The organism is Xanthomonas hortorum pv. pelargonii, from assembly GCF_024499015.1.
Classification (GTDB): domain Bacteria; phylum Pseudomonadota; class Gammaproteobacteria; order Xanthomonadales; family Xanthomonadaceae; genus Xanthomonas; species Xanthomonas hortorum_B.
Genome location: NZ_CP098604.1, coordinates 5,064,897 through 5,122,567, shown reverse-complemented (window position 1 = coordinate 5,122,567; position 57,671 = coordinate 5,064,897). Strand labels below are relative to the sequence as shown.

Annotated in this window: 52 protein-coding genes and 1 other RNA gene (1 of these 53 only partly in view); 23 read left to right on the top strand and 30 right to left on the bottom strand. The window is 63.9% G+C overall.

The genetic code is table 11. The features are described from left to right. The 4 genes from nirB to NDY25_RS21840 form a co-directional block, all read right to left on the bottom strand. Positions 1 to 95, bottom strand: the 5' portion of a protein-coding gene (gene nirB / locus NDY25_RS21855) for a nitrite reductase large subunit NirB (RefSeq protein ID WP_233366662.1). The gene continues 2,323 nt to the left of window position 1, outside the view; the window shows 95 of its 2,418 coding nt (coding positions 1-95); its start codon is at positions 93 to 95; its stop codon lies off the left edge, out of view. Positions 96 to 154: 59 nt separating this feature from the next. After that, entirely contained in the window at positions 155 to 1,324 is a 1,170-nt protein-coding gene (locus tag NDY25_RS21850) for a nitrate/nitrite transporter (RefSeq protein WP_180336619.1), read from the bottom strand. 930 nt (positions 1,325 to 2,254) lie between these two features. Further along, positions 2,255 to 3,319: a CmpA/NrtA family ABC transporter substrate-binding protein gene (locus NDY25_RS21845; RefSeq protein WP_168959502.1), complete on the bottom strand. Its 1,065-nt coding sequence runs from the start codon at positions 3,317 to 3,319 to the stop codon at positions 2,255 to 2,257. 4 nt (positions 3,320 to 3,323) lie between these two features. After that, positions 3,324 to 3,896 carry an ANTAR domain-containing response regulator gene (locus NDY25_RS21840; protein WP_168959503.1) on the bottom strand — a complete coding sequence of 191 codons (573 nt, stop codon included), beginning with the start codon at positions 3,894 to 3,896 and terminating at the stop codon, positions 3,324 to 3,326. 82 nt (positions 3,897 to 3,978) lie between these two features. On the opposite strand from NDY25_RS21840, the gene NDY25_RS21835 reads away from it, so the two are divergent. Continuing rightward, positions 3,979 to 4,977 (top strand): NAD(P)-dependent oxidoreductase, encoded by a 999-nt coding sequence (locus NDY25_RS21835; RefSeq protein ID WP_168959504.1) that lies wholly within the window; start codon positions 3,979 to 3,981, stop codon positions 4,975 to 4,977. A 28-nt stretch (positions 4,978 to 5,005) separates the two neighbouring features. Here NDY25_RS21835 and NDY25_RS21830 read toward each other — a convergent pair whose 3' ends face one another. From NDY25_RS21830 to NDY25_RS21820, 3 genes are read right to left on the bottom strand one after another with little or no spacing between them, the layout of a single operon-like run. Further along, entirely contained in the window at positions 5,006 to 5,398 is a 393-nt protein-coding gene (locus tag NDY25_RS21830) for a hypothetical protein (RefSeq protein ID WP_256628023.1), read from the bottom strand. After that, positions 5,352 to 5,921, bottom strand: a complete 570-nt coding sequence (locus NDY25_RS21825) for a molybdenum cofactor guanylyltransferase (RefSeq protein ID WP_256627678.1) — start codon at positions 5,919 to 5,921, stop codon at positions 5,352 to 5,354. The genes NDY25_RS21830 and NDY25_RS21825 overlap by 47 nt, the downstream gene beginning before the upstream one ends. Positions 5,922 to 5,967: 46 nt before the next feature. Further along, positions 5,968 to 7,221 carry a molybdopterin molybdotransferase MoeA gene (locus tag NDY25_RS21820; RefSeq protein WP_168959506.1) on the bottom strand — a complete coding sequence of 418 codons (1,254 nt, stop codon included), beginning with the start codon at positions 7,219 to 7,221 and terminating at the stop codon, positions 5,968 to 5,970. A gap of 204 nt (positions 7,222 to 7,425) precedes the next feature. Between NDY25_RS21820 and NDY25_RS21815 the strand changes: the two genes are divergently transcribed. Then, a complete protein-coding gene (locus NDY25_RS21815) occupies positions 7,426 to 7,701 on the top strand; it encodes a hypothetical protein (RefSeq protein ID WP_006448719.1) in 276 nt (91 codons plus the stop codon). Here NDY25_RS21815 and xth read toward each other — a convergent pair. Continuing rightward, complete coding sequence (gene xth, locus NDY25_RS21810) at positions 7,694 to 8,674, bottom strand: exodeoxyribonuclease III (protein ID WP_168959507.1); 981 nt, start codon at positions 8,672 to 8,674, stop codon at positions 7,694 to 7,696. The two genes, NDY25_RS21815 and xth, sit on opposite strands and share 8 nt — an antisense overlap. A 194-nt stretch (positions 8,675 to 8,868) precedes the next feature. After that, entirely contained in the window at positions 8,869 to 9,084 is a 216-nt protein-coding gene (locus NDY25_RS21805; RefSeq protein WP_168959508.1) for a hypothetical protein, read from the bottom strand. Positions 9,085 to 9,187: 103 nt separating this feature from the next. Between NDY25_RS21805 and moeB the strand changes: the two genes are divergently transcribed. Beyond that, positions 9,188 to 10,330: a molybdopterin-synthase adenylyltransferase MoeB gene (gene moeB, locus NDY25_RS21800; protein WP_168959509.1), complete on the top strand. Its 1,143-nt coding sequence runs from the start codon at positions 9,188 to 9,190 to the stop codon at positions 10,328 to 10,330. Between the two features lie 158 nt (positions 10,331 to 10,488). On the opposite strand, the gene NDY25_RS21795 is transcribed toward moeB, so the two are convergent. From NDY25_RS21795 to ndk, 8 genes are all read right to left on the bottom strand, one after another. Beyond that, positions 10,489 to 11,709 (bottom strand): molybdopterin molybdotransferase MoeA, encoded by a 1,221-nt coding sequence (locus NDY25_RS21795; protein WP_168959510.1) that lies wholly within the window; start codon positions 11,707 to 11,709, stop codon positions 10,489 to 10,491. Positions 11,710 to 11,914: 205 nt separating this feature from the next. Continuing rightward, positions 11,915 to 13,312 carry a ribosome biogenesis GTPase Der gene (der, locus tag NDY25_RS21790; protein ID WP_006448726.1) on the bottom strand — a complete coding sequence of 466 codons (1,398 nt, stop codon included), beginning with the start codon at positions 13,310 to 13,312 and terminating at the stop codon, positions 11,915 to 11,917. 10 nt (positions 13,313 to 13,322) lie between these two features. Next, the gene (bamB, locus tag NDY25_RS21785) at positions 13,323 to 14,540 is read right to left on the bottom strand and encodes an outer membrane protein assembly factor BamB (protein WP_074057500.1); all 1,218 of its coding nucleotides are present in this window, start codon (positions 14,538 to 14,540) and stop codon (positions 13,323 to 13,325) included. Then, entirely contained in the window at positions 14,540 to 15,178 is a 639-nt protein-coding gene (locus tag NDY25_RS21780; protein WP_023903989.1) for a YfgM family protein, read from the bottom strand. Before NDY25_RS21780 ends, bamB begins: the two co-directional genes overlap by 1 nt. Before the next feature lie 70 nt (positions 15,179 to 15,248). Then, on the bottom strand, positions 15,249 to 16,109 hold the full coding sequence (locus NDY25_RS21775) for a RodZ domain-containing protein (RefSeq protein ID WP_168959511.1): 861 nt from the start codon (positions 16,107 to 16,109) through the stop codon (positions 15,249 to 15,251). Next, entirely contained in the window at positions 16,106 to 16,894 is a 789-nt protein-coding gene (gene pilW, locus NDY25_RS21770) for a type IV pilus biogenesis/stability protein PilW (RefSeq protein WP_168959544.1), read from the bottom strand. Before pilW ends, NDY25_RS21775 begins: the two co-directional genes overlap by 4 nt. Before the next feature lie 10 nt (positions 16,895 to 16,904). Beyond that, positions 16,905 to 18,110: a dual-specificity RNA methyltransferase RlmN gene (gene rlmN, locus NDY25_RS21765; protein ID WP_023903986.1), complete on the bottom strand. Its 1,206-nt coding sequence runs from the start codon at positions 18,108 to 18,110 to the stop codon at positions 16,905 to 16,907. Between the two features lie 18 nt (positions 18,111 to 18,128). After that, positions 18,129 to 18,554 carry a nucleoside-diphosphate kinase gene (gene ndk, locus NDY25_RS21760; protein ID WP_006448732.1) on the bottom strand — a complete coding sequence of 142 codons (426 nt, stop codon included), beginning with the start codon at positions 18,552 to 18,554 and terminating at the stop codon, positions 18,129 to 18,131. 219 nt (positions 18,555 to 18,773) lie between these two features. On the opposite strand from ndk, the gene NDY25_RS21755 reads away from it, so the two are divergent. From NDY25_RS21755 to NDY25_RS21745, 3 genes are all read left to right on the top strand, one after another. Beyond that, the gene (locus tag NDY25_RS21755) at positions 18,774 to 19,406 is read left to right on the top strand and encodes a TetR/AcrR family transcriptional regulator (protein ID WP_006448733.1); all 633 of its coding nucleotides are present in this window, start codon (positions 18,774 to 18,776) and stop codon (positions 19,404 to 19,406) included. A gap of 25 nt (positions 19,407 to 19,431) precedes the next feature. Continuing rightward, a complete protein-coding gene (locus NDY25_RS21750; protein ID WP_168959512.1) occupies positions 19,432 to 21,804 on the top strand; it encodes a 3-hydroxyacyl-CoA dehydrogenase/enoyl-CoA hydratase family protein in 2,373 nt (790 codons plus the stop codon). Positions 21,805 to 21,959: 155 nt separating this feature from the next. After that, positions 21,960 to 23,165 (top strand): acetyl-CoA C-acyltransferase, encoded by a 1,206-nt coding sequence (locus NDY25_RS21745; RefSeq protein ID WP_014507726.1) that lies wholly within the window; start codon positions 21,960 to 21,962, stop codon positions 23,163 to 23,165. Positions 23,166 to 23,263: 98 nt separating this feature from the next. Here the strand turns inward: NDY25_RS21745 and crcB are convergent, their stop codons facing one another. From crcB to NDY25_RS21720, 5 genes are all read right to left on the bottom strand, one after another. Continuing rightward, positions 23,264 to 23,665, bottom strand: a complete 402-nt coding sequence (crcB, locus tag NDY25_RS21740; protein WP_006448736.1) for a fluoride efflux transporter CrcB — start codon at positions 23,663 to 23,665, stop codon at positions 23,264 to 23,266. Between the two features lie 316 nt (positions 23,666 to 23,981). Beyond that, positions 23,982 to 25,271 carry a replication-associated recombination protein A gene (locus NDY25_RS21735; protein WP_218974120.1) on the bottom strand — a complete coding sequence of 430 codons (1,290 nt, stop codon included), beginning with the start codon at positions 25,269 to 25,271 and terminating at the stop codon, positions 23,982 to 23,984. A gap of 159 nt (positions 25,272 to 25,430) precedes the next feature. Beyond that, a complete protein-coding gene (gene lolA, locus NDY25_RS21730; protein ID WP_168959514.1) occupies positions 25,431 to 26,102 on the bottom strand; it encodes an outer membrane lipoprotein periplasmic chaperone LolA in 672 nt (223 codons plus the stop codon). A 64-nt stretch (positions 26,103 to 26,166) separates the two neighbouring features. Then, positions 26,167 to 28,092: a DUF3857 domain-containing transglutaminase family protein gene (locus tag NDY25_RS21725; protein ID WP_168959515.1), complete on the bottom strand. Its 1,926-nt coding sequence runs from the start codon at positions 28,090 to 28,092 to the stop codon at positions 26,167 to 26,169. A gap of 289 nt (positions 28,093 to 28,381) precedes the next feature. Continuing rightward, the gene (locus tag NDY25_RS21720) at positions 28,382 to 30,739 is read right to left on the bottom strand and encodes a DNA translocase FtsK (RefSeq protein ID WP_006448849.1); all 2,358 of its coding nucleotides are present in this window, start codon (positions 30,737 to 30,739) and stop codon (positions 28,382 to 28,384) included. A gap of 282 nt (positions 30,740 to 31,021) precedes the next feature. On the opposite strand from NDY25_RS21720, the gene trxB reads away from it, so the two are divergent. The 4 genes from trxB (at position 31,022) to infA (ending at position 34,294) form a co-directional block, all read left to right on the top strand. Next, complete coding sequence (trxB, locus tag NDY25_RS21715) at positions 31,022 to 31,990, top strand: thioredoxin-disulfide reductase (RefSeq protein ID WP_115038962.1); 969 nt, start codon at positions 31,022 to 31,024, stop codon at positions 31,988 to 31,990. Between the two features lie 57 nt (positions 31,991 to 32,047). Further along, positions 32,048 to 33,166 carry a GNAT family N-acetyltransferase gene (locus tag NDY25_RS21710; protein ID WP_168959516.1) on the top strand — a complete coding sequence of 373 codons (1,119 nt, stop codon included), beginning with the start codon at positions 32,048 to 32,050 and terminating at the stop codon, positions 33,164 to 33,166. A gap of 100 nt (positions 33,167 to 33,266) precedes the next feature. Beyond that, entirely contained in the window at positions 33,267 to 33,995 is a 729-nt protein-coding gene (aat, locus tag NDY25_RS21705) for a leucyl/phenylalanyl-tRNA--protein transferase (RefSeq protein ID WP_256628022.1), read from the top strand. A gap of 80 nt (positions 33,996 to 34,075) precedes the next feature. Next, positions 34,076 to 34,294 (top strand): translation initiation factor IF-1, encoded by a 219-nt coding sequence (gene infA / locus NDY25_RS21700; RefSeq protein WP_002813418.1) that lies wholly within the window; start codon positions 34,076 to 34,078, stop codon positions 34,292 to 34,294. Positions 34,295 to 34,436: 142 nt separating this feature from the next. On the opposite strand, the gene clpA is transcribed toward infA, so the two are convergent. Both clpA and clpS read right to left on the bottom strand, forming a co-directional pair. Continuing rightward, positions 34,437 to 36,719, bottom strand: a complete 2,283-nt coding sequence (clpA, locus tag NDY25_RS21695) for an ATP-dependent Clp protease ATP-binding subunit ClpA (RefSeq protein WP_168959518.1) — start codon at positions 36,717 to 36,719, stop codon at positions 34,437 to 34,439. Positions 36,720 to 36,861: 142 nt separating this feature from the next. Continuing rightward, the gene (clpS, locus tag NDY25_RS21690) at positions 36,862 to 37,182 is read right to left on the bottom strand and encodes an ATP-dependent Clp protease adapter ClpS (protein WP_043889778.1); all 321 of its coding nucleotides are present in this window, start codon (positions 37,180 to 37,182) and stop codon (positions 36,862 to 36,864) included. 262 nt (positions 37,183 to 37,444) lie between these two features. Between clpS and NDY25_RS21685 the strand changes: the two genes are divergently transcribed. From NDY25_RS21685 to NDY25_RS21665, 5 genes are all read left to right on the top strand, one after another. Continuing rightward, positions 37,445 to 37,903: an NUDIX hydrolase gene (locus NDY25_RS21685; RefSeq protein WP_168959519.1), complete on the top strand. Its 459-nt coding sequence runs from the start codon at positions 37,445 to 37,447 to the stop codon at positions 37,901 to 37,903. After that, entirely contained in the window at positions 37,900 to 39,036 is a 1,137-nt protein-coding gene (mnmA, locus tag NDY25_RS21680; RefSeq protein ID WP_168959520.1) for a tRNA 2-thiouridine(34) synthase MnmA, read from the top strand. Before NDY25_RS21685 ends, mnmA begins: the two co-directional genes overlap by 4 nt. Then, positions 39,036 to 39,650 carry a high frequency lysogenization protein HflD gene (hflD, locus tag NDY25_RS21675; protein ID WP_168959521.1) on the top strand — a complete coding sequence of 205 codons (615 nt, stop codon included), beginning with the start codon at positions 39,036 to 39,038 and terminating at the stop codon, positions 39,648 to 39,650. The genes mnmA and hflD overlap by 1 nt, the downstream gene beginning before the upstream one ends. 61 nt (positions 39,651 to 39,711) lie before the next feature. Beyond that, the gene (locus NDY25_RS21670) at positions 39,712 to 40,989 is read left to right on the top strand and encodes a methyl-accepting chemotaxis protein (RefSeq protein WP_176340961.1); all 1,278 of its coding nucleotides are present in this window, start codon (positions 39,712 to 39,714) and stop codon (positions 40,987 to 40,989) included. 84 nt (positions 40,990 to 41,073) lie between these two features. Continuing rightward, complete coding sequence (locus NDY25_RS21665; protein WP_168959522.1) at positions 41,074 to 41,358, top strand: hypothetical protein; 285 nt, start codon at positions 41,074 to 41,076, stop codon at positions 41,356 to 41,358. Positions 41,359 to 42,317: 959 nt separating this feature from the next. On the opposite strand, the gene NDY25_RS21660 is transcribed toward NDY25_RS21665, so the two are convergent. Next, positions 42,318 to 42,394, bottom strand: a non-coding RNA gene (locus NDY25_RS21660) — sX9 sRNA. An 88-nt stretch (positions 42,395 to 42,482) separates the two neighbouring features. Further along, positions 42,483 to 45,269 carry a bifunctional diguanylate cyclase/phosphodiesterase gene (locus NDY25_RS21655; protein WP_180336598.1) on the bottom strand — a complete coding sequence of 929 codons (2,787 nt, stop codon included), beginning with the start codon at positions 45,267 to 45,269 and terminating at the stop codon, positions 42,483 to 42,485. Positions 45,270 to 45,388: 119 nt separating this feature from the next. On the opposite strand from NDY25_RS21655, the gene NDY25_RS21650 reads away from it, so the two are divergent. Both NDY25_RS21650 and NDY25_RS21645 read left to right on the top strand, forming a co-directional pair. After that, complete coding sequence (locus tag NDY25_RS21650) at positions 45,389 to 47,521, top strand: sensor histidine kinase (protein WP_168959524.1); 2,133 nt, start codon at positions 45,389 to 45,391, stop codon at positions 47,519 to 47,521. Between the two features lie 3 nt (positions 47,522 to 47,524). After that, a complete protein-coding gene (locus NDY25_RS21645) occupies positions 47,525 to 49,246 on the top strand; it encodes an EAL domain-containing protein (protein WP_006450200.1) in 1,722 nt (573 codons plus the stop codon). Positions 49,247 to 49,384: 138 nt separating this feature from the next. Here NDY25_RS21645 and NDY25_RS21640 read toward each other — a convergent pair whose 3' ends face one another. The 4 genes from NDY25_RS21640 to flgA all read right to left on the bottom strand — a co-directional run bounded on the left by NDY25_RS21640 (position 49,385) and on the right by flgA (position 52,132). After that, entirely contained in the window at positions 49,385 to 50,611 is a 1,227-nt protein-coding gene (locus tag NDY25_RS21640) for an ATP-binding protein (protein WP_168959525.1), read from the bottom strand. 153 nt (positions 50,612 to 50,764) lie between these two features. Then, on the bottom strand, positions 50,765 to 51,097 hold the full coding sequence (locus tag NDY25_RS21635) for a flagellar protein FlgN (RefSeq protein ID WP_006450202.1): 333 nt from the start codon (positions 51,095 to 51,097) through the stop codon (positions 50,765 to 50,767). Positions 51,098 to 51,112: 15 nt separating this feature from the next. Further along, positions 51,113 to 51,424, bottom strand: coding sequence for a flagellar biosynthesis anti-sigma factor FlgM (flgM, locus tag NDY25_RS21630; RefSeq protein ID WP_256627677.1), 312 nt, complete (start codon positions 51,422 to 51,424; stop codon positions 51,113 to 51,115). Positions 51,425 to 51,487: 63 nt separating this feature from the next. Next, on the bottom strand, positions 51,488 to 52,132 hold the full coding sequence (gene flgA, locus NDY25_RS21625; RefSeq protein ID WP_006450204.1) for a flagellar basal body P-ring formation chaperone FlgA: 645 nt from the start codon (positions 52,130 to 52,132) through the stop codon (positions 51,488 to 51,490). Between the two features lie 300 nt (positions 52,133 to 52,432). Here flgA and NDY25_RS21620 point away from each other — a divergent pair, with 300 nt between their 5' ends. The 6 genes from NDY25_RS21620 to flgF all read left to right on the top strand — a co-directional run bounded on the left by NDY25_RS21620 (position 52,433) and on the right by flgF (position 57,390). Then, entirely contained in the window at positions 52,433 to 53,377 is a 945-nt protein-coding gene (locus NDY25_RS21620; protein WP_006450205.1) for a chemotaxis protein, read from the top strand. Positions 53,378 to 53,712: 335 nt separating this feature from the next. Then, positions 53,713 to 54,114 (top strand): flagellar basal body rod protein FlgB, encoded by a 402-nt coding sequence (flgB, locus tag NDY25_RS21615; protein ID WP_023903963.1) that lies wholly within the window; start codon positions 53,713 to 53,715, stop codon positions 54,112 to 54,114. 3 nt (positions 54,115 to 54,117) lie between these two features. Continuing rightward, positions 54,118 to 54,525, top strand: coding sequence for a flagellar basal body rod protein FlgC (gene flgC / locus NDY25_RS21610; RefSeq protein WP_168959526.1), 408 nt, complete (start codon positions 54,118 to 54,120; stop codon positions 54,523 to 54,525). A 38-nt stretch (positions 54,526 to 54,563) separates the two neighbouring features. Next, on the top strand, positions 54,564 to 55,235 hold the full coding sequence (locus NDY25_RS21605; protein ID WP_168959527.1) for a flagellar hook assembly protein FlgD: 672 nt from the start codon (positions 54,564 to 54,566) through the stop codon (positions 55,233 to 55,235). A gap of 31 nt (positions 55,236 to 55,266) precedes the next feature. Beyond that, the gene (flgE, locus tag NDY25_RS21600; protein WP_006450209.1) at positions 55,267 to 56,490 is read left to right on the top strand and encodes a flagellar hook protein FlgE; all 1,224 of its coding nucleotides are present in this window, start codon (positions 55,267 to 55,269) and stop codon (positions 56,488 to 56,490) included. Between the two features lie 144 nt (positions 56,491 to 56,634). Beyond that, the gene (gene flgF, locus NDY25_RS21595; RefSeq protein WP_006450210.1) at positions 56,635 to 57,390 is read left to right on the top strand and encodes a flagellar basal-body rod protein FlgF; all 756 of its coding nucleotides are present in this window, start codon (positions 56,635 to 56,637) and stop codon (positions 57,388 to 57,390) included. Positions 57,391 to 57,671: the final 281 nt, after the last annotated feature.

The window sequence follows — 57,671 nt, the reverse complement described above, 5'->3', positions numbered from 1 at the left end:
TTGTAGTTGGGATGCGGCTCGGCGCCGAACACGGTGATGTGGTACATGCCCGGCATCAGCTTGAGCAGTTCCTCCACAGTGCGGATGCCGGCCATGCCATTGCCGATGACGACAAGTCTGGGTTGCTTCATTGCCTGGATTCCTGTCGACATGTTCAGACCCGCGCCGCGCCGGCGGTGGACCATTCGCTACGCCATTGCGTCTTGACCCCGGCCAGCAACGCCCAGCCACCGAGTGCGAAGGCCGCGAACAACCACATGCCGATCGCATAGCTGCCGGTGTGCTGCTTGAGCACGCCCAAGCCTGCAGCAAGCGCAAATCCACCGATGCCGCCGGCCATCCCGATCAAGCCGGTCATCACCCCGATATCCTGTGCAAACCGCTGCGGTACCAGTTGAAACACCGCACCATTGCCGGCGCCCAGACACAGCAACGTCAACACAAACAACGCCAGCGTCACCATCGTGCCGCCCGCACCAAAACCTGCAATGCCCACCAACGCTGCAACCAACAGATAGACCGCCAGCAAGGCGCGCGTGCCGCCAACGCGGTCGGCAATCACACCGCCCAGCGGACGCATCACCGAACCCGCCAACACGCAGGCAGCCGTCGCCCAACCTGCAGTGCGCGCATCGAAGCCGAACTGGTCGTGGAAGTAGCCGGGCAATGCACTGGCAAACCCGGAAAACCCGCCAAAGGTCACCGAGTAGAAAAACATGAAGCGCCATGCATCGCGGTTGCCCACCAGCACGCGGCCATAGTCTGACCAACGCTTGCGCGCGACCGGTGCAGGCGCTTCTTTCGCAATCAAGACGAACACGATCAAGGTCAGCACCAACGGGATGCATGCCAGTCCAAACACGTTCTGATAACCGAACGCCAACGCCAGCATCGGCGCAAACAACGCAGCCAGCACGGTGCCGGAATTGCCTGCACCGGCAATCCCCATCGCGGTGCCCTGATGCTCGGGCGGATACCAACGCGAAGCCAGCGGCAGCGCCACGGCGAACGAGGCGCCGGCAATGCCGAGCAGCACGCCCAGCAACAACACCTGCCCCATGCTGTGCACGCCCAGCTGCCACGCACCGAACAACGAGGCAATCACCGCGAGTTGTGCGACAACGCCCGCGCGCTTGGCACCGATGCGGTCGGCCAGCATTCCCAGCACCAGCCGCAACACCGCGCCGCACAGAATCGGCACCGCCACCATCAGGGCGCGCTGCTGCGTATCCAAGCCCAGCGCTTGCGCGATCGGCACCTGCAGCGGACCGAGCAGATACCACACCATGAAACTCAGGTCGAAATACAGAAAGGATGCGAACAAGGTGGGCGTGTGCCCGGATCGCCAGAACGAGCGCTGCATAGAGACCTCTTCGAATGCGATGGCCAAAAAAAAACGGCGCCCCTCCGGTAAAACCGGAAGGACGCCGTTGTCCCGGATGCGTGCGGATCGCCGTTGATCCACTGCATCGTGTTCGTGTTGTTGCAGGCACGCCGTTGCACCTGCACGTAATCACTACGCAATCAATGTGCCAACTTGCTCACCTGAGCATCACGACGATACAAGTCATTGAAAAATAGTGGTTTGAATGCAGCCCGTCCGATTTCACGACGGCCTGTCGACACGCCAGTGCAGCTCACCATTCCCGTCTTTCGTGCAGCAATGCACCAACAGCGGGCGTCGTGTACCACTTGCTCTGCCGCTTGGCACGCCTGATAGCGCCGAACAGAACTACAGCGCGGCTGGCGCTAGGAAGCCTCATCTAGGACGCGTGCACATCGATCAAATATCTAGGTCAAAAGCCTAGCTAGTCGAGCGCACGGCGCCCTCGCCGCTCGCGGGACACGCCGCAAGTACGTCCATGTAGGCTCGGTGGCGGCATCCATGCCGCCACACGGTCCCGCAATCGGCGAGGACACCGCACCAGAAAGTTAGTCGGCTGCTTTGTTGAAAACATGCACACCGACCATCTCCACTGGTCCTTGCCCGCCCACCGTCGCGGGACCTTACGCGGCATGGATGCCGCGTAAGAGCCTACATGGACGTACTTGCGGCGTGTCCCGCGATGGTGGGCGGGCAAGGGCCCTCCAGCAAACCCACAGATCGATAGCTCCACAACCAACTCAATCAGGCTTCAAGCGTCAGACGAGTGCAAGCATGCGCGAGAGTTCGGAGTGCATGCGGGTCCATGCCGGTTGCCTTGCCGGTAACGCGCTCCAGTACAGCGCTAACAAGGTCATGTAGTCATTCGCCCTAGAGCGCATCGAACAACCGATTGCTGCGGTGATCGTCGTCCGGCACAGCTACACCCACGCGGGCTGCCGCGCGCCGATAGTTGTCCAGCCGATGGATATCGCGCAGCCGCGCGATGTCGTCGTCGTGGATGTCATGCCAGCCCCAACGCTGAAACTGGGTCAGGAACCACTCGCCATCCGACAGCCACGGCATGTTCACCGCACCATTGCGATGAAAGGCCAGCGCCGTCGCATCGTTCGCATGAATCTCGACATCGGCGTCCAGACACGCAGCCAGATGCGCAGCCGACACACCGATATGCTGCGGCTCGGCCAACCATTGCGCACACTGCGCGCGATTGCCCGGCGCCGCATCCAGCCAGCGACAGGCTTCCAGCACGCAGGCGGTCATGCGCTCGGTCAACTCTGGTTGCAGCGCGGCGAACTCGCGCCGGCAGGCCAGCACTTTTTCCGGATGGCCCGCCCACAACTCCCCACTGCGGATCACGCGGCGACCGCTGCCCTGCGCCTCGGCCACCGCAGCCCACGGCTCGCCGGAGCAATACCCATCGACCAGCCCGCTAGCCAAGGCTTCGGGCATCTGCGGCGGCGGAACGCTGAGCACATCCACATCGCGCATTGGGTCCACCCCGCATGCGGCCAGCCAGTAATACAGCCACAACGCATGCGTACCGGTGGGAAATGTCTGCGCAAACACCGCACGGCGGCCCAGACCGGCCAGCACCTGCGGCAACGCGTGACCATCGGCCAAGGCCTGCGCGAGCGCAGGCGCCAGCGTGATCGCCTGGCCGTTGTGGTTGAGCGTCATCAACAACGCCATCGGGCATTGCGGCCCGGCAATACCGAGATCGATCGCATACACCAGGCTGGCCAGGGCATGCGCCGCATCGACCTCGCCGGCCAGCAGACGGTCGCGCACGCCGGCCCACGACGCCTGACGCTGCAGCTCCAATTGCAAGCCATGCGCGCGGTCCAGGCCCAGCCGTTGCGCCGCGATCAGCGGTGCGCAATCGATCAGCGGCATGTAGGCCACGCGCAATACGGGGAGGTCGGCTTGGCTCATGTGTTCATCCCAACAACTCGGCCATGGCCACGATGCGTCGCGCCACTTCGGCCAGTTTGACGCCCTGCTTCATCGCTTGCTGGCGCAGCGTCGCGTAGGCGTCGGCCTCGCTCAGGCCACGTTTTTCCATCAGCAAGCCCTTGGCGCGATCGATCTGCTTGCGGTCCTGCAAGGCTTGCTGCACATCGTCCAGGCGCTTGCGCATGCTGCTTTCCTGCGCGAATCGGGCAAGCGCCACCTGCACGATCGGCGCCAGCCGCGCCGGTGCCAGGCCATCGACCACGTACGCGGTGACGCCTGCGCCGACGGCCGCATGGATCAACGCATCGTCGCCATCGCCGGAAAACATCACCACCGGGCGCGGCGCGTGTGCGTGCAGCATCGACAGTTGCTCCAAGGTGTCGCGCGAAGGCGAGTCCACATCGATCACCACCACATCCGGCTGCTGGCTCTGCACCGCATGCAGCAACGCACCGACCGAGGCCACATCGTCGAGCACCGTATAACCGGCGCGCGTCAATGCCTGGCGCAGTTCGCCAATCGGCTTTTCGGTATCGTTGACCAGCAAAACACGCATTGGCGGCAGCGAGGCGTGGACGTGGCTGGATGGTGCCATGCAACATGCTGTCGGTGCGAGTCATCTTTTCGGAGTCCGTCTGATGCCGTTGTTCCCGTTGTTCGCAAACCTGCAAGCGCGCCCCGTGTTGGTGATCGGCGGTGGCGAGGTCGCCACGCGCAAGGTGCTCGCCCTGCTCAAGGCCGGCGCGCAGATCCGTCTGTATGCGCATGCGCTCTCGCCCGAACTCGATGTATTGATGCAAGCCGGTCGCTTCGAACAGTTGGGCGGCGAATTCGATCCAGCCTGGATCGACGATGTGTGGCTGGTGGTCGCCGCCACCGACGATGCCGACTTGAATCAACGTGTCGCCACTGCCGCCGGCGCGCGTCAGCGCCTGGTCAATGTGGTGGACGATGCAGAGCTGTCGACCTACCAGGTGCCGGCGATCGTGGACCGCGACCCGCTGGTCATCGCCATCTCCTCCGCAGGCGCTGCCCCGATGCTGGCACGGCGTCTGCGCGAACGGCTGGAGCGCGAGCTGGATGCCTCGGTCGGCCGCTTCGCTGGACTATTTGCGCGTCACCGCGAGCGCATCCGCAGCCAGTTCCCCGATATGAATCGACGCAGGCGTTGGTTCGACCGCGTCATCGACGGCGACGTGCCGTTGCTGCTGCAAGCCGGCAACGATGACGCCGCCGAAACCGCGTTCACCGCAGCACTGGACGATGCCGGCGCGGTGCCGGCGCGTGGCAGCGTGCAACTGGTCGGCACCGGCCCGGGCGATCCCGGCCTGCTCACCTTGAAAGCGCTACGCGCGATGAATCTGGCCGACGTGCTGCTGATCGGCGACGACATCCCCGATGCGGTGCTGGAACTGGCGCGTCGCGATGCCTCACGCCGCGCCTTGCCGCGCGATACCGATGCACAACGGCATCTGTTGCTGGAACTGGCGACAGAAGGCCTGCACGTGGTCGCATTGCGCATCGGCGCCGGCTACAGCGATGCCGATGCTGCTGCGATTGAAGCAGCGCTGCATGCGCGGGGCCTGGCGTGTGATCGTGTGCCCGGCATTGCCATGCACATGCACGCCAACGCATAAGCGGCACGCACCTGCGGCCGCAGCTGGATCACGCTTTCGGAAACCGCTTGCGCGCACTGTCGCGCACGTCGATATCGAAGGTCACGCGCAACGCCGTGTGTTCGGCATGGCCAGCCCCGGCATCGAAGCTGAAGCTCAATCCATCGCGGCTGGGCAACTGCCGTGCATGCTCCTCCAGCGCATCGCGCGGCACCGACAACTGCCAATGATCGGTGGCGCAGTTGCAGGCCGCGTGACCACCGGTCAGGCTCACGCTGTGGCGCACCAATCGCGCGCCCTGCCCACTCGGCAAGCGGCTTTCGTTATCGACCGTGCGCCCGGCAAGCAACTCGGCCAATTCGGCTTCGTCGATGCGAAAGCGCAACTGCTGACCTTCAATCTGGATTTTCGCGACTGAGCTGACTCCACTGCTCGGGCGTATTGCAATTGACGAACGCGCCGCGTTCGCTGGCGGTGACAGCCACGCGATGGCACTGCAGTGAACGCTGCAAGGCGCGCAGCGAGCGTGACGATGCAGCGCCGGCCATCAACACCGAGAGCGCCTCACGCACAACGCCATCCACGCACAGACGCATCGGCAACATCTCGTCTTCGAAAGCGGCGCAGCGTTGCGGTGGTGGCGCCAGCAGTCGTTCCAGCAATGGTTTGGACAGCAGCGGCATGTCGACCGGTACCACCAAAAGTGTCGTTGCATCGGCTACATGATCGATCACGCTGGCCAGACCGCCCAACGGCCCCAGATCCGGCTGCGCATCGGCAATCCCCGCATAGCCCGGGCGATCACCGCTGATCACTACATCCAGCGCGCCGGCATCGCGCAGCAACGCCTGCATATGCGCAACCAACGGACGCCCGTGCCACGGCAGCAGCGCCTTGTCCTGGCCCATGCGCGAGGAACGGCCGCCGGCCAGCACCACACCGATCCACGGGTGTGAGGCGGTCATGCCGTCTGCTCGCAGGCACTGCGTCGCGCTGCATGCCGGCACACGCTCATGGCGCAATCGCTGGCGCAGCCGGCTGCAGATGCCCCAACCCGAACACCTGCGCCGTCGTACTGGGCGCGGCACCATCGTCCTGCGGCTCCAGCACCGCCCACACATTGGCCTGCAATAATGGCGCCACGCGAAACGACTCTTGCTGTGGCAAGATCTGCACGCAGAGCACACCGGCATCGCTGCAGTTCAAACGCGCGCGCAGGTGCTGCCGCCAGATCGGTCGTGCATGCATCGGTGTGTGCAGCGCAACACGCAAACCGCGCTCCATGGGCATGCCCAGCAAACTACGCAAAGCCGGCTCGACAAAAAAACGGAGCCCGGCGGCGCTGGCCATCGGATTGCCTGGCAAACCGAAATACAGCGCGCCGTCCGCAAAGCGCGCCAACAACACCGGCTTGCCTGGCCGCACCGCCACCTTGTGAAATAGCAACGCCGCCCCATGTCGCGCCAACGCATCCGGCACGAAATCGTAGCGACCACGCGACACCGCACCGGTGCTCAGAATCACGTCGGCTCCCGCATGTCGCGCTTGCGCGAGCGCCGCATCGAAGGCGGCAGCGTCATCGCCCACCTGCCCTCGCCACACCAGTTCGGCACCGGCTGCATGCAACTGACTGAGCAGATAGCTGCTGGTGCCATCGCGGATCTGGCCGGGCTGCAGCGGCTGCGCAGGATCGCCCACCAATTCGCGGCCGGTCGCGATCAAGGCCACACGCGGGCGCCGCACCACCTGCACGCGCGCGCAGCCCAGCCCGGCCAACAGCATCAGATGTGCACCGCGCAGCAGCGTGCCGGCCTCGATCACGCGATCGTGCAAGGCCACGTCTTCACCGCGTCGGCGAATGTGCTGGCCCACGCGTACATCGGCGCGCAGCCTGATGCGGCCGGGGCGTGCGCCGTCATGCGCCAGCAGCTCCACCTGTTCGATCGGCACCACGGCATCGGCACCTGCAGGCAAGCCGGCACCGGTCATGATTTCCCAGGTGGCGCCTGCCGTAATGCCACCGGCATCTTCGCCTGCGGCAACGGTGCCACCGACCGCATGCTCACTTGCGGTCATTGCGCCACGGCCATCGGTGACCAGCGCAAATCCATCCATCGCACTGTTGTCGAAAGCCGGCAGCTCGGCCGGGCTCGACAATGCCTGCGCAAGCACGCGGCCTTGCGCATCCGCACTGTCCACCCACTCGCTGGCAAGCGTGGCGACCTGCTGATGGATCAGTGCAAAGGCTTCGGCGTAGCTGATCATGAGCAAGACGACTGCCGACCGATGGATGACCTGGCTAGGATACCGGCCTCCAGCGCGGCTGGTACAGGCATGCCGCGACGGCGTTGCGACGGCGAATGCACCAGTGACCGATCACGCGATCACCCCAGCGCTCGACGCTGCTCGAACGCATCGTCAACACGCTGCGCCGCACACTTGCAGTTAGTTTTTTCATCTTTGCTCACCATGCAATTCGTCGACCTTGTTGGCTGGCTCGCCAGCGCCGTTCTGATCGCCACCTTGATCCGCCAGATTTACAAGCAATGGCAGTCGCCTGCGGCACAGGGTGTCTCGCGCTGGTTGTTTGTCGGTCAGATCAGCGCCTCGGTGCTGTTTATCGTTTACAGCTATCTGGTCGGCAATGCAGTGTTTATCGTCAGCAATGCACTGATCCTGCTGACCGCCATCACCGGCTATGTGCTGCAACGGATCAAGCATCGCCAGCTGCGTGGCATCAGCTGACGCGCTTGGCTGCCTTGCGCGGCTTGGTAGTGCGGGGCGGCGGTTTTTTTGCTGCGGTCGTTTTCGCGGCGGCCTTCGATGCGGTCTTGTTGTCCGTCTTGCGCGCAGGCGTCTTTTTCACAGCCGCACGCTTGCGCGGCTTCGACGCAGCCTCGGTCTCCACCACTGTCTCTGCAACTGCGTCCGGCACACCCACGCTGATCCAGGTCGGCGCATGGTCGCTGGCCTTCTCCAGGGCGCGCACCCACTTGTCCACGCCGGCATCCTGCAAGCCGGGCGCCAGCGTGCGATTGAGCAGTAGATGATCGATACGCAAACCGCGGTCACGCGCAAAGTGCTGGCGAAAATAATCCCAGAACGTATAGATGGGTGTATCGCCATTCACGGCCAGCAAGCTGTCGGTCCAGCCTTGCTGCAACAGCGCTGCATATGCCTGGCGACTTTCGTGCTGCAGCAACGCATCCTTGCGCCAGCCCTTGGGGTCGTAGATATCCGCATCGGTCGGCACCACGTTGAAATCGCCGATCAAGGCCACCGGATGCGGCAAGTCCACCAAGGTCTTGGCATGGCGGATCAAGCGCTGAAACCAGGCGAGCTTGTAATCGAACTTCGGCCCCGGCTGCGGATTGCCGTTGGGCAGATACAGACAGGCCACCACCACGCCATGAATCGCAGCTTCCAGATAGCGGCTTTGCCTATCGCCCGGGTCCCACGGCAGGCCGCGACGAATCTCCACCGGGTCTGCGCCCCGTGCAAGCAGGGCCACACCATTCCACGACTTCTCGCCCTGCCAGATCACCCCATAGCCGGCGTCACGGATCGCCGGTGCCGGAAACGCCTCCTGCGTGGCTTTGAGCTCCTGCAAGCCGACGATGTCCGGTTGCTCGCGCTGCAACCATTCCAGCAGATGCGGCAGCCGGCTATGGATGCCATTGACGTTGAAGGTGGCGATCTTGCGTGTGGTGGCTGACATGGGAATGCGAGCGGCCCTTTGCGTAAGGTAACGACAATGGCTGCAGCCGCATGAAGCCGATGCTCAAGCGAAGTGAAGCCTTTGCGTACCCCGCCCACTTGACGGCCATGCCGCACAGTTAGCTCAGCAGTCAATGCCGAAGCAGCAGGCGCTGCCGAACCAGTTTTATCGGCCTTGCAGCGCGAAACGCTTAGTCAAGCTCCAGGGTCCGCAGGCCCGAGCTGATGGGCCGCCAGCATCTCGTCGATCCGCTTGACGATCTGTGCGGCTTGTTCTGTGGAATCGGCCTTCGCTGTGATCGTCTCCGCATGTGCATGGAAGACATCCCAGAAATCATCCGGGTGCTGGCGTCGGATATCGGGCAATTCGTCGGCGAGGTGTTTCAGTTGCGCATCGATCTCGGGTGTCATGACTGTCTCCTTTTGTACCCACGCTACCGCGACCTCGGTGAGCCTGATGCCAACGCCGCCAGCCAGCACATCGCCGTATCGGGGTTTGCGCGACAATAGCGGCATGAGCAGCCACGACATCACTCCCGCCGACGCCCGCGCTCGTGCCATGCAGGGCGCCTTGTTGATCGATATCCGGCAACTGCACGAACGCGCCAGCGGCCAGGCCGAAGGCGCACTGGCCATCGTGCAGAGCGATCTGGAAACTGCACCCGCACGGCATCTGCCCGAGCACACACGCGAGATCGTAGTGATCTGCCAAAGCGGCAAGCGCTCGGCGCAGACGGCCGAGGTGCTGCGTGCGCACGGCTATACAGCGGTGTCTTCGGTACTCGGCGGCACCACCGCGTGGACGAACGACGGCCTGCCGCTGGTGCGCCCTGCGCTGCCGGCGGACGAACAGGATTTTCTAGAGCGCTATTCGCGCCATCTACGCCTGCCGCAGGTCGGTCTGGAAGGCCAGCAGCGGCTGGCGCGCGCGCGCGTATTGCTGGTCGGCGCGGGCGGGCTTGGCTCGCCGGCTGCGTTTTATCTTGCCGCTGCGGGTATCGGCCATCTGCGCATCACCGACGACGATGTGGTGGATCGCAGCAATCTGCAGCGCCAGATTCTGCACACCGAAGACAGCGTGGGTATCGCGAAAGTCGCCTCGGCCACGCAGCGCATCGCCGCACTCAATCCACGCGTGCAGGTCGACGCGCTGCAGACACGCGTCACCGCCAACAATGTCGAAGCATTGCTGCAGGACGTGGATGTGGTGATCGACGGTGCGGACAATTTTCCTGCGCGGTATCTGCTCAACGATGCCTGCGTCAAACTCGGCAAACCGTTGGTCTACGGCGCAGTGCAGCAGTTCGAAGGGCAATTGAGTGTGTTCGATGCCGGTCGCAACCGCGGTCATGCGCCCTGCTATCGCTGCCTGTTCCCCGAACCGCCACCGCCGGAGTTTGCGCCCAGCTGCGCCGACGCCGGCGTCCTCGGCGTGCTGCCTGGCGTCATCGGATTGCTGCAAGCCAGCGAAGCGATCAAGTTGCTGCTGGGCATCGGCGACAGCCTGACCGGGCGCCTGCTCAGCTTCGATGCCTTGGCCATGCGCTTTCGCGAAATCCGTCTGCCACCCGATCCGCATTGCCCAGTCTGCGCGCCAGGCACCGCGTTCCCCGGCTATGCCGACTACGCCGCGTTCTGCGGCAGCGCAGTCGGCTGAAAGCGGCACTTAAATCGACTGCGCAGCGTCAGCCAGGCCTGAGCGGGCGTCATGGCACACCGCCCGGCCGCAGCGCTTCGACCTGCCACCTACACGCTTGCCGCACACGCGCGTGAGAGCTATCGCCACGTGTTGTTCGCCACTGCTCCAGTGAGCGATCAAAGCGCGTAAGGAATCACCCGCACGATCTCGCCTGCCTCGAAGCGCCGTGCCGGCTCCGGCAACACGATCAGTGCATTGCTATCGGCCGCACCACGCAACAGATGCGATGCATCGCCGCGATGCGGCAGCGCGGTCAACCGCCCGTCCTCGCCGCACTCCAGGCGCCCGCGCAAAAACTCCAGGCGTTCGTGACGCTTTTCCCACGGGCCTGCCAGCGCTGCATGCCACACCGGACGCGGTTCGCTACGCCCCTGCAAGCCATCCAGCAGCGGCACACCGTAGGCGATCAGCGTCGCCAGCACCGACACCGGATTGCCCGGCAAACCCAGCACCAGACAGCGGCCGATCTGCCCCAGCACCGCCGGCATGCCCGGGCGCATGCGCACGCGCCAGAAGTGGATGCGGCCCAGTTCGCCAATCAGCTGCGGCAGATAGTCTTTTTCCCCGGCCGAGACGCCGCCGCAGGTGATCACCACATCGAATGCAGCGGCTGCATCTTCCAGCATGGTGCGAATACGCTGCGGATCATCCGGCAGGGTCGGCCATGCCGTCGGTGCGTAGCCCAGTGCCCGCAACTGCGCCATCAGCATGTCGCGGTTGCTGTTGTAGATCTGCCCCGGCCCTAGCGGCATGCCCGGCTCTACCAGCTCGTCACCGGTGGCCAGCACCGCAATGGTCGGACGCGGCGCCACCGCAAGCCGCGACAGCCCGAGCGCCGCCGCCAGCCCGATGCGGGCAGGCGTCAACACCTGTCCGGCCTGGATCACCAGATCGCCCGCACGCACGTCGCTGCCGGCCAGACGCACCGCCGCGCCCAACGCAGGCATCGTGCGGAAACGCACAACACCATCGCGCTCATCCGCATCTTCTTTCGGGATCACGGTGTCGGCGCCATCGGGCAGCGGCGCGCCGGTGGTGATGCGCAGGCATTGCCCCGCGCTGAGCGTGCCGGTCCAACGCTCGCCAGCGAATTGTTCGCCGACCAGTTGCAACGACGCATCGCCGCCAGCGACATCGGCATGCCGCAACGCAAAGCCGTCCATCGCACTGTTGGCAAATGGCGGTAGTGCCAGCGGTGCAATCAGATCGGCAGCGGAAATCCGCCCGTCGGCACGCGAGGTGGCGATGTTTTCATCGGGCGGGCGGTTTTGGGCCGCAACGGCCTGCAGAATCTGCAGCGCCTGCGCATACGGAATGCGGGAGGGATAGTCGGTCATGGCGCGCAGGATACCAGTGCGCCAGGCTGGCTCAGAACGGCGACCCGAACGATCACCTGTCCGTCAGAGAGCACGGCCGGCACTCCGGCCAGCACGAACCGCGCGAACATGGCAGCTTCCAGGCGCGTTACTCAACCTAAGCTGGAGCTAGCACGCCACGCATGCCAGCTCGTCGAAGATGACACGCCCGGCGCGGCAGCCCTGCCTACTTGCCCTTGACGTGCTTCATCAAACGCCGCTTGCGCGCCACCTGCCGCTCGGTGAGCGTGTTCTTCTTGCCCTCGTACGGATTGGCGCCTTCGCGGAAGATGAAACGCACCGGCGTGCCGACCAGCTTGAAACGCTTGCGGAAGAAGTTTTCCAGATAGCGCTTGTACGACTCCGGCAACACTTTCAGGCGCGTGCCATGCACGATGAAGGTCGGCGGATTTGCGCCACCCGGATGCACGTAACGCAGTTTGGAGACGTGACCACGGATGCTCGGCGGCGGATTGGTCTCGTAGGCGATTTCCAGCGCCTGGTTGACTTCGCTGGTGCTGAATTCATGCGTCGCCGAGGCATGCGCGCGGTGAATCGCCTGAAACAGCTCGCGCATGCCCGAGCCGTGCAACGCAGAAATCCGCACCGCCTCGGCCCAGCTGACAAAGCCCAACTTGCGTGACAGCAGGTCTTCGGCCTGCGCACGCTGATAGTCGCTCTGCCCGTCCCACTTGTTGATCGCCACCACCAACGCACGGCCAGCGTCCAGGATCGCGCCAAGAATGGTCGCGTCCTGATCGGTGACGCCTTCGCCGGCATCGAGCATCAGCACCGCGACCTGGCATTGCTCGATCGCCTGCAGCGTCTTGAACGCGCTGAATTTCTCCACCGCCTCCTCGACCTTGCCACGGCGACGCAGGCCGGCCGTATCGATCAAACGGTATTGGCGCCCGTCGCGGTCCATGTCCACTGCGATCGAATCGCGCGTGGTGCCCGGCACTTCCGAGGCGATCATGCGCTCTTCGCCGAGCAGGCGATTGACCAGCGTCGACTTGCCCACATTCGGGCGGCCGACAAAGGCGATGCGCACACGCGCCGGGTCGGTATCCAGCAGCTCGCCGGCACCTTCGGCAGGCAAGCGTGCACCGACTTCTTCGAGCAGCTCGTCGATGCCCTGCCGATGCGCGGCAGACAACGCCACCACATCGGAGAACCCGTAGCGCGCGAACTCCGAGCGCACGGTCTCTTCGTCGGTACCGTCGATCTTGTTGATGACCAGCACGGTCGGGCGTGCCAGCTTGCGCAGCCAGGCCAGGATCTCGTCGTCGAGCGAGGACGCGCCTTCGCGGCCATCGACCACGAACAGCACCAGATCGGCTTCGCCGGCAGCGGCACGCGCCTGACGCGCGGTGGCGCCGGCAAGACCTTCCTCGTCGCCGGCGATACCGCCGGTATCGACGACGATGAAGGGGCGCTCCTCGTCGAGACGGCAGACCCCGTAGTTACGGTCGCGGGTGACGCCGGGCTGGTCGTGGACCAGGGCGTCACGGGTGCGCGTCAGCGCATTGAAAATGGTGGACTTGCCGACATTGGGCCGTCCAACCAGGGCGACCAGGGGCAGCATCGCGAAGTCCTTATTGTGCCAACCGGAAGGCGGTGATATCGCCATCGGTGTTTTGTACCAACAGAATGCCATCGACGACTATCGGCTGCGCCAGCAGCGTGTCGCGTCCAGCGCGAGCGCGCGCGGCCAGTGCACCATCGCTGAGTTTCAGCCAGTGCAGATAACCCTTGTAATCGCCAACCACGGCGTAATCGCCCTGGATGGCCACACCGGTCAGGGAGCGACGTGCAAGCGCAGCCTGCGACCACATCGCCGCTCCACTGCTCTTGTCCAGGCCCCACACCGAACCGGCATTATCCGACACCACCACCACGCTGGACGACACGCCAACGCCACCGGCGCCGCCGTGATCCCGCGTCCACAGCGGACGGCCACTCGGGCCTTCCAGTGCGAGGGTTTCGTTCTTGAAGCTGGTTGCGTACAGCGTGGTGCCGTCGAGTACCGGTGCGCCATCCACGTCGGACATGCGCTCCAGCTCGGTACGGCCTTCCGGCACGCCGATGGCCTGTTCCCACAACGGGCGACCGTCCTGCAGCGCCAGCGCACTCAAGGTGCCGCTGTCGTTGCCGACGAACACCACACCCGGGCCGGTCACGATCGGCGCATTGCCGCGCACCGACAGGGTCGGGCCTTCCTCGGCATGGAACCAGCGGCGCTCGCCGGTCGTCGCGTCGAAGGCGCTGACGCGACCGTCGTTGCTACGCACCAACACCAGACCCTGCGCAATGGCCGGTGCAGCGATGACCTCGTTCGGTACCTTGGCGCGCCACTTTTCCGTGCCATCGGCCTGGTTCAGCGCAATCACATCGCCAGACAGCGTACCGATCACCACCAGGCCTTCGCCAACCCCGGGACCACCGGACAGGCGCTGCTTGAACTTGCGATCGTTGCGCTCTTCTTTCTTGGGCTTGTATTCCCACACGCGCTTGCCGGTCTGCAGGTCCAATGCCTCCACGCCACCGGTGATCGCCGAGGCGTACACCTTGCCATCGGCCACGGCCGGACGCTGACGCACGCCGATATGGCCCTCGCCCTTGCCCACGCCGGTGGACCACAGCTTGTCCACCTTGACCGAGGGCTCGAACTTGACCAGTTCGGCAGGTTCCTGCGCCTTCTTGGCAGCAGCATCCTTCCCGGCAAACCAGCCCTTGACCGTGCTGCAACCCGCCAACGACACGCCCATCAGGGCGATCAATGCAATGCGCTTGTACATATCAACCTGCTTCATCAAATCGGCTCCGCCGGATTGGGCACTTTGCCGCCCACATCCATCAGCTTGGTTTCCAGCAAACGGCGCTGCGGCGAGGCCACATCCACCGTGGTCAGGGCCTTGGCGTAGAGCGCACGCGCTTCATCCGGCTTGCCCTGCACAACCAGCGCATCGGCGCGGATCTCCAGACTGGTGTGGTCCTGCGCATCGGCCAGCAGCTTGATCGCTTCGTCCGGCTTGCCGCTTTCGGTCAGCACGCGCGCAAGGCGCTGCTGCACGATCTGCTTGAGCTCGCCTTCGGCGGGCACGTCGCGCAATGTCTTGATCGCTTCGGCGTGCTTGCCGGCATCCACCTGGGCCTTGGCCAGACGCAGCGCAGCCAGCTCGGCGTAAATACCGCCCTTGCCGTCGTCGAGCGCCACGATCTCTTTGGCGGCCTTGTCCAGGTCCTTGCCCTGGATCGACTTCACCACCGCCTCGTAACGGGTGTTGGCTTCCACCGATTGGGTATTGGTGTGCTTCTGCCACCACTGCCAGCCCAGGATCAGGGCCAGGCCAACTACGACGCCGCCCACCAGACCCGCGCCATTCTTTCTCAACCAGGAACGAACGCGTTCGCCTTGTTCGTGTTCGTCCAGCAGATCGTCGATCGCCATGCGTACTCTCGCTCCGTCGTCCCGGAGGCGCGGAACATCAATAGGGAAAAATGAAAAACCGCAGTCCGCTTCACTCGGAAGCAGGTACCACGGAACCGTCGGAGGATACCGCAAAACGGGCCACGTTAGCGCGCTGGAACGGTTTCAGATCGACGATACTGCCGCCTTGCTGAACCTCTACCGCCGACGCATTGCCCAGCACGATGCGACCCACCTGCCCCGGCGAATAGCTGCGCCGTTCGCCGGCACGCACCAGCGCTTTTTCGACCGCGCTGCCATCCGGTGACAGAATCTGCACCCAGCTGTCGCCGCTGAAACTCAACGACAAACTGCCGCCACTGGCGACCGCAGCTGCGGGCGCCTCCACGTCGGCCGTGGCCCGCGGCACTGGCGTCATCGACGCGATGTACGGCGCGGGTTGCTCGCGTGGCGCATTGGCCGGCTGCGTTACACCCGCTGCGGGTGTGCCGGTGTTTGCCGCTTCCGGCATGCTGTCCAGCGACACCGTACTCGGCGCCTTGCCATCCAGATGCGAGCGGGTCGCATACCAGACCGGCACGGCGAACACACCGGTGATGACGACATACATCGCCTTGCGCGCGGTGCTTTCGAGAATGCGGCGCGCACGCGGCGTATGCGTATGGCTGACCAGGGTGACCGGTTCGATCGGCGCAATGGTCGCCTGCAGCAACAGCGGCTCCAGGTCCACATGCAGCAGACGCGCATAACTGCGCAGCTGGCCGCGCACGAAGACCGGCGCGCCCAGACGCTGCCACTCTTCCTGCTCCAACGAACGCACCACGTGTGCCGGCATACGCAACTTGCCGGCGACATCTTCCACGCTCAGACCTGCTGCTTCGCGCGCTTCGCGCAAATGCTGTCCGCAGCCCTTTTCCTGCTCGAAAGGGTTCGGATGGGAATCATTGATCACAATGCATTGGCCCCGGGGTTGGCGGTCGCTGCGTCAGGGAATTCCTTGACCAACCGCTGGTGGTAACGGCCGGCGGCTACCTTGTCGCCGAGCCCTTGCTCAATCTGAATGGCGAGTTGTAACACGGAAGCAGTGACCGGTGCAGCCGCAAGACGTCTTTCGATAAACGCGCGGGCTTCGAAATAATTGCGGCGCCCTGCTTCGGAACGTGCCATCGACTCGAGCGCATACGGATTAGCCGGATCCAGTTCGAGTGCCTTGCGCAGATCGCCGACAGCGCGCTCCGGCTGCCCGGCCTTGAGTGCGCAACCGCCTGCATTCCCCAGTGCCGAAGCAGGAGATGCGTAGGTGCGGTCGGTCAACGCACGGTCGAACCAGATCAGCGATTCGGCCGGCGAACCATTCGCACACAACCACGCACCGTAGTTGTTCAACACATCGCCACGCTGCGGGGCGAGTTCTGCCGCGCGACGATACGACGCACCGGAGCCGGCCACATCGCCTCTGGCGCCTTGGATCAGCGCCAACATGCCAATGGCATCCACCGACTGCGAATCTTTTTTCAACGCCGCGCGGACCTGCTCTTCGGCAGCGGCATAGTCACCGGTTTGCAGCCGGTTGCTGGCCAGGCCGAGTTTTTCCTGCACTGCCAGGCGGCTCTTGGTCGCCGTGTTGTCGCGGAACGAATACACCGGTGCGACTTCTTCCACGGTCTTGACCGACCCGGCCTTGGCATTACGACCACCGCAGCCGACCGCGCCAAGCGCGATCGCCACGGCCGCCATTAACGCGAGATCACGCTGCCGCATCGCGATCGGCCTGGCCTTCCAGTGTGCGCAGGAAATCTGCCTGGCGACGGGTACGGTCCATGACCTGCCCCTTGAGCTGCCCGCAGGCCGCGTCGATGTCGTCGCCACGCGTGCGGCGAACCATCGTCAGCACCTGCGCGTCGAGCAGGATCTTCTGGAATGCACGAATCTCCGTCTCGCCAGAGCGCTCGTAGCGCGTGCCCGGGAACGGATTGAACGGAATCAGGTTGACCTTGCCCGCATCCTTGGACTGCACCGCATTGTCGAACTGACGCATCAAGCGGGCCAGCTGACGCGCATGCTCCGGCTGGTCGTTGATGCCCTTCATCAAGGTGTATTCGAAAGTCACCGAATCGCGCTTCTTGTTGCCGCGCAGATAGCGCGCGCACGACTCCATCAGCTCGGCGATCGGGTATTTCTTGTTCAACGGCACCAGGCTTTCGCGCAGCGCGTCGTTGGCGGCATGCAATGAAACCGCCAGCGAGACATCGCTCTCGGTCGACAGCCGGTCGATCATCGGCACCAGGCCGGAAGTCGACAGCGTCACTCGCTTGCTGGCCAGGCCGTAGCCCAGATCGTCGCGCATCACGCTCATCGCGCGCACGACGTTGTCGAAATTCATCAACGGCTCGCCCATGCCCATCATCACCACATTGGTGAGACGACGCTGCTGGTGCGGCACATTACCCAGATGGCGCGCCGCCACCCATACCTGCCCGACGATCTCGGCGGTGGTGAGGTTGCGGTTGAAGCCCTGGGTGGCGGTCGAACAGAAGGTGCAGTTCAAGCCGCAACCGACCTGGGAGGACACGCACAGCGTGCCGCGGCCCTTGTCGGGGATATACACCGTCTCGATTGCGTTCTTGCCGTCGGTGCCCATGGCCAGCAGCCACTTGTGGGTGCCGTCGGTGGAAGGCTTGTCGAACACGACGGTCGGGACGAGGACCTCGGCATGCTGGTGCAACTTCGCACGCAGCGCCTTGCCGAGGTCCGTCATCTGGTCGAAATCGGTGACGTAGCGATGGTGGATCCACTTCATCACCTGATGGGCACGGTAACGCGCTTCGCCGAGCGTGTCGGCGAAGAAGCGCTCCAGTCCCTCGCGGTCGAGGTCGAGCAGGTTCTGCTTGCGCAGTTCCGGGGTACGGACAGGGACGTCCTGCAGCACGGAGGGGATCACGACCTCATTCACGATTCGACTCTCTCGGCCTCAGCGCGAGACCACTTCAGTAGCGGCAAAGAAATACGCGACTTCGTTGGCAGCGTTCTCGACCGAGTCCGAGCCGTGGGCGGCGTTGGCATCGATCGAATCGGCGAAGTCGGCGCGGATGGTGCCCGGCGCAGCGTCCTTGGGATTGGTTGCGCCCAGCAGGTCACGGTGTGCAGCAACGGCGTTCTCGCCTTCCAGCGCCTGGATCACCACCGGGCCGGAGATCATGAACTCGACCAGCGCATTGAAGAACGGACGCTCGCGGTGCACGGCGTAGAAGCCTTCGGCTTCGCGACGCGACAGCTGCTTGTACTTGGCGGCCACGATCTTCAGGCCGGCCTTTTCGAAACGGCTGTAGATTTCGCCGATGACGTTCTTAGCGACGGCATCGGGCTTGATGATGGACAGGGTGCGCTCCAGCGCCATGGGAAGATCTCCGTTGGGCGGGCCACTTGAAGACCCGAGGTTATCATGAAAAAAACCCGCGTCAAAACGCGGGCTTAGGCTTCTTTGCGATGGTCAATTCTATCTCTTAGTGAAGACCTTTGCACACCACCTCCTGAATCGTGCTGCATTGCCGCATGACCGGCGCAGTCTCCAGCCCGTAGACTCAAACAATCGTTTGATTGAGTTCCACCCCTGCGCATGCCCAAGCCCGCTCACTTCTCCACCAAGGACCGCATTCTCGGCGCGGCCGAGGAGCTGTTCGCACAGCATGGCTTCGCCGGCACCTCGCTGCGCCAGCTGACCACCCAGGCCGACGTCAATATCGCCGCGGTCAACTACCACTTCGGCTCCAAGGAAAACCTGGTCAACGAGGTATTCCGGCGCCGCATGGACGAGATGACCACCGCGCGGCTGCAGCAGCTGGAAGCTGCCAAGCGTGCGCATCCGGGCGAACTCACCGCAGTGCTGGCGGCCTTCGTCGAACCTGCCCTGGCGATGGCGCAGGACCGCCAGAGCGGCGGCGCGTTCGTGCGCGTGATCGCACGTGCCTACGCCGAAAAGAACGACAACCTGCGCAAGTTCCTGTCCGATCACTACGGCCATGTGCTGCGCGAATTCGGCAAGGCCATCGCCGCCTGCGTGCCGGGCCTGAGCAAGGAAGAGCTGTACTGGCGGCTGGATTTTCTGGCCGGTGCGCTGACCTATGCGATGGCCGACTTCGGGCTGATCAAGCGCCCGGCCGGCGTCAGCGAGGCCGACCACCGTGCGCGGGCCGCGCGCGAACTGATTCGTTTCGCGGAACCCGGTTTCCGCGCTCATTCCACACCGTAAACGTTCCACCAAGAGGCTAATTGCTATGTCCAATCCCTTGCTAGTCCGTCGCGCCGCCGTGCTCGGTGCCGGCGTCATGGGCGCGCAGATCGCCGCGCACCTCACCAACGCCGGTGTCGACACCGTGCTGTTCGACCTGCCTGCCAAGGAGGGTCCGGCCGACGGCATCGTGCTCAAGGCCATCGCCAACCTCGGCAAGCTCAGCCCCGCCCCGCTGGCCAGCAAGGCGCTGGCCGAGGCGATCACGCCGGCCAACTACGAGAGTGGTCTCGAACAGCTGCGCGATTGCGATCTGATTATCGAGGCGATCGCCGAGCGCATGGACTGGAAGCAGGACCTGTACAAGAAGATCGCCCCGTTCGTGGCCGAGCATGCGGTGCTGGCCTCCAACACCTCCGGCCTGGGGATCAACAAGCTGTCCGACGTACTGCCCGAGCAATTGCGCCACCGCTTCTGCGGCGTGCACTTCTTCAACCCGCCGCGCTACATGCACCTGGCCGAGCTGATTCCAGCCAAGGGCACCGACAAGGCCGTGCTGGAAGGGCTGGAAAGCTTCCTGGTCACCACGCTCGGCAAGGGCGTGGTGTACGCCAAGGACACGCCGAACTTCATCGGCAACCGCATCGGCGTGTTCTCGATCCTGGCCACCATCCATCACACGCAGGAATTCGGCCTGGGTTTCGACGAAGTGGACGGCCTGACCGGCCCGCTGGTCGGGCGCCCGAAGTCGGCGACCTACCGCACCTCGGACGTGGTCGGCCTGGACACGATGGCGCACGTGATCAAAACCATGGGCGACACCCTGCCCGAGGATCCGTGGCACCAGTATTTCAAGTCGCCGAAGTGGCTGGATGCGCTGATCGCCAAGGGCGCGCTCGGCCAGAAGGTCGGCGCCGGCATCTTCCGCAAGGTCGGCAAGGACATCGTGGTGCTGGACCTGCAGAAGCAGGATTACCGCGCCGCTGATCGCACTGCCGCACCGGAAGTGATCGAGATCCTCAAGATCAAGAACCCGGCCGAAAAGTTTGCCAGGTTGCGCGAGAGCCAGCACCCGCAGGCGCAGTTCCTGTGGGCCAGCTTCCGCGACCTGTTCCACTACAGCGCCTATCACCTGGCCGACATCGCCGAGACTGCGCGTGACGTGGATCTGGCGATCCGCTGGGGCTACGGCTGGTCGCTTGGCCCGTTCGAAACCTGGCAGGCCGCCGGCTGGAAGCAGGTGGCGCAGTGGATTGCCGAAGACATCTCGAACGGCAAAAGCATGAGCAGCGCACCGTTGCCGAACTGGGTGTTCGACGGCCGCGATGGCGTGCATGCGGCCGAAGGCTCGTACAGCCCGGCGCGCGATGCCAAGCTGCCGCGCTCGGCACTGCCGGTGTACAAGCGTCAGCGCTTCCCGGATCCGCTGCTGGGCGAGCAGTTCTCCCCGGGCGAGACGGTGTTTGAAAACGACGGCGTGCGCATGTGGCATGACGGCGACGATATCGCCGTGGTCAGCTTCAAGACCAAGATGAACACCGTCTCCGATCACGTGCTCAACGGTCTGCAGGAAGTGGTTGGCCGCGCCGAGAAGGACTTCGCCGGGCTGGTGATCTGGCAGCAGAAGGAGCCCTTCTCCGCTGGTGCCGATCTGGCCGGTGCATTGGGTCTGCTGCAGGCCGGCAAGGTGGATGCGTTCGAAGCATTGGTCGCCAACTTCCAGGCCACCAGCCAGCGCATCAAGTACGCGCAGGTCCCGGTGATTTCGGCCGTGCGCGGCCTGGCGCTGGGCGGCGGTTGCGAGTTCCAGATGCATAGCGCCAAGACCGTGGCCTCGCTGGAAAGCTACATCGGCCTGGTCGAGGCCGGCGTCGGCCTGCTGCCGGCCGGTGGTGGCTTGAAGGAAATCGCCGTGCGCGCATCGATTGCCGCCGGCCCGGGTGGCGATGTGTTCGCCGAGCTGAAGAAGACCTTCGAAACCATCGCGATGGCCAAAGTCTCCAACTCTGCGGTCAATGCCCAGGAACTGGGCCTGCTGCGCGCCACCGACAAGATCGTGTTCAACAGCTTAGAAGCGCTGCACATCGCCAAGGCCGAAGCGCGCGCACTGGCCGAAGGCGGCTACCGGGCGCCGCTGCCGGCACGCCGCATCCAGGTCGCCGGCGACGTCGGCATCGCCACCTTCAAGATGCTGCTGGTCAACATGCTGGAAGGCCGCTTCATCAGCGAATACGACTACGAAATCGCCACCCGCATCGCCACGGTCATGTGCGGCGGCGAAGTGGATCGCGGCGCGCTGGTCGACGAAGAATGGCTGCTCAAGCTGGAGCGCAAGCACTTCGTCGAACTGGCCCAGCAGGAAAAGACCCAGGCGCGGATTGGGCACATGCTCAAGACGGGTAAGCCACTCAGGAACTGAGAATCAGGAGTGGGGAATCGGGAATGGGTAAAAGCCCAACCGACTCCCCGCTTCTCCCCACTATTCTGCCGGGTAATGAAAATGGCGAACTCAGGCGAATCCGCACTTGCGATTCCCGACTCCCCATTCTCGATTCCCGGCTATCGGAGATAGCCATGAGCAAGCAGATTCAAGAAGCCTACATCGTCGCCGCCACCCGTACCCCGGTCGGCAAGGCGCCCAAGGGCGTGTTCCGTAATACCCGTCCCGACGACATGCTGGCGCACGTGCTGCGTGCGGTGGTGGCGCAGGCGCCGGGCATCGATCTGTCGCGGATCGACGACGCCATCATCGGCTGCGCCATGCCCGAGGGCGAGCAAGGCATGAACGTGGCGCGCATCGGCGTGCTGCTGGCCGGCCTGCCCAATTCCGTGGCAGGTCAGACCATCAACCGCTTCTGTTCGTCCGGCATCCAGGCCGTGGCGATGGCGGCCGACCAGATCCGTCTGGGCAACGCCGACCTGATGCTGGCCGGCGGCACCGAGTCGATGTCGATGGTGCCGATGATGGGCAACAAGGTCGCCATGTCGCCGAACGTGTTCGCCGACGACCATGTCGCCATCGCCTATGGCATGGGCATCACCGCCGAGAAGGTCGCCGAGGAATGGAAGGTCTCGCGCGAGGATCAGGATGCATTTGCGCTTGCCTCGCATCAAAAAGCCATCGCTGCGATCGCCGCTGGCGAGTTCCGCGATGAGATCACCCCGTACGAAATCCTCTCGCATCAGCCCGACCTGCAAGGCAATGTCATCGCGCTGCGCAAGCGCCTGGTCGACACCGACGAAGGCCCGCGCCCGGACAGCTCGCTCGAAGGCCTGGCCAAACTGCGCCCGGTGTTCCGCAACGGCCAGTTCGGCGGCAGCGTCACCGCCGGCAACTCCTCGCAGATGAGCGACGGCGCCGGTGCGGTGCTGCTGGCCTCCGAGCAGGCGATCAAGGACTACGGCCTGACACCGCTGGCGCGCTTTGTCAGCTTCTCGGTGGCCGGCGTACGTCCTGAAGTGATGGGCATCGGCCCGATCGCGGCGATTCCCAAGGCGCTCAAGCAGGCCGGCCTGACCAAGGACCAGATCGACTGGATCGAGCTCAACGAAGCTTTCGCCGCGCAGGCATTGGCGGTGATCCGCGACAGCGAACTGGACCCGTCCAAGGTCAACCCGCTGGGCGGCGCGATCGCTCTGGGCCACCCGCTGGGCGCGACCGGCGCGATCCGTGCCGCCACCCTGGTGCACGGCCTGCGTCGCCGGCAGCAGAAGTACGGCATGGTCACCATGTGCATCGGCACCGGCATGGGCGCGGCGGGCATTATCGAAGCGCTGTAAGCCGCTGCCTGGCGCGCGATCGGGATGTTGTCACGATCTCGCTTTACATCGATATGCAGTGATCGAGAGGGTGTGCGAAAGCACGCCCTCTCTTACTTTCAGCGCGCCACCAGCCATTGACCGGTGCGCGCACCCAAAAACACCAAGGCCAAGCCGGCCACCAGCGTGATTGCCAGATACACGCCGATCATCGCGGAGCGATCGGTGCGCGCAAACACCAGGCATTCCATCATCAACGACGAGAACGTGGTCAGCCCGCCGATCACACCGACGATCAACAAGGCCCGCAGCGGCCAGCTGGATGGCCCGCGCGCATCAAGCCACACCAGCAGCACACCGGCGACGAACGAACCGACCAGGTTCACGGTCAGGGTGCCCCATGGAAATCCTGTGCCGAAGCGCTGCAGCAAGGACGCGCCAATGGCAAAGCGCAGGCCCGATCCGAGCGCGCCGCCGGTCATCGCCAGCAGCAATTGCTGCCACCACACCGGTGCGTTCATGCGCGCTTTCCGCAATGGATTGGCTGCGTCTGCAAGTGCGTGTCGTGCATTGTCATTCCTGAAAGCTGCGAACAAAACGTGGCGAGCTCGCATCAGGTCATCAACGGCGCGCTCTAACCGGATTGTACGAGTGGTGACGCCGTACCGAGCATCGGCTGCGTGCGCTCAGTGGCCGCGCGTTCGTTTTCTCGCTGGCTTCAAGTCGATAAACACTCGCCGGGCACAGAACGCCGTGCCGGCAGGGTTGGCAAACACATCCCCTTGACGCAGACGGCGTGCAGCTCCAAGGCGCGATGCTATCCAGCGTTGTCACCGCTTATCCCGCCGGCTTGCGGGCCTTCTCAGCCCTGGCCTGTTCGCGCGCCGCGCGCAAACGATCGAGCTTTTCCTTGAGCTTGATCTCCAGCCCGCGCGGCACCGGGTTGTAAAAGACCCGCTCGCCCATCGCATCGGGGAACCCGGTCTGATCCAGCGCAATGCCGCCTTCGGTGTCGTGGTCGTACTGATAATCCTGCCCGTAACCGAGCGTCTTCATCAGCTTGGTCGGCGCATTGCGCAGGTGCAGCGGCACCTCTTGGGTGCCGGTGGCGCGCACTTCGGCCTTGGCCTGATTGAAGGCCGCGTAGCCGGCATTGGACTTGGCGGTGCTGGCCAGATACAGCACCAGTTGCGCGAACGCCAACTCGCCTTCCGGGCTGCCCAGACGCTCGTAGATGTCCCAGGCTTCCAACGCCATGCTCTGCGCGCGCGGATCGGCCAGGCCGATATCCTCGATCGCCATGCGGGTCAGCCGCCGCGCCAGATATGCCGGGTCGCAGCCGCCATCGAGCATGCGGGTCAGCCAGTACAGCGCGGCATCGGGATTGGAACTACGCACCGATTTGTGCAGCGCCGAGATCTGGTCGTAGAACTGCTCGCCGTTCTTGTCGAAGCGACGGGTGCGGTCGGCCAGCACCTGCAGCAGCGTCTGCGGGGTGATCTCGCCGCCCTCGCCCGTCGCCAGTTCCGCGGCGATCTCCAGCAGCGTCAGTGCGCGGCGTACATCGCCATCGGCGGCGCTGGCGATTTCCAGCAGCGAGGCATCGGTGACCTGGATGGTCTCCTGCCCCAGCCCGCGCTCCGAATCATGCAAGGCCCGCTGCAAGGCCTCGACGATGTCCTGCGGCGAAACGCCTTCCAGCACATGCACGCGGCAACGCGATAGTAATGCGGAGTTCAATTCGAAGGATGGATTTTCGGTGGTCGCACCGACGAACAGAATCGTGCCGCGCTCGATATGCGGCAAAAACGCGTCCTGTTGCGCCTTGTTGAAGCGATGCACCTCATCGACGAACAACACCGTGCGGCGCCCGCTGGCAAAGCGTTGCGCGGCCTCGGCCAATACCTGGCGCACTTCCGGCAATCCCGACAACACCGCCGAGATCGCCTTGAATTCGGCATCCGAGTAATGCGCCAGCAGCAGCGCCAGGGTGGTCTTTCCGCAACCGGGCGGTCCCCACAGGATCATCGAATGCACGCGACCGGATTCCACCGCGCGTCGCAATGCGCTGTCGGGTGCCAGCAAGCGTTTCTGCCCGACCATCTCGTCGAGGGTGCGCGGACGCATGCGCTCGGCCAGCGGGCGCAGATGCTCGCCATCTACGCTGAGCAGATCGGCTTCGGGAGCGATGGGGAGCTTGGTTCGTGCCACGCATCATTGTATCGCGTAAGCAAACGGCCTTCTGCGAAGAAGGCCGTTGTCAGTGCGGATGCGTCGAACGAGGGCTTACTGCGCGTCGCCGACCACGTCCACACCCTTGCCAGGCGTATAGCGAAAGGTGTCTGCAGCGAAGGCAGGATTGCGCTTCCAGCCGCTGAAGCTGATGGCGGTGCGCTGGCCGACCGCGTCCACCACCTCCATCTTGGCCAGACCTTCCTTGCCGAATCCCAGCGAGGCCATCTGGAAGCTGGCTTCGGTATCCACCTTGGGCGTCAGCGAGAGCCACTGCAGCCCATCACGCGGCGCGGCTTCTTCGCTGACGTCGTATTGCTTGTCCAGGCGTGCCGGATCAATCAAGGCGACCAAGGGGCTGTTCTGTTCTTCGCTGCCCTGCGCGCGCACGGTGACCTGCTCTAGGTCCGGGTCGAACACCCACACCTTCTTGCCGTCGGCAACGATCAGCTGCTTGTAGGGCTTGGCGTATTCCCAACGGAACTGGCGCGGCGCCGACAATGCCACCCGCCCGCTCGAGCTTTCCTTGACCCGGCCATTGGCATCGGAGACCTGCTGGCTGAACTGCCCGTCCAGCCCTTTGAGGCCGCGCGTGAACGTATCCAGCTCCTGACGTGCACCGGCAAATGCGGTGCTGGCGAACAGGGCTGTGGCGAGGACGGCATAACGGAGCTGGCGATGCATCGCGGTCTTCCAAAAGGGAATGCGTGGATTCTGATACTTCATAGATGAATGGGCGAGCGCTATCGCCTGCCGCGCTCGGATCGCGGTTGCGACAAACCAATCCATCTCACTGTGCCGTCTGCACCCTGGACAGATCGCCATACACGATCTGCCCGCGAAACCCGCGCCGCACCTGCTGGTAGAGCTCGCGGAATGCGCGGTAATCCTGCGGCTGACACAGCGCCTGCGGCCCACGCACTGCGGCACGCTGCAGCCGATGCACCGCGGTCACCGTCTGCCCTTGGCGCGTCCACTCGACCGCATACTCGCCGGCGGCATTGCGAAAGGTGCTGCTACGCGGGATCGCGATGATCGGCACCGTCGCCGGGAAGCTCACCACATAGGTTTCTTCGCGCACGCTGTCGTTGCAGTAGAACGGAGTCAGATTGTCTTCGGCCGAGGTGGTCGTATAGATCCCGCGTGTCGATTCGGCACCGGGCATATCGGGCAAGGTCATGCCGCCGACCACCGAAAAATCCACCGCATCGTTGGCCTGGAACGCGTAGCGGTAATTGAATGGCGCATCCAGATCCAGCGGGTCGCCCTGGATCAGCAGATCGCCGGTGCCGTCGAAGCCGGACTGGGCAATGATCGATTCTTCGATGCGATTGCGGTTCTGCGCGTTGAGTTGCACGAACATCGCGCGCAAGCCCACCTCGCCGGTCTGCCCGCTATCCAGCATGGTCATGCCTTGCAGGCCGCCTTGCGGGGTGAAGCGATACTCGGTGCGCGCGACGTAGCGGTTGACCTTGCGGTCGTTGGGCGGGGTGTGCGTGACCTTGCCGTCCAGCGTATGCACCACCGGCGCACCGAGGTCGCCGGCCGGCAACTGGCCGAAGCGCGCGTAGGGGTTGGTCGAGTCCACGTAGAGATCGAACGCCGGGATGTAGGTGATCGCATGGTTGAAACGACCAAGCACCGGAATCGGCGGCAGCGTCGGCCCGCCCTCGGCGCCGATCAGCACCGGCGTACTGGCAATGCCCTTGGCGGCCAGCAAGGCTTCCAGGATCACGGTGTGATCCTTGCAGTCGCCATAGTGGTTCGCCAGGATGCTGTCGGCGCTGTTGGGTTCCAGCCCGCCGTTGCCCAGGTACACCGCCACGTAGCGGATATTGCGCGCCACCCAGGCGTACAACGCCGCCGCCTGCGCACGCGGGTCGTCGATGCCACGCGTCACCTCGTCGGCCAGCGACTGGATCGCCGGCGTCACCGCAGCAGCGCGGCCGCCTTTGACGTGGTAGGCCAGGCCCATCTGCGACCAGCTGTCGAAGGTGCTGGCCATCAAGGTCGGGCTGAATTCCCAGGTCGCCGCGCTCCAGTTCTGGTTCTTCATCGGCGTGGCACGCTGGTAGCGCCATTCCCAGCGCGCCTGATCGCCGCGCACCACCGGCTTGGTGCCGCCCTGCAGCCCGCGCACCGACAAATGCATAGGCAAGACCTTCGGCGCCACCAGCGTGATCACCGCATCGTCGTACTGCGCGAACACGCTGAAGGTTTCCCACAGGCTGAAATAACCGGGGAAGTACGGGGTGTTCTGCGCACGCCGCACGCGGTAGATGATGCGCGCGCCCGGTGCCAGATTCGGGAACACCACCACCTTGACCTTGCGGTCGGCGTACATCGCTGCCGCCGCACTGGAATAGCTTTCCTGGGTGTAGATCTTGTCGGCCGCCACGTCCTGGCGCAGCCCCTCGGTGGTAACCGTGTAGGCCTGCAGCACCTCCAGAGTTTCCATCTTCTCGCTATAGCTCAGCCGCACCTGGCTGAACTGCTCCACTGCCGATTTGGTCTTGAGCAGGATCTCGTATTCGTCGGTTTCAACGCTGCTGGCGTCGGCACGTACTTCGTAGTCGGCGCGATAGCGCACGAAACTGTAGTTGGTGTCGGCCTGCGTGCGTGCGGCAGCGGCGGTAGGCGCGGCCTGCTGCTGGGCCTGAGCCAGCAGCGGCAATGAGATCAGCAGCAGAAGCAGCAACACAGGACGACGCAGCATGGGTCTCGATCACGACGGGCCGGAGCGGCCCTTGCTCAACAGGGTAGCCGGTGTGCGCGGCAGCGTCAAGCACCGGCCTCCAACATCGCCGCATCCATGTGGCTGCGGGTACGCGCACGCAATCCGGATAAGAGCGGCCGACAAAACCAAGCAGCAAGCTGTCTGGTGCGGTGTCCTCGCCGATTGCGGGACGCGGCCTCTCGCCACGGTTTGTTAGCCGCCCCTAAGCCCGGAACGCGGCGCCACGTGTAAGCCGACACGCGCCGCGTTGCCGGTTGCCGGTTGCCGATTACTTGGGCGGCGGCGGTGCCAGCACGGTACGGTCGCCATTGTGCTCTGGCTGGCTGACCACGCCGGCCGCTTCCATCGCTTCGATCAAACGCGCGGCGCGGTTGTAGCCGATCTTCAAGCGCCGCTGCACGCCGGAGATCGAGGCACGCCGGGTTTCGGTGACGATGCGCAAGGCCTCGTCGTACAACGGGTCGGACTCGTCGCCGCCACCGCCGCTGCTTTCGGGCAGGCCGGTCGCACCCACCACGGTGCCGTCGCCCATGGTCTGCACTTCGTCCAGCACGCCTTCGACGTAGGACACCGGCCCGCTGGCCTTGAGGTGCTCGACCACCCGATGCACTTCCTCGTCACTGACGAAGGCGCCGTGCACGCGGTCCGGCAGCGCCGTGCCCGGCGGCAGATACAGCATGTCGCCGTTGCCCAGCAACGCCTCGGCCCCGGACTGATCCAGGATGGTGCGCGAATCGATCTTGGAACTGACCTGGAACGCCACACGGGTTGGAATATTGGCCTTGATCAAGCCGGTGATGACGTCCACCGACGGCCGCTGCGTGGCCAGGATCAGATGGATACCAGCCGCACGCGCCTTCTGTGCCAGACGCGCGATCAGCTCTTCGACCTTCTTGCCGACGATCATCATCATGTCGGCAAATTCGTCGATGAAGATCACGATGAACGGCAGCGACTCCAGCGGCCGCGGCGCCTCACCCAATTCGGGATTGGGCTTGAACAGCGGGTCCATCATCGGCTGGCCGGCGTCGATGGCGTCCTTGATCTTCTTGTTGAAGCCGGCCAGGTTGCGCACGCCCACCGCGCTCATCAGCTTGTAGCGGCGCTCCATCTCGGCCACGCACCAGCGCAGGCCGTTGGCGGCCTCCTTCATGTCGGTGACCACCGGCGCCAGCAGATGCGGGATGCCCTGATAGACGCTCAGTTCGAGCATCTTCGGGTCGATCATCAGCATCCGCAGTTCCTTGTGCGAGGCCTTGAACAGCAGGCTCAGCACCATTGCATTGACCGCCACCGACTTGCCCGAACCGGTGGTACCGGCCACCAGCAAGTGCGGCATGCGCGCCAGATCGGCCACCGTCGGGCGCCCGGCAATGTCCTTGCCCAACGCAAGCGTCAACGGGCTGGGCGACTTGTCGTATTCCTTGGAGCGCAGCAACTCGGACAGGAAGATCATCTCGCGGGTGACGTTGGGGATCTCTAACCCCACCACCGACTTGCCCGGAATCACGTCCACCACGCGCACCGACTTGACCGACAGCCCGCGCGCGATGTCCTTGTCCAGCGAACTGATCTGGCTGACCTTGATGCCTGGGGCCGGTTCGATCTCGAAACGGGTGATCACCGGACCCGGATAGGCCCCGACCACCTGGGCCTCGATGCGGAAGTCCTTGAGCTTGAACTCGATCTGCCGCGATAGCGTTTCCAGCGTTTCTTCCGAATAGCCCTTGGCCTGCGGCTTGGGGTCGTCCAGCAGCGCCAGCGGCGGCAGATCGGAGCCATCGGTGCTCACGCCCTGGAACATCGGAATCTGGGTGTCGCGCTTGGCGCGCTCGCTCTTTTCAACCACCGGTGCCGGCGGCGGCTCGATCTTGACCGGCTCACGCTTGGCCTGCTTGACCGCATCGACCTTGCGCACTTCCTCGCGCTCTTCGCGCATCACGCGGGTCTGCTGCCACTCGGTGGCCTGATGGGTCTTGCGCTGCATCAGCGGCCCCAACGCCAACACGCCCTTACCGATACGTTCCATCAGCGCAAACCACGACAACCCCGTGGCCAGCGTGATCGACACCAGCAACAACACCATCACGAACAGGTTCGCGCCTAACGCACCGAACCCGGCGCTCAGCGAATTGCTGACCAACCGCCCCAGGATGCCGCCGGCCCCGGCCACATCGCCGGTGAACAGGCGCAGGTGCAGGAAGCCGGTCGAAGAAATCAGGAACCCCACCATGCCGACCAGGCGCAGGGCCGGCCCCAGATCGGCCTCGGCCTGCCCTTCCTTGTCCATGCCGAACAAGGCGATCCAGGCCACCGCGCCCAGCACCACCGGCAGCAGGAACGCCACATAACCAAACAGCTGCAGCAGCACGTCCGCCGTCCATGCACCGACCCGGCCGCCCATGTTGTGCACCGGCGCGACCACGCTGCCGGTCTGCGACCAGCCCGGATCGGCCGCCGAATAGGTGAACAGGCTGGCCAGCAGATACAGCAGCAACGGCGCCACCGCGATCAATGCCAGATCGCGCCAGAGCTTTTGCCGACGCGGATTATCCGCCACCGCCGTCTTGCGCGAGGACGGTTTGCCCTCTGCGGGCTTGCTGCGTTCGGGAACCTGCTTTGCCACCTGTAGCCAGACCTTAGAAATATGCTGTTAGTGATTGATAATAAACGACTGACGCCACAGTTTCAGCTGTTGAACTTCACCGCTTGCCTTGGCACCAGCCAGTCAACGAAAAACGCCGCACAAGGCGGCGTCGACTACGCGTACTGGGTGGACCATGCCATCTGCGGTTCATGCAGTTCCATCGCGCCGCCTTGATTCACCGGGTGGGGACCGCCACTCTATGCCGCCACAGGGGCGCGAATTCATGCGCCAGCCCTGTCTTTTCCTAGATCGCGAGTATACATGAGCGCCTCATCTGCCAGTCCCGCCAAGCATTCCCGCCTGCTGATCCTGGGCTCCGGCCCGGCCGGCTGGACCGCCGCGGTCTATGCCGCGCGCGCCAACCTCAAGCCGGTGGTGATCACCGGCCTGCAGCAGGGCGGCCAGCTGATGACCACCACAGAGGTCGACAACTGGCCGGGCGACCCTCATGGCCTGATGGGCCCGGACCTGATGAGCCGCATGCAGGCGCATGCCGAGCGCTTCGAGACCGAAGTGATCTTCGATCACATCCACACCGCCGATCTCTCGCAGCGCCCGTTCCGCCTGAGCGGCGACAGCGCCGAGTACACCTGCGATGCGCTGGTGATCGCCACCGGTGCCACCGCCAAGTACCTGGGCATCCCCAGCGAAGAAGCCTTCAAGGGCCGCGGCGTGTCTGCCTGCGCCACCTGCGACGGGTTCTTCTACAAGGACCAGGACGTGGTCGTGGTCGGCGGCGGCAATACCGCAGTCGAAGAAGCGCTGTACCTGTCCAACATTGCCCGCAAGGTCTACTTGGTGCACCGCCGCGACACGCTGCGCGCCGAAAAGATCATGCAGGACAAGCTGTTCGCCAAGGTCGCCGCCGGCAAGATCGAAACCGTCTGGCACCACGCCATCGACGAAGTGCTGGGCAACGATGCCGGAGTCACCGGCGTGCGGGTCAAGTCCACCCTCGACGGCAGCACCCGCGAGATCGTTGCGCACGGCTTCTTCGTCGCCATCGGCCACCATCCCAACACGCAGTTGTTCGACGGCCAGCTGGCGATGAACAACGGCTACCTGGAAATCCGCTCCGGTCTGAACGGCGCGGCGACCGAGACCTCGGTCAGCGGCGTGTTCGCTGCCGGCGATGTCGCCGACCAGCACTACCGCCAGGCGATCACCTCGGCTGGGTTCGGCTGCATGGCCGCGCTGGATGCCGAGCGTTATCTCGACAAGAGCGCCTGAGGTGGCTGACCGCCGGCCGTGCCGTGCGGGCAGCCTCGCTCCCCACGGGCCGCACGCATGAGCGTGACCGCCCGCTGGTGCCGCCGGCTGGACGAGCTTCCGGCCGGCGCCTGGGATGCGCTGCACGACGGCACCCATCCCTTCGTGTCTTATGACTTCCTGCAAGGCCTCGAACGCGAGGGATGCCTGCGCCCGGATTGGGGCTGGAACCCGTTGCACCTGACCCTGTGGGATGGCGACACGCTGGTCGCCGCTGCGCCGGGCTATCTCAAGAACAACTCCCATGGCGAGTTCGTGTTCGATCACGCCTGGGCTCATGCCTACGCCCGCTACGGGCAGGAGTACTTCCCCAAGTGGCTGTGCGGCGTGCCCTACTCGCCGGTGACTGGCCCTCGCCTGCTCGGCGCGGCGCAATGGCGGCCGCAGCTGCTCGCGGCGATGCGTGAACTGGTGGAGCGCAGCGGTCTGTCGTCGGCCCACGTGAATTTCTACCCAGTCGACGAAGACGCCGCGTTCGACGCCGATTGGCTGGAGCGCAACGACCTGCAATACCACTGGCATAACGCCAGCGGCTGGAACGATTTCGAAAGCTTTCTGGCAGCGATGGATCACAAACGGCGCAAGAACATCCGCCAGGAGCGCGCCAAGGTGCAGCGCGCCGGCGTGCAGTTGCGCGTGGTGCACGGCGACGAGGCCAGCGCTGCCGATCTGGACGCGATGTACGGCTTCTACCTCAAGACCTTCAACGAATACGGCAACTCGCCGGCTTTGACGCCGGAATTCCTGCGACACCTGGCCCAGCACCTGCCACGTCAACTGGTGATGTTTCTGGCCGAACTGGACAGACACCCAATTGCCGGCGCGCTGTGCCTCCGCGGCCACGACACGCTCTACGGACGCTACTGGGGCGGCGAAGCGCTACCGGGGCTGCACTTCGAAACCTGCTATTACCAAGGCATCGAATATTGCCTGCGCGAAGGCCTGAGCCGGTTCGAACCGGGCGCCCAGGGCCAACACAAGATCGCGCGGGGCTTTTTGCCGACGCTGGTGCGCAGCCGCCACTGGATCGCCGACCCGGCCTTTCGCGAACCGCTGGCGCAATGGTGCGCGGATGAGCGCGAGGCTGTCGCCCAGCATGCGCGTGAGCTGTTCGAGCACAGCCCATTCCGTGATTAAAGGCGCGCGCTTGGCATTGAGCTCCGTCGTTTAGTAGCTGCCTCCAGTGCGAATGGCATAACACGCTCTAAACTCCCCGCATGTCGCGCCCCTCCCCTACCTGCTTGACGCCGATCCTGCCGCGCCGTTTCCGCCCGTCGAGCACGCCTTGCGCGAACCGGACGGCTTGCTCGCACTCGGCGGCGATCTGTCGCCGCAGCGGTTGCTCAATGCGTATGCGCACGGCGTATTCCCGTGGTTCTCCGACGACCAGCCGATCCTGTGGTGGAGCCCGGATCCGCGCACGGTCTTTCGTACCGATGCCGTGCATCTGTCCTCGCGCTTTCGGCGCAAACTGCGCAGCAGCACCTGGACCGTGCGTGCCGACACTGCCTTTGCGCAGGTGATCGACGCTTGCGCATCGGTACCGCGCGCAGGCCAGCACGGCACATGGATCACCGCACCGATGCAGCAGGCCTACATCGAACTGCACCGCCTGGGCCACGCGCATTCGCTGGAAGTGTTCGATGGTGCGCGCTTGATTGGCGGCATCTACGGCGTGGCGATCGGCCAGATGTTTTTCGGCGAAAGCATGTTCAGTGCCGAAAGCGGCGGCTCGAAGGTGGCGCTGGCAGCACTCGCTGAGTATCTGCATGGCTGCGGATGGCCACTGATCGATGCGCAGGTGGAAAACCCGCACCTGATGCGCCTCGGCGCGCAACGCCTGCCACGCGCGCAGTTCCTGCAGCAGGTGCGGCGGCAGGTCGCCCAACCCGCCCCGCCCGGCAACTGGTCCGAGCGCTACGGCGAGCGGCCTGCCAGCGCGCTCGCTGAAGTCCGCTTAACATAAAATTTGCACCGGGGGGAGATGGAGCGTAAAATGCTGTCCCCTACGGCCCTCCCGGGCCAGCCGTGATTGCACAGGATTACATGTCGAAAGACGACTCCATTGAATTCGAAGGCAGCGTCAGCGAGACGCTCCCCAACACCACGTTCCGGGTCAAGCTGGAAAACGGGCATGAAATCATCGCCCATATCTCCGGCCGTATGCGCAAGAACTACATCCGCATCCTGACCGGCGACCGGGTCAAAGTTGAGATGACTCCCTACGACCTGACTAAGGGTCGTATTACCTACCGCATGAAGTAAGCGGTTCTGGTGTGAGACGCGAGGCGGCCACTGGCCGCCTTTCGTCGTGCCTGCGATTTGTGTGGCGGAGACGAGCGCGATGCCGCAGACACAAAAAAAGCCGCTCGAATGAGCGGCTTTTTGTTTCAAGACCGCAACGCGATCAGTCGACAGTTGCCGGCAGCAAACGCTCCGGTTCCGGATGTGCTTCCACCACCAGCTCGCCATCCTTGACGTCGATGTTGACCCGGCCACCAGCGATCAGCTTGCCGAACAACAACTCGTCGGCCAGCGGGCGCTTGATCTTCTCCTGGATCACGCGCGACATCGGGCGTGCACCCATCAGCGGATCGAAACCATGCTGGGCCAGCCAGTCGCGCGCGGTCGGGGTTGCCGACAGCGAGACGTGCTTTTCCTGCAACAGCATTTCCAGTTCGATGATGAACTTGTCCACCACCCGCAGGATGTGATCGAAGCCCAACGGCTGGAACTGCACGATCGCATCCAGACGGTTGCGGAACTCAGGCGTAAAGCCACGACGGATCGACTCCATCGCATCGGTGGAATGATCCTGCTTGGTAAAGCCGATCGAGCGCCGCGATGCCTGCGTGGCACCGGCATTGGTCGTCATCACCAGGATCACATTCTTGAAGTTCGCCTCGCGCCCGTTGGTGTCGGTGAGGATGCCGCGATCCATGACCTGCAACAGAATGTTGAAGATGTCCGGGTGCGCCTTCTCCACTTCGTCCAGCAGCAGCACGCAGTGCGGCGTCTTGACCACCTTCTCGGTCAGCAGGCCGCCCTGGTCGAAACCGACATAGCCCGGAGGCGCGCCGATCAGGCGGCTGATCGAATGCGCTTCCATGTACTCGGACATATCGAAACGCACCAGCTCGATGCCCAACTGCAGCGCGAGCTGCTTGGTCACCTCGGTCTTGCCCACACCGGTGGGACCGGCAAACAGGAAGTTGCCGATCGGCTTTTCCGGATTGGCCAGACCCGAACGCGCCAGCTTGATCGACCCGGCCAGCGTCTCGATCGCCGGGTTCTGCCCGAAGATCACCATCTTCAGATTGCGCTCCAGATGCTGCAGCACGTCCTTGTCGGTCGCGCTGACCTGCTTGGCCGGAATCCGCGCCATCTTGGCGACGATGGTCTCGATTTCCTCGATATCGATCAGCTCCTTGCGCTTGCCTTCCGGCATCAACCGCTGACGCGCACCGGCTTCGTCGATCACATCGATCGCCTTGTCCGGCAGCAAGCGGTCGCCGATGTGCTTGACCGACAGATCCACGGCGGCCTGCAGCGCGTCGTCGGCGTAGGTCACGCCATGGTGCGCTTCGTACTTGGGCTTGAGGCCCTGCAGGATTTCAAAGGTCTCGCCCACGGTCGGCTCGACGATGTCGATCTTCTGGAAGCGACGCGCCAACGCACGGTCTTTTTCGAAGATGCCGCGGTATTCCTGGAACGTGGTCGAACCGATGCAACGCAGCTCGCCAGACGACAGCGCTGGCTTGATCAGATTGGACGCATCCATGGTGCCGCCCGACGCAGAACCCGCGCCGATGATGGTGTGGATTTCGTCGATGAACAGCACTGCGTTGGGCACCTTCTTCAGCGCCGCCAGCACACCCTTGAGGCGCTTTTCGAAATCGCCGCGGTATTTGGTGCCGGCCACCAGCGCGCCCAGGTCGAGCGAGAAGATGACCGCCTCGGCGAGCACCTCGGGCACGTCGTTGTCGACGATGCGCTTGGCCAGGCCTTCGGCGATCGCGGTCTTGCCCACGCCGGCCTCGCCCACGTACAGCGGGTTGTTCTTGCGCCGGCGGCACAGCACCTGGATGGTGCGCTCGATTTCGTCGGCACGGCCGACCAATGGGTCGATCTTGCCGTTACGGGCCTGCTCGTTGAGGTTGGTGGCGAACTCGGCAAGCGCATCGCCCTTGGCCTCGCCTTCCCCACCTTCGCTCTTGGGCTCGCCATCGGACGCGGACGGCTGCTCGCCGTCTTCACCCAGCTTGGCGATGCCGTGCGAGAGGTAATTGACGATATCCAGGCGGGTGATGTCCTGCTGATTCAGGAAATACACCGCGTGCGAGTCCTTTTCGCCGAAGATCGCGACCAGCACATTGGCGCCGGTGACTTCCTTCTTGCCCGAGGACTGCACGTGATAGACAGCGCGCTGCAGCACCCGCTGGAAGCCGAGGGTTGGTTGCGTATCGCGGCCATCGTCTTCTGCCAGGCGCGAGACCGAGGCCTCGATCGCCTGTTCCAGGTCGTTGTGCAAGCGCACCTGGTCCGCACCGCAGGCCTTGAGGACGGCCTGGGCGGAAGGGTTGTCCAGCAGCGAGAGCAGCAGGTGCTCGACGGTCATGAATTCATGACGCGCCTCGCGTGCTCGCTTGTAGCACTGGCCGATGGTTTGCTCTAGGTCTTTGCTGAACATTGGTAACTCCGAACGGCTGTTGCCAACAATATGCGGCTTTTGTTGGGATTTACCACAACCCTATCGGATAGGTATGTTCAGACGGCGTTAGCATATGATTGCAGCCACAGTGTTGCACTGCTGGAATGATCCTGGACCGAGCTCAGGTCTGCTCCATCGTGCACAGCAGCGGGTGCTGGTTCATCCGCGAAAACTCGTTGACCTGCGCCACTTTGGACTCGGCGACCTCGCGGCTGTAGACCCCGCAGACACCGCGCCCGCGCGTATGGACATGCAGCATGACCTGGGTCGCCTGCTCCAGGCTCAGGTTGAAAAACTGCTCCAGAACGGTCACCACGAAGTCCATCGGGGTGTAGTCATCGTTCAGCAGAAGCACCTGATAACGCGGCGGTGGCGCCACTTCAGGCTTGCTGGCTTCGACCATCAGGCCGTGATCGTGTTCGTGCGTAGTATTACGAGGCATGTGGCCATTATACGGTTCATCGTTGCGCGCATTGGACGATTTGCGCCGCGGCCCGCACAATTTGTCTCCGATTCCCTGGCTGGCCCTTGATGACCGATTCCGTGACCGCGCTGCCAATGGCACCGTCGTGCGCCTCCGTTACGCAACGATCCACGCCGCCGCTTGGTACGCGTAATCGTTCGAGCCGAGCTGTGGGCCGGGTTGTGATCGTGGCGGGCGCGGATGCCACGCGCCGGTTTTCCATCGACCGGAACCAACATCGATGAACATACCCGTAGAACGCTGGCACACGGATGTCACCGTCGCCACTGTGGTGGTGCGCGACGGGCGCTTTTTGCAGGTGGAGGAGACCATCGGCGGCCGCCTGCTATTGAATCAGCCGGCCGGACATCTGGAGCCGAACGAAAGTTTGCTGGACGCAGCGGTGCGCGAAACCCTGGAAGAGACCGGCTGGGATGTGCAGCTGACCCAGTTCATTGGCACCTACCAGTGGGTGGCGCCAAGCGGCCAGTGTTTTCTGCGCTTTGCCTTCGTCGCCGATGCGCTGACCCACCACCCTGGGCGCAGCCTGGATACTGGGGTGGTGCGCGCACTGTGGATGACTCCGGAAGAACTACACAGCGCGGCCGGCCGGCTACGCAGTCCTCTGGTGTGGGAAGTGGTGAAAGATTATCTGGCCGGTCAACGCTATCCGTTGGCGTTGGTGCAGCACATCGCATGAGTACGCCGCGCATCATCGTTGGCGTGTCCGGGGGCGTGGATTCGTCGGTGGCCGCCTGGCGGCTTGCCCAGCAAGGCGAGTCGATCGCCGGGCTGTTCATGCAGAACTGGGCCGACGACGGCACCGGCGATTGCCGCGCCGAAGATGATCGTCGTGATGCGGTGGCGGTGTGCGGGGTGCTGGGGATCCCGTTTCACTTCCGCGATTTTTCCAGCGAATACTGGGGCGGCGTGTTCGAGCATTTTCTGGCCGAATACGCGGCCGGGCGCACGCCCAACCCGGACGTGCTGTGCAACCGCGAGGTGAAGTTCAAGCATTTCCTGGACGCGGCCCAGGCACTGGGCGCCGAACGCATCGCCACCGGTCACTACGCGCGGGTGGCGCACAGCGGCGGGCGTTGGCGGTTGTTGCGCGGTGCCGATCGCGGCAAGGATCAGAGCTATTTCCTGCATCAACTGGGGCAGACCCAGCTGGCGGCGACGTTGTTTCCGATCGGCGATCTGGAAAAAAGTACGCTGCGCCGGATCGCCCAGGACGCCAGCTTGCCGACGCATGCCAAGAAGGATTCCACCGGCATCTGCTTCATCGGCGAGCGCGACTTTCGCGAGTTCCTGGGCCGTTATCTGCCCGCGCGTACCGGCGAGATCCGCGACCCGAAGGGGCAACGCATTGCCGAGCATCCGGGGGTGTTCTATTTCACCCTGGGTCAGCGCGAAGGCCTGAACATCGGCGGCATGCGTGGGCGTGCTGCGGCGCCGTGGTATGTGGTAGGCAAGGATGTGGCGAGCAACGTGTTGTACGTCGATCAGGACCGCGACAGCCCGCTGCTGCAATCGCACTGGCTACAGTCCGAGCAGGCCCATTGGGTCACCGGGGCGCCGCCGGCACGCAGCTTCAGTTGCACCGCACAGACGCGCTACCGGCAGCCCGATGAACCGTGCACGGTGAAGGTGCGCGACGATGGCAGCGTAGAGGTGCGTTTCGAGCGGCCGCAGCGTGCGGTGACGCCGGGGCAGTCGCTGGTGTTGTACGACGGCGAAGAATGCCTAGGGGGCGCAGTGATTGCGACCACCGATGCGCCGATGGAACGCCAATTGGCGGGATCTTCTTTTTTACCTGAGGTAGTGGCTTGATGAGTTCTTCCATGGATCACCGTGTGCTGGCGCTGGCCGGCGTCGTCCAGGCCTTGCAGCAGGTGCGGCGGATCGCCGAGACCGGGCATTCGGAAGCGGCGACGGTACGTACCGCCATGGATAGCGTGTTCCGGGTGGATGCCTCCTCGCCGGAGGCCGTGTACGGCTCGCCAACCGATCTGGCGCCAGGCCTGCGGCTACTGCATAACTATTTCCGGAATCAGGGCCAGGACGAGGTGTTGCCGCGCCTGGCGCTGGCGGTGCTGCAGCTGGAGCGCCGCTTCGTGCGCGACACCGCCACTGTCACCACCGTGTCCAACGGGATCGAGGCTGCGGCGCGTCAGGCACAGACCCTGGGCGACAGTGGCCACCCCGACGTGCTGAGCGCGCTGGGCGCGCTGTATGCGCAGACCATCAGCCACTTGCGTCCCAAGGTGATGGTGCAAGGCAACCCGCATTATCTGGGCCAGGCTGGCGTAGTCGCAGAAATCCGCGCCTTGCTGCTGGCAGCGGTCCGCTCGGCCGTGTTGTGGCGCCAGATGGGTGGCAGCCTGTGGGATTTTCTGTTTGCCAAGCGCGCAATGCTCGAAGCGGTGGACCGCGCGCTGCGTTGAGTTCCGCGACAAACATGCTTTGCTGCATGCGCTAGCGGCCGCTGGCGCGCGTCAACAGCGGTTGAATGGGCGAGACGATGTGGCGATCGTCGCTAAAGACAAAGGGGGTACGGCCGATACAGCAACCGTGACTCTGCCGAGAACGCCCATGTATTCACGTCCACTGATCCGTCTAGCCGCCCCTTTGGCTCTGACCTTGCTGTTTCCCTTCGCTGTCGGATTCGACTGGCCCGCTTCGGTGCGCTGGGCGATCCTGGCGACCATGACCCTTAGTTGGTTGGTTTTCGCTGCCTGGGTGACGTATTCCCAGTTCCGGCGCAATCCTGACCAGACCCGCATCCTGCGCGAGCAGGACCAACTGCTCAACGAACTGCGTACGTTCGTCAGCAACGAAGTCGACGGTTCGCGCTCGGAAGTCGAGCGTGCCCGCGAACTGATCCGCCAGGCCGTGTCCGGTCTGGGTGGCAGCTTCGAAGCGATGAACCGCAAGTCGCGTCAGCAAAGCCAGGCACTGGCCCGCATCGTCGACCGTGCCGGTGACGATGGCAGCGCCGGCGTCGACGTCGCCCGCTTCGCCCAGCACGCCAGCTCCCGCATGGAGCAATTGGTGGAAGCGCTGGAACAGGTGAGCGGCCAAAGTACCAACACGGTGCATCACATCGATGAGATGGCGCAGCACCTGGATGGCATCTTTGCGCTGCTGGAAGACGTCAAGTCGATTGCCGACCAGACCAACCTGCTGGCCTTGAACGCCGCCATCGAAGCAGCACGTGCCGGTGAAGCCGGTCGCGGCTTCGCGGTGGTCGCCGACGAGGTGCGCAACCTGTCAGAGCGTTCCACCACCTTCAACGAACAGATCCGCAAGCTGGCACACAGCTCCAAGGAATCGATCTCCAAGGTGCGTGAAACGGTCTCGCAGCTGGCCTCGCGTCACATGGACCGCTCCCGCGAAGCGCGCCATGAATCGGCGGCGATGCTGGAGAATGTCGCTCAGATCAACGCCTCGTTGGGCGATGGCATGCGCGAAATTTCCGAGTGCGCTCGCTCCATCGACGGTAGCGTGGCCGAAGCGGTGCGTGCCCTGCAGTTCGAGGACATCGCCACGCAGACGCTGAGCGGCATCCACACTCACCTCGATCGCCTCACCGCGATCAACCGTGAAGCGGTGGCGCTGCAGGAACTGCTGCATCGCAATGGCGGCGTGTACGACAGCGATCTGGTCGCCGCGCTGCAGAAGGTGTCTACCCGCCTGCGCGATATGCGTGTGGAATGGGAGCGCCCGCCGCACAAGCCGGTGGCGCAGCAAGGCATGGGTGCCGGCACGGTCGAGTTGTTCTAAGACCGATGCCACGCACCATCTGACCCCGACATTCCCCGGCCACCCCGGGGATTTGTCGTTCCGCAACGACCTGGTGTTCCGCTCATGACGCTTCTCACCCCGACCGTCGATAGACCCACCGCCGTGCTGGAATCAGCCGTCGTTGCGGCCGCACAGGCCGAGCGTATCGCGCAGAGCGCCGCAGCAAAGCCCACGCCGCGTCGCGTGCGCATGCCGGCCGCGTTGGAACGGCTGGAATGCGCGGCACGTGCGGAGGTGCAGGCATTGATCCATCCGCGCCGTAGCAGCAGCGAAGAAGAATTGCTGTTCGCCACCGTGGCCTGGGATCTGGGCCTGGACGGTGCTGCGGTCAGCGTGTCCGGACGCTGATGTCGAAACGGCGGGGCGTGCCTCGGCAGGCGCCCCGCTGGTTGTCATGACTGCCTGAGTTATCGATGATGGGTTAGGCAGTGCCGACAAGCCTGGCTCTGAACCACGCAGCACCTTTCGATTGCAGCATCAGGGTGACGTCTCCCCTGCCCGTCTGCTCTGCGACTTCTGCGACACGACACAACTTGATGCTTCGATCGATGCGATGTCATGGGAACAATGTGGCACGACACCTCTTGCGCGCGAGTGCGCTTGCGAGATGGGTGCTTGCTCGCGATAAAAAAGCAGTGAGATCTCGGTTTTCTTGGGGTCTTAGACGCTCGCAATGTGTTGTTGCAGAGCGGCTGATCTGCGGCTTTGCTGCAGGCCCTCGATTGACCAAACGTTTGTTTGCATCTAAGCGCTGCTTGCTATGACTCGACATCTCGGTTGTCTTCACGTCGTTGGAGACTGCGGATAGATCGGTCGTAGAGCGGATGATCTGCGGTTTGGCTGCAGGGCCCTTGCCCGCCCACCATCGCAGGACACGCCGCAAGTACGTCCATGTAGGCTCTTACGCGACGGTGGGCGGGCAAGGACCAGTCGAGATGGTCGGTGTGCATGGTTGCAAGCAATGCACGACGTGCAATGTTCGGATAACGGCTCGTCTGATCAGCATCCCAAGCAAGTCAAGCAAGTCAAGCATCAGGCAGACTTTCAACGAAACAACCTGCAAACGTCCTGGTGCGGTGTCCTCACCGATTGCGGGACCGTGTGGCGGCATGGATGCCGCCACCGAGCCTACATGGACGTACTTGCGGCGTGTCCCGCGAGCGGTGAGGGCATCGCGCCCTCGACTGACTCAACTTTTGACCTTAGCCAAACGACGCTATGACTCGATAGCTCGATAGCTCACTTGTAGACCGCTGATTTGCTGCTTTGCGCTGGTGAGGACATCGCACCCTCGACTGACCAGCAGCGGCTCACGAAAACGTGGCGAGCAGTCACCAGGATGGCGCGGAAGGCGCGGGCGAACCGGAATGCATGAGTGGTAGATGCCGATTCCAAGCACCGGCCGCACCCGCCTGACGGCTCCGCAGTAATTTTGTTAGCCGCTCTGAATGCGGGCGATGCCACACACTGCGTCAGTTGGCGACGACCAGACGAGCGCCAAGGCGCATGCCGGCTTCGGCTTCGCGCAGCCACTGCGCCATGTCGCGTGGCGACAATGGGCGTGAGTAGAAGTAACCCTGGATCTCGTCGCAGCCCTGCAGGCGCAGCAATGCGTCTTCCTGCACCGTTTCCACACCTTCGGCGACTACCTGCATGCCCAGCGCATGGCCCAGATGCACGATGGCCTGGGTGACTTCAGCGGTGTTGGCGTCGTCGAGCATGCCTTGCACGAAGCTGCGGTCGATCTTCAGGCGCTGCACCGGGAAACGGTTTAGATAGTGCAGGTTCGAAAAGCCGGTACCGAAATCGTCCACCGCCAGCAGCACGCCGTTCTGCTCGAACAGCTCGAAACAGCGGCGCAGCGAATCCGAATCGCGGATCAATGCGGACTCGGTCAGTTCCAGCTCAAGCCGCGACGGCGACCAGCCGTTGTCGCGGCAGATTTCCAGCACACGCTCGGCAAAGCCGCGCTCGCGCAGCTGCACCGCAGACACATTGACCGCGATGCGGCTGAAATTGAGCCCGGCACGGTCCCAGACAACGGCCTGGCGGCAGGCTTCGCCGATGACCCATTCGCCAAGGCGCACGATTTCGCCGCATTCCTCGGCGATCGGAATGAACTCGACCGGGCTGCAAGGACCATGACCAGGACGATTCCAACGCATCAGCGCTTCGATCGCCGGCGAGGTATCGCCGACCGTGTTGACCAGCGGCTGGTAGACCAGCGTGAATTCTTCGCGCTCGAGCGCGCCCTGCAGCGCGTGCTCCAGCTCCAGGCGGCGTTGCGCACGCAGCAGCACGTCCTGGCTGTAGTAATGGAAGGTGTTGCGGCCGGATTCCTTGGCCGCGTACATCGCCGCATCGGCGGCGCGCAGCAGGCTATCGAAATCCGACAGGCCATCGCCCTGCAGCGCAATCCCGATGCTGGCACCGAGCTTGAGGGTGACGTGGTCCTTGCGCAGCGGCTCGCCCAACGCGCTGATCAACTTGCGCGCCACGTGGCCGGCATCTTCCGGCTCGCCCAGATCGCGCAGCAGCACGATGAATTCGTCGTCGCTGAAGCGACCGAACAGATCGCTGTTGCGCAAATGCTGATGCAGGCGCGAAGACGCCAGCTTGAGCAAATTGTCGCCGGTGGCATGGCCGAACGAATCGTTGATGCTCTTGAAGCCATCCAGATCGATCAGCAGCATCGCCAGCACCTGGCCGCGCTCGTGTGCTTCGCGAATCGCGTTCTCTGCCTGCTCGCGCAGCAGAAATCGGTTCGGCAAGCCGGTCAGACGGTCGTAGTGCGCCAGCAGCTCGATGCGCTCGTTGGCTTCGCGTTCGCGGGTGACATCGCGGAACAGGGCGACAAAACGCGGCGGCAGGCCTTCGCGGCGGTCCAGTTCGATCAGTACCTGCACCCACACACGCTGGCCGGAGTTGCGATAGAAACACAGCTCCAGCTGCTCGGGCAGGCCGCCATCGGAAATCCGCAGCAGCGCCGCTTCGAAGGCGTCGCGCGAATCCTGGGTGTACAGCGACAGCGCCTGCTCCAGGGTGATGTTTTCCTTGCGCAGGCCATGGATGCGATAGCACTCCTCGGTCCACTGCATGCGCCGGGTATCGACCTCGATCTCGCAGCCGCCGATCTTGCCCAGCGCGGAGACGCGATTGAGCAACTCGGTGCGCCAGCGGATCAATGCGTCGGTCTGGCGTTGCTCGGTGACGTTCTGCAGCTGGCCGAGCAGGCGCACCATGGTGCCGTCGCCATCGAAGACCGGCTGTGCCCAAACCCGCAGATGATGCGGAGTGATGCCGGCAAGGCCATTGATTTCCAGCTCGAAATGCACCGGCATGCCTTCGTGCTTGATCTTGCGCCAGGCGCTGCGCAGCTGCGCAATCGAGGGCCGGCCGAGCAGACGCAGGATGTCGCGAAGGCTCTGCAGCCGCACGTGAGTCATGCCGAGCTGCTGCAGGAAATCGGGCGAGACCCACAACGCGTCTTTGAGCGTGTCCAAGCTCCAGCTGCCCATGCTGGCGATACGCTGGGCATCTTCGAGCTGGGCCTGCTGCTCGCGCAGCTGCTGCTCGAGCAATTTGTGGTGATGCACGTCGGTATGCGTGCCCACCATGCGAAGTGGGCGGCCGTCGGCGGTCCGCGAGACCACGCGGCCGCGATCGAGGATCCAGCGCCACTGGCCGTCGCTCTGACGCAAGCGGAATTCGGCCACATAGGTATCGGTGCGCCCATCCAGGTGCGCCTGTACGGCGGCACTGACCAGCGCATGGTCGTCGGGATGAATCAACCCGGACAAGGCGGTGAGATTGTTCGGCAGCGGCTGCTCCAAGTAACCGAGCATGCGGGTCCAGCGCTCCGAGCGGTACACCACGTCGGCAGGAATATCCCAATCCCACAAACCGTGATCGGCACTGTCCAGACCCATTTCCCAACGGCTGGTGCCATCGGCGCCCATCGGCTCGGGAATGCTCAGGGTGAAGGCCATCACCTGGCCGTGTTCGTCGCAGACTGCGCGCAACCAACCTTCCAGACGCCCGCCGCCGGTGCCCGGCAGCACGCAGGCCGCCATGCCGCCGTTATCGGCCACCTGGGCTCGGCTGCTTTCCAGAACTTCGGCATAGGCACCCAGGGTTGCCGGCAATCCAAGCGACTGCGCAACGCGGTTGGCCGCCAAAGGCTGACCATGCGCATCCAACAACACCACCGCTGAGGTCAACGGGTGCTGCAGCATGCTTGCAATGACGCCTGAGTCCACTCTGGAACACTCCGAAGAATCGACCCCTGCCTCGGAGTCGCAATGGATAACGGCCGTTTTGGCGATTAGTTGAGGTACCTGTTTGCGGCACGACCGAACCGGGCCGAGTTACGGCTAAGATGGCTGCATCGCCCGCTCCAAAGGTCGTTCGCGGACCCATGCCTGATCCCGTTGCCGCGCCCGCGTTTTCGTCCGCCCCCGTCTCCCGACTTCGCCTCGCCGAACGCCTGCAACAGGGTCTGTGGACGCTGACAGGGCTGTATCTGCTGACCGGTGTGGTGTGGTTGCTGCTGGGCAACCGGCTGCTGCACCTGGCCGGCGCCGCCATGCCCGAGCGCTGGTCGGATGCGAGCTTTCTGGTGGTGTCGAGCATCGTGATCCATCTGGTGCTACGCCGCTTTGTCGCGCTGATCGTGGAAGAGCACGCCCAACTGGCGCAGTCCGAGGCACTGCTGCAGGCCAAGTTCCTGGCCCTGCCCAGCCCGGCCCTGATCTACGACCTGGCCACGCTGCGCATCCTGGATGCCAACCCGGCAGCGCTGGAATTCTTCGGCTGGGAGCGCGACGAGTTTCTGCAGCAGACATTGCAGGCGATCTGGCCCAATGCCGACGGCGTGCGCCTGGAAGAAATCATCACCCAGATCCGCGCCAAGGGCGACGACACCTGCACCCTGCACGAAGATCTGCTGACCCGCAGCGGCCCGCGCCATGTCGAGATCCGCAGCAACCAGCTGCATCTGGCCAGCGGCCCTGCACGCCTGGTGGTCACCGTGGACCGCAGCGAGGAGCGCCAGGCGCAGCATCTGCGCGACGAAGCGCTTGAGCGGCTGGAAGAAGCGCAAGGCATCGCGCGGCTGGGCTCGTGGCAGCTGGATCGCGCTACCGGTCTGGGCCGTTATTCGCCGGCGGTGTATCGGTTGCTGGGCCGCAGCGTGCCGATGCATCGCCGCGAACATCGACTGGAAGAATTGCTGACCGCCTCGGACACCGCCACCCAGGCACGCATCGAACGCATGATCGAAGACATGTGCACCGGTGGGCAGGTGCAGATCGATGTGCTGTTGCCGCTCACTGGCGGCGACTCGCAGCCGCGCACCGTGCACCTGCGTGCCGAGAGCGTCACCACGACGAGCGGCGCCCGCCATATCCACGGCACACTTCAGGATGTGAGCGAGCGCGAACAATCGCGACGCCTGCTGCGCGAGCGTGAGGAGCAGTTCCGCGAGCTGGTGCGCGTGCTGCCCGATGGCGTGTTGATCCTGGCCGACGAGCACGTGATGTATGCCAATGCGGCCGGCTCGGCGCAGTTCGGCTTTCAGGGCGAAACCATTCTGGGCGAACCGTTGCAGACGCTGGTCGGCGAGCATGATCTGCCGATCGTGCGCGACTATCTGCGCGCGGGCAGCGACCGCAACGAACCGGTGTCCAGCGCACGGGCGATGCGCCGTCGCGACGGCAGCACCTTTTATGCGGGCCTGTCGGCCGGCGACATCCGCTATGGCGGGCGTGCGTGCAAGTTGCTGGTGGTGCGCGATTTGAGCGAGCCCGAGCGTATGCGCGACGCACTGGCCGAAAGCAATGCCGAACTGCAGGCGATGGCCAAGCGGTTGTTCTCGTTGCAGGAAGACGAGCGCCGCGCGATCTCGCGCGATCTGCACGACGATATCGGCCAGGCGATCACCGCGATGAAGCTATCCGCACATGCGGCGCTGGACGAGCTGGACCCGGCCGCGCGTCGCGAGGATCTGCTCGAGGTGGTGTCGCTGGCCGACAGCACGGTGACCAAGCTGCGTAATCTGTCGATGCTGTTGCGCCCGCCACAACTCGATGCACTGGGTCTGGAAGCTGCGCTGCGCTGGCAGGCGTCGATGTTGTTCCGCGCCTCGCAGGTGCGCCTGGAACTGGATATCCAGGCACTGGACGTACGCCCCGGCAACGAAATCGAACAGGCGTGTTTTCGCATCGCGCAGGAAAGCCTGACCAACGCGTTGCGGCATGCATGCGCGGGCGAAGTGCGCATGAGTCTGCAGACGATCGACAGCCAGAGCTTTCGCCTGGAAGTGAGCGATGACGGCGATGGCTTCGAACCCGAAGGCCCGCGCGGTCTCGGGTTGATCGTGATGCGTGAGCGTGCGCAAACCGTCGGCGGTGCGCTCGCGATAGAATCAGCCTCCGGAGCAGGCACGCGCGTGACGTTGCGCCTGCCCTATCACCCGGTCGGCGAGTCCGTCCACGACGATGGTGGACGTTGAGTCATGTGGAGCCCCGTTATTCCGCCTGGATTGGAAATCGTCAAACCCACGCGCCTGGGCGCAGGCAATCCCGAACTGCTGCATCTGGTGGACGCTGCCGCATCCGGCGGCCCGCCGTTGATGGTGTTCCATATCGATATCGATCACTTTGCCTCGATCAACGAGAACATGAGTGCCGAGGTCGGCGATCAGGCGCTGACGCTGGTCGCGCGCCGGCTGCAGGATTTCCTTGGCGCGCGCGGCAAGTTGTGGCGTCACGGCAGCGATGAAATGGTAGTGGTGGCGGTGCGTCGCGAAGACACGCCGTTGCCGGAAGATTTCGCCGAAGAGATCCGCCAGCAGCTGGAATTGCCGTTGTCGGTGTTGCCGTACACCTTGTTCATGACCGGCAAGGTCGGCATCAGCCTGTGTCCGGAACACTCGAGCTCGCTGTCGATCCTGCTCGATTACGCCGAGGAAGCCAGCTACCAGGCCGCGCGCGAAGGCGGCAATACGGTGCGGCTGTACACGCGCAACTCGACCACCAGTGCGCATAGCGAAAGCATCATCGCGCGGCAGATCGTGGATGCGATTCCGCATGGCGAGCTGCGTCTGCGCTATCAGCCGCTGGTGAGCGCGCGTGATGGCCGCATTGTGGGCATGGAGGCCTTGCTGCGTTGGCAATCGCCGACGCTGGGCATGCTGGTGCCGGAGCGTTTCATGCGCACCGCCGAGCGCCTGGGCGTGATCGTGCAGATCGGCGAATGGGTGCTGCAGAACGCAGTGCGCCAGGCGCGTCTGTGGCGCGACCAGGGTTTCGACGACTTCAGCATTGCGGTGAATGTGTCCACGCTGCAGTTGCTGCGCCCGGGCTTCTTCAACGAAGTCATGGGCATGTTGCAGACCGCCGGCGTGCCGGCGCAATTCGTCACGCTGGAGATCAACGAAAGCGCGTTGACCAACAACGTCAACTTCGTCCACGAGACGATGGCCAACCTGCGCAACGAAGGCATCAGCCTGAGTCTGGACAACTTCGGCACCGGCGATTCCAGCCTCAGTGCGCTGGTGCGGTATCCGGTGGATCGACTCAAGATCGATCGCAGCTTCATCAAGAGCGCACCAGCCGGCAGCCGCGAGGCGGCGATTGCGCGCGCGATCATCGCGATGGGCCATCAGCTCGGCATGACGGTGATCGCCAACGGTGTGGAATCGCAGGCGCAGCTGGGCTTTCTGCGTCGCAACGATTGCGACATCTTCCAGGGATATCTGTTTGGCGAACCAATGTCGGCCGAGTCGGCAGGCATGGCGTTACGTCGCCGCTACCTGCGCCCGGAATCGTTTGCCGAAAGCCGCCCCGACCGCACGCTGTTGCTGCTGGACGACGAAGAAAACGTGTTGCGCTCGCTGGTGCGGTTGTTCCGCCGCGACGGCTACCGGATCCTGGCCGCCGGCAACGTGCGCGATGCCTTCGACCTGCTCGCCACCAACGACGTGCAGGTGATCCTCTCGGACCAGCGCATGAGCGACATGAGCGGCACCGAGTTCCTGGGCCGGGTCAAGATGCTCTACCCCGACACCGTGCGCCTGGTGCTCTCCGGCTACACAGATCTGGCCACCGTGACCGAGGCGATCAACCGCGGCGCGATCTACCGCTTCCTGACCAAGCCCTGGAACGACGACGAACTGCGCGAGCACATCCGTCAGGCCTTCCGCACGCACGATGAGTTGCGGAACGGCCGGGAATAGGGAATTGGGAATGGAGAATCGGTAGAGCAGATCTTCACCGCTTGATTCTCCGCGTGCCAAATCGTGCCTGAAAACCAAAGCACCAGCGCACGCCGCTCTACCGATTCCCTACTCCCGATTCCCCATTCCCAGCGCGCGCTACCGCGGCTGCCGCACCGGCAACACGATGCGGAAACTCGCGCCCTGCCCCGGTGTGCTTTCGACGTCGATACGGCCGTGGTGCTTGTTGATGATGCCGTAGGAAATCGACAGGCCCAGACCAGTGCCGCTGCCGACCGGTTTGGTGGTGAAGAACGGGTCGAAGATGCGTTGCATCAGGTCCGGGGCGATGCCGGCGCCGCTGTCCTGGAACTGGATCCAGACGTTTTCAGCCTCGTCGCGGCCGGTGGTGACGGTAATCGTGCCGCGCTCGACAATCGCCTGGCCGGCGTTGAGCAGCATGTTCATGTAGACCTGATTGAGCTCGGACGGCAGGCATTCCACCAGTGGTAGCTCGGCGTAATTGCGTTCCAGCGTGACCTTGTACTTGAGCTCGTTCCAGATGATGTTGATCGTGGATTCGAGACCGGCGTGCAGATCCACCATCTTCCACGACTCGGAACGGTCCGAATACGAGAAGTCCTTGAGGTCGCGCACGATGCGGGTCACCCGCTCGATGCCTTCGCGCGACTCGGCCATCAACTGCGGCAGATCGCGGCTGATGAAGTCGATATCGGCGCGGTTGCGGATCTCGTCGATTTCGGGAATCAGTGCCTTCGGATCCGGCGCCTGCAGCGCGCGCTCGTACGCTTCGATCAGCGTGAACAGGCTGCGCAGATATTCCTGCAGGCTGCCGAGGTTGGAGTGCACGTAACCGATCGGATTATTGATTTCATGCGCTACGCCTGCGGCGAGCTGGCCGATGGAGGCCATCTTTTCCGATTGCAGCAGTTTGTCCTGTGCACCATTCAAACGCAGGTAGGCCTGGCGCAATTCGGCGTGGCGCTGCTGCAGCTCGCGCTCGTAATCCTGCTGGCCTTCGATGTTGTGGAACAGCGCCAGAAAATGCCCGATGCCCTGCTCTTCGTTGTAATACAGATGCGCGATGACCACGCGGTCGCCAACCGGCAAGCTGCCGGTCCAGGTGCCTTTGCTACGCGCCTGATTGAGCGCATCGGAGGGCAAGACCTGCGAGATCCGCTCGCCGAGATTGCGATCGTCGTCGGGGTCTTCCTTGCACAGGCTTTGGCGCGCGATGGCGTTGGCCAGAATCAGCTGCCCGTCTGCGCGGAACAGCAAGACGCCCTCGAGCATCTGATCGCCGAAGGCGCGCAGCATATCCGAAGACGGCAATAAGGTTTGATTGAGAAAAAACTTGGCAGTCACGGGAAGAGGCGGCGTAGAAGACGCGTCAATATACGCCCAACCGCCTACGCGCCGTATTGCGCAACGCCACGATCTGGCACGCCGGGCAGATCGGATTGCGCGACGCATGTGCGCTGGACAGCGCGCACGCACGCTCTACGCGAGATTAATCGCTCAAGCCACTGCCAGCGAACGTCCGCCGCGCAGTACGCTCGATTGACCCTTGGCGTCATAGGACGGTGCACTCTCGGTGCGGCCCAGGTGACGCAGTGCCCAGTTCACTTCGCGACGCCGACGTGCCAGCAGCGCGCCGTTGGCGCGATTGGCTTCGGCCAGTTCGCGCAGACGCGCTTCTTCGCCTTCGGGCATTCGCGCTTCGAGCGCGCGCAGTGCCGAGAGCTTGTCTTGCGTATGCCGCATCAACCCATCGATGTCGTTCTCGAGTAATGCCTGGCGTTCGCCGGCCAGCGCGTCGCTGAGACGTTGCAGGAACTCGTTCACGTTCATCCTTTCGGCTGGGGATTAACCCGCCAGTTGCTGATTCAGATCCATCATGCGGCTGGCGATGGCATCCAGGTTGATGGAATAGCTGCCGTTCTGCAACGACTCCTTCACTGCCTGGACGCGACCGGTGTCGATCGCCGAGGACTGCGAAAGCGTGCGCTGCAAGTTCTGCAGGTTGGTGGCCTCGCCGGTCAGCTTGACGCTGTCGGTGGGCGGTAGTGCTGCAATCGGGGACGCGCGGTCTTCACCGGCCGAAGCGATCTTGCTGCTTGTGGCGGCGGTACGAAGGGTGGCGGCGGTCGGTAGATTGCCTTCGATTTTCTGGGTCATGTCAGGAACTCCTCTACAGGTCGTAGGGGATAACGGCAGCCGAAAAAACTTTATAGCGAATTTCTATCTGGACACCACAACGGTACCGCTCGCTTCGACGATCCCCTGCACCACCCGGCGCGAGGACGAGTTTTCGACCGAGACGCGCTCGTTTTCGCCGGCATCGGACAAGGCGCGACCGCTCATGCGCACTTCCAGACCGCCATTGCGCGACACCAGCGGCACCGTGTCGCCGCGCCGTACCAGCCGCTGGGTGACCAGATCGTTCGACGACAGCAGCGACCCGGCCGGCAGAATGCGCCGGGCGGTCTTGCCCACCGCCGCCACCGGATCGGCCAGGACTGCACCGACAATGCGCGCGGCATCGCGTTTCTCGATGCTGATATCGGCCAGCGAGATGGTTTCTCCAGCGCTGATGCCCCGGCGTAACACCAGCACGTCCTGATTACGACGCACCTTGAGCGGCACGAACAGGCGCCAGCCGGCCGGCTGCGGGCAGGCCACTTCGACCGTGTTGGTCCCGGTGGGCTGCGCCTGCAGCGCAATCGGACACGCCGGCATGCGCAGACCCGGATCGAGGGTTGCCTCGGCTTCGGCATCGGGGCCGACGGTGGCCAGGGCGGCAGCACGGATGGAATCCACAGACTGGTAGCTCTGGGCCCAGGCCGGAGCGGCAGCCAACAGAATGACAAGCAGTAGCAGGCGCATGGGACCAGATCCGGAGGAAGACGAAACAGACATTGCAAGAGGTGTGCCTGTTTTTTGAATCGGGAATCGGAAATGGGGAATCGGTCGGGGGCTGAGCCTTGGTCGGTATTCGTTGCTGATGTGCGATTGGCTTAGTGAACACCGTAAGTACGTCAGAGCACGGCCCCTCGCCTCGGGCTTGCTGCGGAAAGCCCTCCGCTTTTGCGATTCCCTATTCCCGACTCCCGATTCCCGACCCAGCGCCCCACGCCAACCTTAAAACCGCTCAAGTTTTCCGATGGCGCTGTCGATATCTGCCCCATGACCCACGATCTGCTCAACCGCATCGACCAGCGCACCCGTCTGGCTGGCCACAATCGACTGGCCCTGCTGCTGTTCCGGCTGGGCGGGCGCCAGCTTTTTGGCGTCAATGTCTTCAAGGTGCAGGAAGTGCTGCGCCGTCCGGACCTGTTTCAGGTCCCCGGCCTGCCGACCGAGTTCGCCGGCGTTGCCGACGTGCGCGGGCGCTCGGTGCCGGTGCTGGACTTGGGCCTGGCCATCGGCCACCCGGAGCGCGACACGCTTTCCGAAAACGGCCCTGGCTATCTGGTGGTGGCCGAATTCAACCGCTCGGTGCAGGGCTTTCTGGTCAGCGGCGTGGAGCGCATCGTCAATATTGCGGTGGAAGACATCCATCCGCCGCCGGAACTTGGCGCCGAAGCCACTTATTTGACGGCGGTGACCCGTTTCCAGGGTGAGTTGATCCAGGTGATCGACGTGGAAAGCGTGCTCGCCGACATCGCCAAGGTCAGCAAGGACGTGCAGCTGGATCCCTCGCTGCAGCTGGTCGCATACGACCGGCAGTTCCAGGTACTGGTGGTGGACGATTCGCGGGTGGCGCGTCAGCAGATCCGCAGCGTGCTCGACCAGCTCGGCGTCGCGGCAACCTTGCTGTCGGACGGCCGCCAGGCGCTGGACCATCTCTTGCAGGTGGCAGCGTCAGGCGAGAATCCGGCCGACCGCTACGCGATGGTGATCTCCGACATCGAAATGCCGGCAATGGATGGCTATACGCTGACGACGGAAATCCGGCGCACGCCGGGGCTGCAAGGCCTGTACGTGCTGTTGCATACCTCGTTGTCGGGTGTGTTCAACAACGCCATGGTCGAACAGGTCGGCGCCAATGCCTTCGTGGCCAAGTACAGCGCCCACGAATTGGCCGATTATGTGTTGGCGCGCCTGAAAGTGGTCGCCGAAGCGGCCTGATCGGGCCAATCGGCTGCTGGATCCGAGCCGATAGCAGCAACAAGGCGTCGCGCCGGGCTGCAAAAGGCTTCGCGGCATAGAAGTGGGTCAGTGCGTCGACGCGCTTTTGAAGTGAGACCCGCTGACGCCAGACCGCGCCTCGGGTAATGCCGAACCTTCGGCTTGGCGAGCTTGATTGAATCAACGTCGTGACGGACACAGGTCCATCGCGTTTCGCGGACGGCCAAGGCGCCGTTCGTCGGCAGCCCCGATCATTCTTCGCGTTCTGCGGCCCGTACCACCTCGATTGGCACAAACTTTGCTTTCTCCCTGGTAACACTTCGCGGGAGAGCACCGTGTCCAACTCCATTTCGTCCTTCCTCGGCATCCACGGCGATGCTCTGCCGCTACGCGAGCAGCGCATGAAGCTCATTGCCAGCAATCTGAGCAATGTGGACACCCCTGGCTACAAGGCCAAGGACATGGACTTCGAGGCCGCGCTGAAATCCGCCGAAGGCGTGCGCGACGGCAGTCTGATGCAGACCACCGACGCCAAGCATTACGAAATCGGCAGCAGCGGCGGGCTCAACCCGTTCCAGATCACCCGCGAGTCCGATCAGCCCAGCCTGGACGGCAACACCGTCGATGCCGACGCCGAACGTGCAGCCTACGGCCGCGCCGCGCTGGAATATCGCGCCTCGCTGAGCTTCCTCGAATCCAAGGTGCGCTCGATGCTCACCGCGATCACGGGCCAATAAGTCATGAGCAATCTTCCCATCTTCGATGTGGCCGGCTCTGCGCTGCATGCGCAATCGGTCCGGCTGAGCACGATCGCCTCCAACCTGGCCAATGCGGACTCTGTCGCAGGCTCGGCCGAGGCGACCTACAAGCCGATCGAGCCGATCTTCCAGGCCCAGCAGAACCGCCAGGATCCCAGCCTGACCTCGGTAAACGTCAAGGAGATCACCACCACCAACGCACCGCCGATCCGTCGCTACGAGCCCGGCCATCCGCTGGCCGATGCCGACGGCTACGTGTTCTCGCCCGACGTGGACCCGGTGGCGCAGATGGTCAACATGATCTCGGCCTCACGCAACTACCAGGCCGGCGTGGAAATGCTCAATACCGCCAAGGAACTGGCGCTCGCGACGATCACGATGGGTCGCTGACCCTTGCTAGCTGACCTTTACCCTACGGACCATTCCAGATGAGCACAATCGGCAGTGACCTTTACGCCAGCCTTGGGCTGAGCACCAGCAGCGCCGCCTCGACAAAGAAAAAGGAGGAATCGCTCGGCCAGGCCGACTTCCTCAAGTTGATGACCGAGCAGCTGCAGCACCAGGACCCGCTCAAACCGATGGAAAACAGCGCGTTCCTGGGCCAGTTGGCGCAGTTCTCCACCGTGCAGGGCATTGGCGACCTCAATACCAAGGTCGGCAACTTCTCCGACTCGATGAACAGCGATCAGGTGCTGAAGGGCGCCGCGCTGGTCGGGCACAACGTGCTGGTGCCCTCGGCGCAGGTCGCCATCGATACCACCAATTCGGCCAAGGGCGTGGTCGCCGCAACCGCGGCCGGCACGGTCAACTTCGAAATCACCGACGCCAACGGCACCTTCGTCAAACAGCTCAGCGTGCCGTCCAGTGCCGCCGGTGAGGTGTCGTTCGCCTGGGACGGCACCGATGCCAACGGCAACCGCATGGCCGCCGGCAAATACGGCGTCACCGCCACCCAGACCGACACCGCCGGTGCCAAAAGCAAACTGGCCACCTACGTGGACGCACCGGTGGACAGCGTCACGATCGGCTCCGACGGCCTGTATCTCAACCTGACCGGGCTAGGCACTTCCCCGCTCGCCAACGTGCTCCGCGTCAGCTGAGCCGGCAACCGACACTTAAAGGACCTCATCCATGGCTTTCAATACCTCGTTGTCCGGCATCAACGCAGCCAATGCCGATCTGAACGTGACTTCCAACAACATCGCCAACGTCAACACGACCGGTTTCAAGGAATCGCGCGCCGAGTTTGCCGACATGTTCCAGAGCACCAGCTATGGCCTGTCGCGCAATGCGGTGGGTTCGGGCGTGCGCGTCAGCAATGTGGCGCAGCAGTTTTCACAGGGCAATATCGACCCGACCGGGCGCAGCCTGGACCTGGCGATCTCCGGCGAAGGCTTCTTCGCCGTGTCCTCCAACGGCGCCAAGATGTACACCCGCGCGGGCAACTTCCAGACCGATGCCAACGGGTATGTGATCAACCCGCAGGGCGCACGCCTGCAGGTGTTCGCGCCCAATCCCAGCGGCAATGGCTTCGACGTGGGCCGTTTGTCGGACCTGCAGTTGCTGACCACCGACAGCCCGCCCAAGTCGACCTCCACGGTCAATCTGGCCTTCACCCTGCCCGGTAATGCCACCGCGCCGACGGTCACCCCGTTCAATCCGGCCGACGACAAGACCTATAGCCATTCCACCGGCGGCATCAACGTCTACGATTCGCTGGGCGTCAGCCATGTGCAGACCTCCTATTTCGTCAAGACCGCCAACCCGAACGAATGGCAGGTGCACAACTACGTGGACGGCGCCGCCGTCGGTGCCCCAACCGCGCTGCAGTTCTCCGACACCGGCGCGCTGACCAACCCGGCCAACGGCATCATCGCGATGGATCCGTTCACCCCGAGCACCGGCGCCGGCGTGCTGAACATGCAGCTCAACGTCACTGGCTCCACCCAGTACGGCGAAGCGTTCGCACTGCGCGACACCCGCCAGGACGGTTACGCCAGCGGCAAGCTCAACGAGATCAGCATCGACACCAGCGGCGTGGTGTTCGCGCGCTACTCCAACGGTGCCGACAAGGCGCTGGGCCAGGTCGCGCTGAGCAGCTTCGTCAACCCGCAGGGCCTGCAGTCGCAGGGCAACAACATGTGGGCCGAAAGCTACACCTCCGGCGCCGCCCGCATCGGCGCACCGGACACTTCGGACCTGGGCCAGATCGAATCCGGCTCGCTGGAAGCCTCCACGGTGGACCTGACCGAGCAGCTGGTGAACATGATCGTGGCCCAGCGCAACTTCCAGGCCAACTCGCAGATGATCTCGACCCAGGATCAGGTCACCCAGACGATCATCAATATCCGTTAACGGCTGGGAATCGGGAGTTGGGAATAGGGAATCGTAAGAGCTGGCATTGCGTGTATCGGATGCCGGCCTTGCCCCTTCTCTCCCAGCTTCCTGCAACTCCGCTTTTGCAATTCCCCATTCTCGATTCACGATTCCCGGTGCCCCATGGACAAAGCCCTCTACGTTGCAATGACCGGCGCCCGCGCCTCCCTGCAGGCGCAGGGCACCGTGTCGCACAATCTCGCCAACGTCGATACGGTGGGGTTCAAGGCCGCGCTGGCCAACACCGAGGCGTTCAAGATCCAGGGCAAGGGCTATCCGTCGCGGATCGATGCGCTGCACGTGGATCAAGGCTTCGATCGCAGCCAGGGCCATCAACAGGTCACCGGCAACCCGCTGGATGTGTCGCTGCAACAGGACCGCTGGCTGTCGGTGCAGTCGCCCGACGGCAGCGAGGCCTACACCCGCAACGGCGAGTTGGCGCTTACCGCCAATGGCCAACTGGTCACCGCCAATGGGCATGCGGTGCTGGATGAGGGCGGCGCCCCGATGACGATTCCGCCGCACCAGGCGATGGAAATCGGCAGCGACGGCAGCATCTCGATCATTCCGCAGGGCGAAGGCCCGCAGACCATGGCCATCGTCGGCAAGATGAAAGTCGTCGATGCCCCCGCCGATCGTTTGACGCGGCGCCCGGACGGGCTGATGCGCAACACCAGCACCGACCCGGCACAGGCGTTCCAGATCGCCACCGGCAAGACCATCAACAGCGGCATGCTGGAAGGCAGCAACGTGGACGCCGCCGGCGCGCTGGTGGAAATGATCCAGCTGCAGCGTCAGTTCGAAATGCAGGTGAAGATCATCAAGAACGGCGACGACAACGCGCAATCGGCCAATTCGATGATGCGGCTGAACGGCTAAACGTGGCTCACTCTGTGGCTTTGCTGCAGAGCGCTTGCCCGCCCACCGTCGCGGGACACGTCGCAAGTACGTCCCTGCACTCTCTTTTGAACGGCTAAAAGTGGCTCACTCTGTGGCTTGGCTTCGGGGCCCTTGCCCGCCCACCATCGCGGGACACGCCGCAAGTACGTCCCTGCACTCTCTTTTGAACGGCTAAAAGTGGCTCACTCTGTGGCTTGGCTGCAGGGCCCTTGCCCGCCTACCGTCGCGGGACACGCCGCAAGTACGTCCGTGTAGGCTCT

Coding starts and splice junctions, on each gene's coding strand:
- NDY25_RS21845 (WP_168959502.1), bottom strand. CDS start 3,319: ATGAGCCAAGCCGACCTCCCCGTATTGCGCGTGGCCTACATGCCGCTG.
- NDY25_RS21840 (WP_168959503.1), bottom strand. CDS start 3,896: ATGCGTGTTTTGCTGGTCAACGATACCGAAAAGCCGATTGGCGAACTG.
- NDY25_RS21835 (WP_168959504.1), top strand. CDS start 3,979: ATGCCGTTGTTCCCGTTGTTCGCAAACCTGCAAGCGCGCCCCGTGTTG.
- NDY25_RS21825 (WP_256627678.1), bottom strand. CDS start 5,921: ATGACCGCCTCACACCCGTGGATCGGTGTGGTGCTGGCCGGCGGCCGT.
- NDY25_RS21820 (WP_168959506.1), bottom strand. CDS start 7,221: ATGATCAGCTACGCCGAAGCCTTTGCACTGATCCATCAGCAGGTCGCC.
- NDY25_RS21815 (WP_006448719.1), top strand. CDS start 7,426: ATGCAATTCGTCGACCTTGTTGGCTGGCTCGCCAGCGCCGTTCTGATC.
- xth (WP_168959507.1), bottom strand. CDS start 8,674: ATGTCAGCCACCACACGCAAGATCGCCACCTTCAACGTCAATGGCATC.
- NDY25_RS21805 (WP_168959508.1), bottom strand. CDS start 9,084: ATGACACCCGAGATCGATGCGCAACTGAAACACCTCGCCGACGAATTG.
- moeB (WP_168959509.1), top strand. CDS start 9,188: ATGAGCAGCCACGACATCACTCCCGCCGACGCCCGCGCTCGTGCCATG.
- NDY25_RS21795 (WP_168959510.1), bottom strand. CDS start 11,709: ATGACCGACTATCCCTCCCGCATTCCGTATGCGCAGGCGCTGCAGATT.
- der (WP_006448726.1), bottom strand. CDS start 13,312: ATGCTGCCCCTGGTCGCCCTGGTTGGACGGCCCAATGTCGGCAAGTCC.
- bamB (WP_074057500.1), bottom strand. CDS start 14,540: ATGAAGCAGGTTGATATGTACAAGCGCATTGCATTGATCGCCCTGATG.
- NDY25_RS21780 (WP_023903989.1), bottom strand. CDS start 15,178: ATGGCGATCGACGATCTGCTGGACGAACACGAACAAGGCGAACGCGTT.
- pilW (WP_168959544.1), bottom strand. CDS start 16,894: ATGGCGGCCGTGGCGATCGCGCTTGGCGCGGTCGGCTGCGGTGGTCGT.
- ndk (WP_006448732.1), bottom strand. CDS start 18,554: ATGGCGCTGGAGCGCACCCTGTCCATCATCAAGCCCGATGCCGTCGCT.
- NDY25_RS21755 (WP_006448733.1), top strand. CDS start 18,774: ATGCCCAAGCCCGCTCACTTCTCCACCAAGGACCGCATTCTCGGCGCG.
- NDY25_RS21750 (WP_168959512.1), top strand. CDS start 19,432: ATGTCCAATCCCTTGCTAGTCCGTCGCGCCGCCGTGCTCGGTGCCGGC.
- NDY25_RS21745 (WP_014507726.1), top strand. CDS start 21,960: ATGAGCAAGCAGATTCAAGAAGCCTACATCGTCGCCGCCACCCGTACC.
- crcB (WP_006448736.1), bottom strand. CDS start 23,665: ATGAACGCACCGGTGTGGTGGCAGCAATTGCTGCTGGCGATGACCGGC.
- NDY25_RS21735 (WP_218974120.1), bottom strand. CDS start 25,271: ATGCGTCCGCGCACCCTCGACGAGATGGTCGGGCAGAAACGCTTGCTG.
- lolA (WP_168959514.1), bottom strand. CDS start 26,102: ATGAAGTATCAGAATCCACGCATTCCCTTTTGGAAGACCGCGATGCAT.
- NDY25_RS21725 (WP_168959515.1), bottom strand. CDS start 28,092: ATGCTGCGTCGTCCTGTGTTGCTGCTTCTGCTGCTGATCTCATTGCCG.
- trxB (WP_115038962.1), top strand. CDS start 31,022: ATGAGCGCCTCATCTGCCAGTCCCGCCAAGCATTCCCGCCTGCTGATC.
- NDY25_RS21710 (WP_168959516.1), top strand. CDS start 32,048: ATGAGCGTGACCGCCCGCTGGTGCCGCCGGCTGGACGAGCTTCCGGCC.
- infA (WP_002813418.1), top strand. CDS start 34,076: ATGTCGAAAGACGACTCCATTGAATTCGAAGGCAGCGTCAGCGAGACG.
- clpA (WP_168959518.1), bottom strand. CDS start 36,719: ATGTTCAGCAAAGACCTAGAGCAAACCATCGGCCAGTGCTACAAGCGA.
- clpS (WP_043889778.1), bottom strand. CDS start 37,182: ATGCCTCGTAATACTACGCACGAACACGATCACGGCCTGATGGTCGAA.
- NDY25_RS21685 (WP_168959519.1), top strand. CDS start 37,445: ATGAACATACCCGTAGAACGCTGGCACACGGATGTCACCGTCGCCACT.
- mnmA (WP_168959520.1), top strand. CDS start 37,900: ATGAGTACGCCGCGCATCATCGTTGGCGTGTCCGGGGGCGTGGATTCG.
- hflD (WP_168959521.1), top strand. CDS start 39,036: ATGAGTTCTTCCATGGATCACCGTGTGCTGGCGCTGGCCGGCGTCGTC.
- NDY25_RS21665 (WP_168959522.1), top strand. CDS start 41,074: ATGACGCTTCTCACCCCGACCGTCGATAGACCCACCGCCGTGCTGGAA.
- NDY25_RS21650 (WP_168959524.1), top strand. CDS start 45,389: ATGGCTGCATCGCCCGCTCCAAAGGTCGTTCGCGGACCCATGCCTGAT.
- NDY25_RS21645 (WP_006450200.1), top strand. CDS start 47,525: ATGTGGAGCCCCGTTATTCCGCCTGGATTGGAAATCGTCAAACCCACG.
- NDY25_RS21635 (WP_006450202.1), bottom strand. CDS start 51,097: ATGAACGTGAACGAGTTCCTGCAACGTCTCAGCGACGCGCTGGCCGGC.
- flgM (WP_256627677.1), bottom strand. CDS start 51,424: ATGACCCAGAAAATCGAAGGCAATCTACCGACCGCCGCCACCCTTCGT.
- flgA (WP_006450204.1), bottom strand. CDS start 52,132: ATGCGCCTGCTACTGCTTGTCATTCTGTTGGCTGCCGCTCCGGCCTGG.
- NDY25_RS21620 (WP_006450205.1), top strand. CDS start 52,433: ATGACCCACGATCTGCTCAACCGCATCGACCAGCGCACCCGTCTGGCT.
- flgC (WP_168959526.1), top strand. CDS start 54,118: ATGAGCAATCTTCCCATCTTCGATGTGGCCGGCTCTGCGCTGCATGCG.
- NDY25_RS21605 (WP_168959527.1), top strand. CDS start 54,564: ATGAGCACAATCGGCAGTGACCTTTACGCCAGCCTTGGGCTGAGCACC.
- flgE (WP_006450209.1), top strand. CDS start 55,267: ATGGCTTTCAATACCTCGTTGTCCGGCATCAACGCAGCCAATGCCGAT.
- flgF (WP_006450210.1), top strand. CDS start 56,635: ATGGACAAAGCCCTCTACGTTGCAATGACCGGCGCCCGCGCCTCCCTG.